Source organism: Stutzerimonas stutzeri, from assembly GCF_024448935.1.
GTDB lineage: Bacteria > Pseudomonadota > Gammaproteobacteria > Pseudomonadales > Pseudomonadaceae > Stutzerimonas > Stutzerimonas stutzeri_AO.
Map to the genome: position 1 here is coordinate 1 of NZ_JAMOIE010000010.1, position 56981 is coordinate 56981.

General features: G+C 60.7%; 51 protein-coding genes, 1 tRNA gene and 2 pseudogenes. 14 read left to right on the top strand and 40 right to left on the bottom strand.

Annotation, left to right across the window (positions count from 1 at the left end; all coding sequences use genetic code 11):
* Positions 1-64: 64 nt before the first annotated feature.
* From NA637_RS25630 to metG, 26 genes and pseudogenes are all read right to left on the bottom strand, one after another.
* Positions 65-1169, bottom strand: a pseudogene (locus tag NA637_RS25630) (integrase core domain-containing protein).
* Positions 1170-1542: 373 nt separating this feature from the next.
* A complete protein-coding gene (locus tag NA637_RS04520; protein WP_256071149.1) occupies positions 1543-2376 on the bottom strand; it encodes an OmpP1/FadL family transporter in 834 nt (277 codons plus the stop codon).
* Positions 2377-2547: 171 nt separating this feature from the next.
* The gene (locus NA637_RS04525; RefSeq protein WP_256071150.1) at positions 2548-6519 is read right to left on the bottom strand and encodes a DUF4347 domain-containing protein; all 3972 of its coding nucleotides are present in this window, start codon (positions 6517-6519) and stop codon (positions 2548-2550) included.
* A gap of 89 nt (positions 6520-6608) precedes the next feature.
* On the bottom strand, positions 6609-7247 hold the full coding sequence (locus NA637_RS04530; protein WP_256071151.1) for a phage tail protein: 639 nt from the start codon (positions 7245-7247) through the stop codon (positions 6609-6611).
* A 43-nt stretch (positions 7248-7290) separates the two neighbouring features.
* Positions 7291-7635, bottom strand: coding sequence for a hypothetical protein (locus NA637_RS04535; RefSeq protein ID WP_256071152.1), 345 nt, complete (start codon positions 7633-7635; stop codon positions 7291-7293).
* Positions 7632-8129 carry a GNAT family N-acetyltransferase gene (locus NA637_RS04540; protein WP_256071153.1) on the bottom strand — a complete coding sequence of 166 codons (498 nt, stop codon included), beginning with the start codon at positions 8127-8129 and terminating at the stop codon, positions 7632-7634. The genes NA637_RS04535 and NA637_RS04540 overlap by 4 nt, the downstream gene beginning before the upstream one ends.
* 118 nt (positions 8130-8247) lie before the next feature.
* The gene (locus tag NA637_RS04545) at positions 8248-10347 is read right to left on the bottom strand and encodes a site-2 protease family protein (protein ID WP_256071154.1); all 2100 of its coding nucleotides are present in this window, start codon (positions 10345-10347) and stop codon (positions 8248-8250) included.
* Positions 10344-11663: an efflux RND transporter periplasmic adaptor subunit gene (locus NA637_RS04550; RefSeq protein WP_256071155.1), complete on the bottom strand. Its 1320-nt coding sequence runs from the start codon at positions 11661-11663 to the stop codon at positions 10344-10346. Before NA637_RS04550 ends, NA637_RS04545 begins: the two co-directional genes overlap by 4 nt.
* Positions 11660-12421, bottom strand: a complete 762-nt coding sequence (locus tag NA637_RS04555; RefSeq protein WP_256071156.1) for an efflux RND transporter periplasmic adaptor subunit — start codon at positions 12419-12421, stop codon at positions 11660-11662. Before NA637_RS04555 ends, NA637_RS04550 begins: the two co-directional genes overlap by 4 nt.
* 357 nt (positions 12422-12778) lie before the next feature.
* Complete coding sequence (locus NA637_RS04560) at positions 12779-13714, bottom strand: SphA family protein (protein WP_256071157.1); 936 nt, start codon at positions 13712-13714, stop codon at positions 12779-12781.
* A gap of 21 nt (positions 13715-13735) precedes the next feature.
* Positions 13736-14017: a hypothetical protein gene (locus tag NA637_RS04565; protein ID WP_256071158.1), complete on the bottom strand. Its 282-nt coding sequence runs from the start codon at positions 14015-14017 to the stop codon at positions 13736-13738.
* A gap of 295 nt (positions 14018-14312) precedes the next feature.
* The gene (locus NA637_RS25635) at positions 14313-14417 is read right to left on the bottom strand and encodes an alcohol dehydrogenase catalytic domain-containing protein (protein ID WP_180983588.1); all 105 of its coding nucleotides are present in this window, start codon (positions 14415-14417) and stop codon (positions 14313-14315) included.
* 113 nt (positions 14418-14530) lie between these two features.
* Positions 14531-15169 carry a 2-hydroxychromene-2-carboxylate isomerase gene (locus NA637_RS04570; protein WP_009399909.1) on the bottom strand — a complete coding sequence of 213 codons (639 nt, stop codon included), beginning with the start codon at positions 15167-15169 and terminating at the stop codon, positions 14531-14533.
* A 258-nt stretch (positions 15170-15427) separates the two neighbouring features.
* Entirely contained in the window at positions 15428-16432 is a 1005-nt protein-coding gene (locus NA637_RS04575; protein ID WP_003292061.1) for a dihydrodipicolinate synthase family protein, read from the bottom strand.
* Between the two features lie 406 nt (positions 16433-16838).
* Positions 16839-17747 carry a 1,2-dihydroxynaphthalene dioxygenase gene (nahC, locus tag NA637_RS04580; protein ID WP_256071159.1) on the bottom strand — a complete coding sequence of 303 codons (909 nt, stop codon included), beginning with the start codon at positions 17745-17747 and terminating at the stop codon, positions 16839-16841.
* 27 nt (positions 17748-17774) lie between these two features.
* A complete protein-coding gene (locus NA637_RS04585) occupies positions 17775-19226 on the bottom strand; it encodes an aldehyde dehydrogenase (protein WP_256071160.1) in 1452 nt (483 codons plus the stop codon).
* A gap of 47 nt (positions 19227-19273) precedes the next feature.
* Positions 19274-20053, bottom strand: coding sequence for a 3-(cis-5,6-dihydroxycyclohexa-1,3-dien-1-yl)propanoate dehydrogenase (gene hcaB, locus NA637_RS04590; protein ID WP_256071161.1), 780 nt, complete (start codon positions 20051-20053; stop codon positions 19274-19276).
* Positions 20054-20122: 69 nt separating this feature from the next.
* A complete protein-coding gene (locus tag NA637_RS04595) occupies positions 20123-20704 on the bottom strand; it encodes an aromatic-ring-hydroxylating dioxygenase subunit beta (protein WP_256071162.1) in 582 nt (193 codons plus the stop codon).
* A 15-nt stretch (positions 20705-20719) separates the two neighbouring features.
* Positions 20720-22069 carry an aromatic ring-hydroxylating oxygenase subunit alpha gene (locus NA637_RS04600; protein WP_256071163.1) on the bottom strand — a complete coding sequence of 450 codons (1350 nt, stop codon included), beginning with the start codon at positions 22067-22069 and terminating at the stop codon, positions 20720-20722.
* A 69-nt stretch (positions 22070-22138) separates the two neighbouring features.
* Positions 22139-22453, bottom strand: a complete 315-nt coding sequence (locus tag NA637_RS04605) for a non-heme iron oxygenase ferredoxin subunit (RefSeq protein WP_336605491.1) — start codon at positions 22451-22453, stop codon at positions 22139-22141.
* Positions 22454-22596: 143 nt separating this feature from the next.
* Positions 22597-23583 (bottom strand): 2Fe-2S iron-sulfur cluster-binding protein, encoded by a 987-nt coding sequence (locus NA637_RS04610; protein ID WP_003292051.1) that lies wholly within the window; start codon positions 23581-23583, stop codon positions 22597-22599.
* Between the two features lie 138 nt (positions 23584-23721).
* Positions 23722-25575, bottom strand: a complete 1854-nt coding sequence (locus NA637_RS04615; protein ID WP_256071165.1) for a tyrosine-type recombinase/integrase — start codon at positions 25573-25575, stop codon at positions 23722-23724.
* Between the two features lie 238 nt (positions 25576-25813).
* Positions 25814-25887 (bottom strand) — tRNA-Gly (locus tag NA637_RS04620).
* Positions 25888-25958: 71 nt separating this feature from the next.
* A complete protein-coding gene (locus tag NA637_RS04625) occupies positions 25959-26651 on the bottom strand; it encodes a pseudouridine synthase (protein ID WP_256071166.1) in 693 nt (230 codons plus the stop codon).
* Positions 26651-27004 carry a cysteine-rich CWC family protein gene (locus NA637_RS25640; protein ID WP_423836698.1) on the bottom strand — a complete coding sequence of 118 codons (354 nt, stop codon included), beginning with the start codon at positions 27002-27004 and terminating at the stop codon, positions 26651-26653. Before NA637_RS25640 ends, NA637_RS04625 begins: the two co-directional genes overlap by 1 nt.
* A 100-nt stretch (positions 27005-27104) precedes the next feature.
* The gene (metG, locus tag NA637_RS04635) at positions 27105-29147 is read right to left on the bottom strand and encodes a methionine--tRNA ligase (RefSeq protein ID WP_256071167.1); all 2043 of its coding nucleotides are present in this window, start codon (positions 29145-29147) and stop codon (positions 27105-27107) included.
* A 258-nt stretch (positions 29148-29405) separates the two neighbouring features.
* Between metG and apbC the strand changes: the two genes are divergently transcribed.
* Entirely contained in the window at positions 29406-30500 is a 1095-nt protein-coding gene (apbC, locus tag NA637_RS04640; RefSeq protein WP_272888911.1) for an iron-sulfur cluster carrier protein ApbC, read from the top strand.
* Positions 30501-30611: 111 nt separating this feature from the next.
* On the opposite strand, the gene NA637_RS04645 is transcribed toward apbC, so the two are convergent.
* A complete protein-coding gene (locus NA637_RS04645; protein WP_003282211.1) occupies positions 30612-30821 on the bottom strand; it encodes a cold-shock protein in 210 nt (69 codons plus the stop codon).
* Positions 30822-31142: 321 nt separating this feature from the next.
* Here NA637_RS04645 and dcd point away from each other — a divergent pair, with 321 nt between their 5' ends.
* A complete protein-coding gene (gene dcd / locus NA637_RS04650; protein ID WP_256071168.1) occupies positions 31143-31709 on the top strand; it encodes a dCTP deaminase in 567 nt (188 codons plus the stop codon).
* Between the two features lie 289 nt (positions 31710-31998).
* Here dcd and NA637_RS04655 read toward each other — a convergent pair whose 3' ends face one another.
* Both NA637_RS04655 and NA637_RS04660 read right to left on the bottom strand, forming a co-directional pair.
* Entirely contained in the window at positions 31999-32577 is a 579-nt protein-coding gene (locus NA637_RS04655; RefSeq protein WP_256071169.1) for a superoxide dismutase, read from the bottom strand.
* A 363-nt stretch (positions 32578-32940) separates the two neighbouring features.
* On the bottom strand, positions 32941-33543 hold the full coding sequence (locus NA637_RS04660) for a LysE/ArgO family amino acid transporter (protein ID WP_256071170.1): 603 nt from the start codon (positions 33541-33543) through the stop codon (positions 32941-32943).
* Positions 33544-33639: 96 nt separating this feature from the next.
* On the opposite strand from NA637_RS04660, the gene NA637_RS04665 reads away from it, so the two are divergent.
* Complete coding sequence (locus tag NA637_RS04665) at positions 33640-34527, top strand: LysR family transcriptional regulator ArgP (protein ID WP_256071171.1); 888 nt, start codon at positions 33640-33642, stop codon at positions 34525-34527.
* Between the two features lie 6 nt (positions 34528-34533).
* Here the strand turns inward: NA637_RS04665 and NA637_RS04670 are convergent, their stop codons facing one another.
* Positions 34534-34806, bottom strand: coding sequence for a hypothetical protein (locus NA637_RS04670; RefSeq protein WP_256071172.1), 273 nt, complete (start codon positions 34804-34806; stop codon positions 34534-34536).
* 385 nt (positions 34807-35191) lie between these two features.
* Between NA637_RS04670 and NA637_RS04675 the strand changes: the two genes are divergently transcribed.
* Positions 35192-36094: an ATPase gene (locus NA637_RS04675; RefSeq protein WP_256071173.1), complete on the top strand. Its 903-nt coding sequence runs from the start codon at positions 35192-35194 to the stop codon at positions 36092-36094.
* 238 nt (positions 36095-36332) lie between these two features.
* Here NA637_RS04675 and pncB read toward each other — a convergent pair whose 3' ends face one another.
* The 4 genes and pseudogenes from pncB to NA637_RS04700 form a co-directional block, all read right to left on the bottom strand.
* Entirely contained in the window at positions 36333-37532 is a 1200-nt protein-coding gene (gene pncB, locus NA637_RS04685; protein ID WP_256071174.1) for a nicotinate phosphoribosyltransferase, read from the bottom strand.
* 28 nt (positions 37533-37560) lie between these two features.
* Entirely contained in the window at positions 37561-37740 is a 180-nt protein-coding gene (locus NA637_RS04690) for a hypothetical protein (protein WP_256071175.1), read from the bottom strand.
* A 188-nt stretch (positions 37741-37928) separates the two neighbouring features.
* Entirely contained in the window at positions 37929-38105 is a 177-nt protein-coding gene (locus tag NA637_RS04695) for a general stress protein (RefSeq protein WP_019342274.1), read from the bottom strand.
* 178 nt (positions 38106-38283) lie between these two features.
* A pseudogene (locus NA637_RS04700) lies at positions 38284-38687 on the bottom strand (FAD-binding oxidoreductase); the annotation flags it as partial.
* A gap of 331 nt (positions 38688-39018) precedes the next feature.
* On the opposite strand from NA637_RS04700, the gene NA637_RS04705 reads away from it, so the two are divergent.
* Complete coding sequence (locus NA637_RS04705) at positions 39019-39243, top strand: DUF2188 domain-containing protein (protein ID WP_256071176.1); 225 nt, start codon at positions 39019-39021, stop codon at positions 39241-39243.
* Positions 39244-39309: 66 nt separating this feature from the next.
* On the opposite strand, the gene NA637_RS04710 is transcribed toward NA637_RS04705, so the two are convergent.
* The 3 genes from NA637_RS04710 to NA637_RS04720 form a co-directional block, all read right to left on the bottom strand.
* Entirely contained in the window at positions 39310-40581 is a 1272-nt protein-coding gene (locus NA637_RS04710; RefSeq protein WP_256071177.1) for a glycerate kinase type-2 family protein, read from the bottom strand.
* 449 nt (positions 40582-41030) lie between these two features.
* Positions 41031-43376: a DUF1989 domain-containing protein gene (locus NA637_RS04715; RefSeq protein WP_256071178.1), complete on the bottom strand. Its 2346-nt coding sequence runs from the start codon at positions 43374-43376 to the stop codon at positions 41031-41033.
* Positions 43377-43508: 132 nt separating this feature from the next.
* Positions 43509-44879, bottom strand: a complete 1371-nt coding sequence (locus NA637_RS04720) for an NAD(P)-binding domain-containing protein (protein WP_256071179.1) — start codon at positions 44877-44879, stop codon at positions 43509-43511.
* Positions 44880-45234: 355 nt separating this feature from the next.
* Here NA637_RS04720 and NA637_RS04725 point away from each other — a divergent pair, with 355 nt between their 5' ends.
* The 9 genes from NA637_RS04725 (at position 45235) to ispD (ending at position 54264) form a co-directional block, all read left to right on the top strand.
* Complete coding sequence (locus tag NA637_RS04725) at positions 45235-46350, top strand: sensor histidine kinase (protein ID WP_256071180.1); 1116 nt, start codon at positions 45235-45237, stop codon at positions 46348-46350.
* A complete protein-coding gene (locus NA637_RS04730; RefSeq protein ID WP_256071181.1) occupies positions 46347-47033 on the top strand; it encodes a response regulator in 687 nt (228 codons plus the stop codon). The genes NA637_RS04725 and NA637_RS04730 overlap by 4 nt, the downstream gene beginning before the upstream one ends.
* Positions 47030-47797: a PAS domain-containing protein gene (locus tag NA637_RS04735; protein ID WP_256071182.1), complete on the top strand. Its 768-nt coding sequence runs from the start codon at positions 47030-47032 to the stop codon at positions 47795-47797. The genes NA637_RS04730 and NA637_RS04735 overlap by 4 nt, the downstream gene beginning before the upstream one ends.
* 54 nt (positions 47798-47851) lie before the next feature.
* Complete coding sequence (gene tilS, locus NA637_RS04740; RefSeq protein WP_256071183.1) at positions 47852-49141, top strand: tRNA lysidine(34) synthetase TilS; 1290 nt, start codon at positions 47852-47854, stop codon at positions 49139-49141.
* 171 nt (positions 49142-49312) lie between these two features.
* Complete coding sequence (locus NA637_RS04745; RefSeq protein ID WP_256071184.1) at positions 49313-50944, top strand: CTP synthase; 1632 nt, start codon at positions 49313-49315, stop codon at positions 50942-50944.
* Positions 50941-51786, top strand: a complete 846-nt coding sequence (gene kdsA / locus NA637_RS04750; RefSeq protein WP_256071185.1) for a 3-deoxy-8-phosphooctulonate synthase — start codon at positions 50941-50943, stop codon at positions 51784-51786. Before NA637_RS04745 ends, kdsA begins: the two co-directional genes overlap by 4 nt.
* A gap of 33 nt (positions 51787-51819) precedes the next feature.
* Positions 51820-53109 (top strand): phosphopyruvate hydratase, encoded by a 1290-nt coding sequence (eno, locus tag NA637_RS04755; protein ID WP_256071186.1) that lies wholly within the window; start codon positions 51820-51822, stop codon positions 53107-53109.
* A gap of 175 nt (positions 53110-53284) precedes the next feature.
* On the top strand, positions 53285-53563 hold the full coding sequence (gene ftsB / locus NA637_RS04760) for a cell division protein FtsB (protein WP_256071217.1): 279 nt from the start codon (positions 53285-53287) through the stop codon (positions 53561-53563).
* Positions 53560-54264: a 2-C-methyl-D-erythritol 4-phosphate cytidylyltransferase gene (gene ispD / locus NA637_RS04765; protein ID WP_256071187.1), complete on the top strand. Its 705-nt coding sequence runs from the start codon at positions 53560-53562 to the stop codon at positions 54262-54264. Before ftsB ends, ispD begins: the two co-directional genes overlap by 4 nt.
* Positions 54265-54334: 70 nt before the next feature.
* Here ispD and NA637_RS04770 read toward each other — a convergent pair whose 3' ends face one another.
* The 3 genes from NA637_RS04770 to NA637_RS04780 form a co-directional block, all read right to left on the bottom strand.
* Positions 54335-55501, bottom strand: a complete 1167-nt coding sequence (locus tag NA637_RS04770; RefSeq protein ID WP_256071188.1) for a hypothetical protein — start codon at positions 55499-55501, stop codon at positions 54335-54337.
* 81 nt (positions 55502-55582) lie between these two features.
* Positions 55583-56029, bottom strand: coding sequence for an HPF/RaiA family ribosome-associated protein (locus NA637_RS25645; protein ID WP_256071189.1), 447 nt, complete (start codon positions 56027-56029; stop codon positions 55583-55585).
* 1 nt (position 56030) lies between these two features.
* Positions 56031-56930 (bottom strand): LysR family transcriptional regulator, encoded by a 900-nt coding sequence (locus NA637_RS04780; RefSeq protein WP_256071190.1) that lies wholly within the window; start codon positions 56928-56930, stop codon positions 56031-56033.
* Positions 56931-56981 lie beyond the last annotated feature (51 nt).

A 56981-nucleotide genomic window follows, 5' to 3' on the forward strand; every position in this document is an offset into this window, starting at 1 on the left:
GTGATCTGTTTCATCGGAAACTCGGGCGGGTGCGACGTCTCCCCGTCTTCAGTAGCAGCTGGCTTTAGAGTCCTGGGTCAATGTAACGGCTTTCGAGGCCAGTTGCTCGGCATAGGCCGATGGGGTTAACCCACCAAGCCCTTTCTTCGGTCTCTCTTCGTTGTATTCCCTCCGCCAGGACTCAATCACTACCTTGGCGTGCGGCAGGCTGGTGAACCAGTGTTCGTTCAGGCATTCATCACGGAAGCGCCCGTTAAACGATTCGATGTAGGCATTCTGATTGGGCTTACCTGGCTCAATCAGGAACAGCTGCACACCTCGCTGATGAGCCCAGGTCAGCATGGCCCTGCCACAGAACTCCTTGCCATTGTCCGTGCGGATGGCTTTGGGCAGTCCGCGTGACATGGCCAGACGATCCAGGATGCGCGTCAACGAAAGCCCGCCAATCGCTCTTTCCGGCACGATGGCTACAGCCTCATGGGTGGCATCATCCACCACGGTCAGGGCCAGGCTGGCGAGGTGGTCAACCACAAGCGGGTGGAGCGCCTGTATGCCGAAGCCCGCTTGCAGGTGAAAAGGCGTAAGCGCAAGAAGATTCCGATTGCAGATCGACAGCCGCTGGGCCGCCCGCGGGCCGCCAACCAGGTCTGGTCGATGGACTTTGTATTTGATCGCACGGCTGAAGGGCGTGTCATCAAGAGCCTGCTTCAAATAGATCATCGCGGCGCCATAGCGGCGATGCCGATGAGCCAGGGCCACAATGCGCTTGCGCAGGCTCTGGTTGCGATCCGGCCTCGGTTGGTAGCGCAGAGCACTGGCGCTCATGCGCATCACCTGAAGCGCTCGGCGCTCACTCAAGCCGCGTGCCGTCATGTGGCGCACCAGCTCTCGACGCGAGGGTGCGCTCACCACTTTTTTCGCAACGCCTCGCGGGTGACTTCAATCTCCAGCATCGACTCGGCGAGCATTTTCTTAAGCCGGGCATTTTCGCTTTCCAGCTCCTTCAGGCGCTTGGCATCCGACACGCTCATCCCGCCAAACTTGCTGCGCCAGAGGTAGTAACTGGCCTCTGAAAAGCCGTGCCGACGACACAGCTCCTTGATCGGCAGCCCAGCCTCGGCTTCGCGTAGAAAGCCAATGATTTGCTCTTCAGTGAAACGCTTCTTCATGTCCAATCTCCTGGTTACTGGGATTGGACTCTAAAGCTGAGCGCTACTCAAATCAGGGGAGACGTCGGAATCGGTGGCCAGATGCTCATGGAATGGGTGGCCGGATGGCCGTGGAATCCGCACCTGTAATGCGGGAAATGGCCGCCGCGAGGTGCTCGCGGCGGCTAAAAATCCAGAAGGAATAGATGATTCGATCGTTTTTTAGACGAATCGCCGCTTTTAAAATTGGCAGGGCTGAAGTCAGCCAGAAATACGTGACTACTTCAGACCATCCTAGTCAACCAGATCGCTATTGCCCCCGAAGATCGAGCCAACAAAGACAGCGGCTAAAATTAATTAGTACGAACTTCAGATGCTCACGATAGCGATTTAATCAGAATGAATAATTATAGGCTAAGACGAAATTATCTTGCGACATGGACGATCTCACGGGCGACGAGGTGTTGTAAGCCGATCGATTGGTCATACTTTGCTCGAAGGCATGCGAATACGCAGCATCGAACCTACCCGATTTTGATACTTGGTAGCTGAATCCCAAGGAAGCGTGTTTCCGCAAAATACCCGGAACTAGCGCCAACAATCCCTCATCATTAAAGGGCTGCGTCGCCTGACGGTAACCTGCTCGCACTGTTAAATTCGGGGTAGCTGCATACGAAGCCCCAATCGCCACTATTGTTTGATCCTTGGCATTTTGAGGAAGTCTTAAGTCGACATCACCAACATCACTAGAAAACCCTACCTTTATATCCTTCCAGGCATCCTTCCAAAAAACGCGAGACACATCAACAGCAACGAGTAATTTGTCCGTAACTTGGTGGCTCAGACCCACGTCAAGTTTGGCAGGGGTATTAAAGTCTAAAACACGAACCTCGCCCTCGATAGGCACATTACCGATGAGGCCATCTACCGCGGTAATAGTCCCCTTCCCTTTCAAATCGTTCATATGGCTTTTGAGCATGTAGGAGATACCCAACTTGGTCGTTGGCGTAATCTTATATAGCAAACCTAACCTACCCGAGTATCCCCAACCATCGACACCACTCGCAAGTTCCTTGTTTTGGCTAACGCTCAAATGCACACCCCGCGGGTCGGGTAAAGTGCCGATCAAGCCCAACAGCGAACCGGACACACGCCCATCACCGGCGAGACTACCCAACTGGTTCGTTCCCAGCAAATAATCGAGATTCAAACCAGATCCATTTTGCATCTAGCGATCCACCGATAACAAGACGATCGTTAATCTTAAAACTCACGGCAAAAGGTATGTCAAGTACAAACAAGCGACTGGCGTTCTCAAGGCCGGTATCAGCATCGGCGGCATAGCCCATTCCGCCAATATCGCCGCGGGACAAAAAACTGTCCTTCCCATACTCGACCCCTATCCCCGCTTGTGCGAATATGCCCGCGCCAAAGGTCCAGTTAGAAACTTTACGGATAAAAGCAAGCTGAGGGGCAACATAGGGGCCTCTATTATTAGAATGCCGACTTGATGACGCTTTCTCGCCTGTACCAAGATTGGTGGCGCTGATATCTGGCTCTTCACACCCTGCCAGCCGGCGGTGCCGGTGGTCTGGTCCCAGCCCTTGAAGGTGATGGTAGCGGTCTCGCTGCGGATACCGTCGGGGACGAAGCGCACCCGGTCGGTGCCGCGCAGCATCAACGCCGCCGAGTTGGACACAATGCCCACGTTGTTCCAGGTGGCACCGCCGTTGACGCTGTACTGCCACGTGCCGTAAGTGGCGGTGGTGCCGGTGACGACGATGCCCGACAGCGCGCCGGTATCCACGTCGCTGATGCCGCCGATCAGGGAACTGACCAGGTCGCCGGCATTGTTGGTCGAGCCGTCGGTAAGCGGTGTCATGACCGGCGCCACCGGGTTCATGACCGGTGCGTCGTTAACCGCACTGACCGCCAGGGTGGCCTGGGCGGTGCCGTTGGAGAACGCGGTGGTGCCACCATTGATCGTGACGTCGGCGGTACTGCGCATGGTGGTGGCGGACGCAGTGCCGCTGGTACGGTCCCAGGCGCGGTAAGTGAAGCTGGCGCTTTCGCTGTTGGCGCCATCCGGGACGTAGCGCACGTAGGTGGTGGAGCTCAGCAGCAAGGCGCCGGAGCCCGACACCGTGCCGAAGTTGGTCCAGTTGGTGTTGTCGGTGGAATACTGCCAGGTGCCACGACCGGTGGTGGCTGTCACGGCGATACCGGACAGGCCGCCCGAGTCCGCATCGGCATAGGTGGCGCCCGCCAGGACGGTGGAGACCAGCACGCCGGGGCTGATGGTGTCTTCGTTGATGGTGGGCACCGCATAGGGGCCGCCGCTGAGGGTCGGCGCATCGTTGACGGCCACCAGGCTCACGACGCTGGCCACGCCGACGGCCACGGCGTTGATGCCACCGTTGGCGGTGCTGCCACTGTCACGCACGCTGTCCAGGGTGACCGTGCGCGCCGCGTCGCTGGGCGCCTGGCTGTCGTTGCGATAACCGATGCCATTGACGACGCCCTGCGCCGCCGCCGAGTTCAGCCCTGCGTGCGTCAGGGTGACCGTGGCGGTACCGGCGGTAACCGTCACTGACACGGACAGACCATTGGTGGTCACCAGGGACGTGCCGGCGGTCAGGCTCACCTCGCTGCCGTCGATAATCAGTTTCTCGGATGAGCCGTTGGCCACGTTGGAAACCCGTACGACCATCTGGGTGACGCTTTGCCCGGCCTCGACCGTGTTGATGCTCGCGCCGCTGAACACGCTCACGGCCGCGCCTTTTTCGGTGAACGTCGGGTTGCTCGGCGTGACGCTGACCACAGGGGCATCGTTGACGGTCGCGACGTTGACCGTGACCGTCGCCGCGGTGCTGGCCGTGCCGGTGTCGTCGGTCAGGGTAACGCGCACAGTGCGGGCGGCACCCGACGGGTCGGTGGTGTTGCTATTGCGATACCCCAGGTTCTGCACCAGCGCGGACACCGCCGTCGGCGTGGCGCTGGCGTTCAGGGAAATGACCAGGGCATTGCCGGCAGTACCACCGACATAGCTGCCGATCAAGACCCCGCTATGGAAGATGGAGTTACCCGTCAGCGTGATCATGCCGGCACCGCTGCCCTGGTCACGAACCATCAGGACATCTTCGGCCGTCGTGCCGCCCGTGGTGATTTCCACGCGCAGGTTGCCGCCGGAGAAGTTGGCCGAGTCGCCATCGGTGACCACGGCATTGCTGCCCTGGTCGAGCAGGGCAATGGTGCTGCCCTCGGTATAGGTGATCGTGTCGCCATTGACGTTGCCGACCACCGGGGCCTGGTTGCTCGCCGTGGTGAAGTTCAGCGTGGTGAGGTCCTGGATGCCCTTGTAGGCCTGGCCATTGGTGTTGGCGAAGGTCTTGCCGTCGATGCGCACCGCGTACTCCACCCCCTGGGCCAGGTCCATCGGCGGGTCGATGGACCAGGTGGTGCCGGAACCGGTGACCGCGCTGCTGCCCACGGCAATGGTCTGTACCACGACATTGTCGCTGGTGCGCACGATGTAGATATTACCGCTGCCCTTGCTCACCGACTGGTCGAAGGTCAACACGATATTGGCCGAGGGCGAAGCGTTCAGGGCGTTGTCGGCGGGGGTGGCGCTGACCAGTTTGGGCAGGCTGCCACCCTGAAAATAGACACTGCTGGCGGTGGTGGAGCTGACGAAGATATCGAGGTCACCGTCACCGTCGAAGTCACCGACGCGGTACTGCTGGTTGGTCATGTCGGCCAGGCTGACGCCGGAAAACGGCGAGTCTGCCTGGGCCAGGTCGGTAAAGCTGCCACCGTCGTTGCGAGCGTAGCGCCATGCCGTGCCATTGCTACCGGTCTGGTAGAGGACATCAGCATCCCCATCGCCATCGAAGTCCCCCACCACCACCCGGTTGACCGTCGTGACGGGCAGGCCCGACACGCCGCCGGCAACCTCGGTGAAGAGGGCATTGTCATTGCGAAAATAGCGGATCTGACCACCGGCAATCATATACAGCAGGTCCGTATCGCCGTCGCCATCGATATCCGCCGCCTTGAAGTTATAGGCGCTGAAATCGGGCAAGGCCAGGCTCCTGAACGGCGACAGCGAATCGGTGCTGAGCATATCGACGAAGCTGCCGTTGCCGTTGTTCAGCATGACCCTCCAGGACGAGCCGGGAACAGAGTCGGTCTGATAGAGAAAATCGATGGAGCCATTGCCGTCGAAGTCGCCGGCAAGGCTCCTCACGCCATTGGTCGGACCGCCACTGAGGGCCTCGGCGGTAAAGCTCGAGCCGTTATTGCGAAACAGGGTCAGCGAAGGCCCGCTGACCGCGGCCACCAGCAGGTCGATATCCCCGTCACCATCGAAGTCGGCGGCATGGTAGTTGACGCCGCCAGTCGCGGCGTCGGGCAGCGTCACGAAGGCGAAGGGCGAAGCGGCCTGACTGACGACGGTGAAGGTGCCGTTGGCATTGCCCAGCGCCAGGTTCCAGGCGGCTGCGACGCCCGCCCCTTGGTACAGAATGTCGGCGCGACCGTCGTTGTTGAAGTCGCCAACTACCGCGCGCATAAGGCTCCCGCTCGCCCCCAGCAGGGGCGCAGTACCGGAAGGCCCGCCGGTGTAGTTCACTGCCATCAGGCTGGTATAGCCGGCCACGCTCAAGGTGCCGGTTTCAATGACGCCGCTGCTGCGTTCCAGGGTCCAGTTGCCACCCAGGGCCGCCGCACCCGTGCCGTCCACCGAGGCGGCCACATCGGCGCCGGTCATTGCGGCTAATTGGTCGATAAAGAGTTGGCCTTTCGCGCCTTCACCGACATTGCAGCCGTAGAGCATCAGGTCGCCATCGGCCTTGAGCGCCGCACCGATGCTTTCGAGGGCTTCGCGGTGTTCGGAAAGGTTACTGCTGGCCAGCCAGACGTTGCCCATCTGCACCGTTCCGTCGGCACCGTGGGACAGCAGGTGGATCGCATCCAGCCCTTCGCGGCCCTTGAGGTAGTCGGCCATCTGCTGCAAGCCGTCCTTGGTGGGGTCGAGGATCACCACCTCGGCGTTGGCGGACAAGCCATCGAGCAATTGCGCGGTGTTGGTGACCTGGCCATCGACAAACACCACTTCATGGCGCTGCGAACCCTGCTGGCCACCCGTATCGGCCGTGGCCCCCTGGCCCTGGGCATTGGCGGTTTCGTTGCTGGAGGTGCTGTCCTTGGCAGCGTCGGCCGTGGTCTGCGCCGCCGCATCCTGGGCGACCACGCCCACGGACGCATCGAACATGATTCGCGGTTCAAGGGCCATCAACAGCGGGGCCTGGCCAGGGTCGGCGGGCTGGGGCTGCTGGGCGAACTTGCGCGCAAAACGTTCGATGAGTTTCATATTGCATCTCCTGGTGTGCCATCGCCTCGCCAATACCGGCGCGGCGGCAAAAAAGTAGCGGTGCCCCTGGGCACCGCCGGTTGTTGCGATCAGTCGCGGGACGGGTAAATACCCAGCAGCGCAATGACGAAAGTCACGGCCTGGTATGGGTTCAACACAGGAAACGGTATGCCCCCGCCGGAGATACCTACCGTACCGGGATTGACGAGACTACCGCTCACGCTCGCGGGGCAAGGCGCCAGATCCACCCGCGCAAGCGGGGCGCCGCTATTGTCCTTGCCGCTGTGATAGGCCATCAGGTTGGTGCCGGTCCCATCATTGACGATCCCCAGGCAACCGCCGGGAATCGGTGTCTCACTGGTGGCCACGGCGTTGACCACCTGGTTGATGCTGGTGCCGGAAAGGGGGGCGACGTTGCCGGAAGGAATCAGTACATGGCTATGGCTGGGCATATTCGTGATCAGTGGGGTAGCGTTCTCCAGCCCTCCCTTTTCACCCAGGGCGTACATCGAGAGGCCTGTACCCTGGCCCCAGCCAACAGGCGTACGTCCCTGGAAGTCCGGCAGGCCCACGGTCGTCCTGCCGTCGCCGCCATAGACAGTGCCCAATATCGCGAACAGCGCCTGGTTCTGACTCAGGGGCAGCGTTTGCCCGTTGCACATCGCGTACCCGCGGGGAGCGTAATTGCTGCCCAGCATCTTGATTTCGCCAATGAATGGATCAGCCATCGAACAGTTCCTTTGTTGAGTTGCGGGGTTTGGTGTTGCGTAATCAAACCGTTGCGCTCTGTGCGATCTCGCGCTTGCGATGAACGACCGCTTCAAGCACATGACGACCGTCGGCCTCGGGCAGCAGAGGCGTCATCAGCAATTGCCAGGGTTGTTCGCGGCCGGGGCCAAACAGGTTGAAAACCGCCTGGGGCAGCGCCACTCCCTGCGGCAACACCAGCAGCAGCGAATAGCCTTCGTAATCCCGGTTCATTGCAATGCCTTCGCGCACGCCCAGCACGTCCACCTTCAACCCCTGGTCGGGCCCGACCTGCAGCACGAAACCTTGCGTACCCGCCTCCTGGATTTCCTTGAGGCTGGGTATCGGGTAAATGATCTCGTCGCTCATGCCACTGTCCTTGATTCGGTCCGCGGGTCGCGGCGCAACCGCTGATACACCCCCGAGTCACCGTTGAGGTAAAAACCCATCCGCGCATAGAGGCGCTGAGCGGGGTTGTAGGGCTCGACGAACAGATCGACACCCAGCCCCTGCTCGTCGACCTTGTGCAGTTGGTCTTCGATCAGCGCGGTGCCGATGCCCCGTCCCTGAAAATCGGGGAGCAACGTGATATCGATGAGGTTGAGCGAAGTCGGGCCCCAGAACAGGTACAGACGACCGATGGCCCGCCCTTCATGCTCGACGATGAAAAACTCACCGTCGGGATAATGGGTCTGGTAGTAGATGTGCTGGGCGTGAAACTGTTGGCTGAGGAAGGTGGCTATCTGCTCGTCGGGCCAGCCGCTATGGGACATTTCCATAGCCCGCGAGCCGGCATAAAGGCGCTCGATAAAGGCCATATCCCCTGGATGCAAGGCACGGAGTTCCACAGCGCACTTCGACATCAAAGCAACTTCCCTGTCTGAATAACTTTACAAGCCAACGGTTTTTGTGACGAACGTCATGCATCGGAGGTATAGCCAATTGACATCAGATTATCCGAACTGTCTGACAATCGCACTACTAAAATCCACTTTCCCTTACAACAAGTGCGGCCATTCGTCGCCAAGTCGATCCCAGCACCGACATGGCCTCTCCGTCCAGCACCACCAGACCTTTCTGCGGGTGCGCCACTTGCTGCGGCGCTGCGGATTCAAGCTCGAAACGCACGCCATATTGAGCCTCCAGCGGCTGCGCCCGCTTCTCCTCGTCACGGCGCACGGCAATCGGCCCGTGATGATCGGACGCCAGCGCTTGCTGATCGATATAAGAGACACCATTGGCATCCACTTCCTCGAGGCTCACCGCCAGGGAGTCACGCAGCACGTCATCCGCCACGAAATGTCCGCGAGCCCCCGGCGCCACCCGCCACAAATCGGCCTCGGCCAGGTAGCCGCGCAAGCGCAGCCCACCCTCGGCCACCTGGGCCAGCGGCAGGTCCACGGCAACCCAGCGGCCCGGCGCAAGGTTCTGCGCCAGGTCGCGCACCACCCCTGCGTGGGGCGCTCGCAGGCTCAGGCGTTCGCGCTGCGCCGCCAGGCCACGGTATTCGGCCACGGCCTCGGCCAGGCGCTGTTCGAGAATGCCGCTGTCGGCCGCCGTGGCACTGCGGCTCGACTGGCGACGCAGCTGCAGTTGCAGTATCTCGATCTCGCGGCGGGTGATGCCCATGCGCGATTCCAGGTCCGGGGACTCCAGCGCCACCAGGACCTGGTTCTCCGTCACTGGCTGACCGTCGCTCACCAGCACCTCGCGAATCCGCGCCGGCGCCGGCGCATGCAGCGCACTGATCCGCGCCGCTTCGAGCATCGCCGGCACTTCCACGCCGCTGCGCCACGGCACCACCAGCACCGCCAGCAGCATCAGCAACCCAACACCGAGCACCAGCACCTTGCGTGGCTGGGCCTTGTCCCGGTGCTCCCACCAGTGCTGCCACTCGCGCCAGATCGGCAGGCCGATAAACCACACCAGCTCGACCATCATCAGGAAGATGCCGAGCACCTTGAAGAACATGTGATACACCGCCAGGGCGATCCCGAGGAACAGCGCCGCGCGCCAGATCCACGAGGCGTAGCCCCAGCACAGCAAACGCTTGCGCAACCCCGGCGACCAGCGCTCGGGCGGCGGCTCACCATAGCCGAACAACCGCTCGCGCAGGTGCCAGCGGCACAGGGCGAAACCACGGCTCTGCAGGTTGTCGACCCCCCACAGGTCGCTAAGCAGGAAGTAGCCGTCGAAGCGCATCAGCGGGTTGACGTTGATCGCCACGGTGGTAATCCACGTGGCGCTGGCCAGCATGAACGCCGCCGTGCGCCCGGCCCCCTCCGGCAGCAACGACCAGGCGAGCAAGGCGATGCACGCCAGCACCAGTTCGGCCAGTACGCCGCCGGCGCCGATCAGCAGCCGCGTGCGCCGGTCCTGCACGCGCCAGGCATCGCTGACATCGGTGTAGAGCATCGGCAGCAGCACCATGAACGCCACGCCCATGCTCGGCACCCGACACCCGGCGCGCTTGGCCATATAGGCGTGGCCGAACTCGTGGCAGAGCTTGGCAAAGCCCAGGGCGATCGCGAAAGCGGCCATGCCCCCCAGGCTGAGCAGGTGCGGAAAGGTCGAAAGAAAGCGTTCCCAGTCCCGCATCACCAAAAAAATACCCAGCAGCAGGACGCTCGGCAGGCCAATGCGCAACAGCTTCGGCCCGTAACGCTCCAGCCACGGCCAGGTGCGATTGAGAAAGGCGTCCGGCCGCCACAGCGGAATCCGAAAAAACAGGTATTTGTGCAAAAGCTGCGTCCACACGCCCTGGCGCTGACTGGCCGCCTTGACCTCGTACCCGGCACGCTGCTCGGCGTCGCTGGCACTGATCAGGTCATGCCCGCGCAGAAAACGCAGCAGCTCTTCAATCGACTGCGGCCCCAGCGGCTCGCCGGGTTCGGCGTTGGCGGCGTTCAGCACGCGCGTCGGATCGCTCAGCGCCCAGTGGCGCAGCAGCCGCATGGCCGGCGCCCCCAGTTTGAAATACTTGCCGCGCAACGGGTCGGCCAGGGTCCATTGCGGCGAACCGTCGAGCCCTGGCGCACCCACCGACAGCTGCAGGTCGGCGCGCAGCGCCGGCAGTGTCACAGGCCCACCGCCTGGCGCAGGGCCGCCAACGGCCGGCGCAGCAGATACAGCGCCAGCGGCGCGCGGTCACCGAAGACCTTGGCCGTTCCGCGCAAACCGATACGCGGCGGGCTGGCATCGAAGATCGCATCGAGTCGATAGGCCAACTGCCCGCTCGAGGTGCTTTGCGCCTGATACGCCGCGCGTTCGAGCGTCGCGCCGTGGCGATTGAGCGGGTCGCTGTCGAGGAACAGCGCCACTTCGGCGCCCTGCTCCAGACCGATGGCATCGGCGACCGGCAGTTCGATACGCAGTTCGGCCTGGGTCGGGTCGGCGATTTCCAGCAGCCGCTCGCCCGTGCGCACCGGTTTGCCGGTCCAGCGCTGGGCGTCGGCGAACACCGCAATACCATCGCGCTCGGCCCGAACTTCGCTGCGCGCCAGCAGTTCTCGGGCGTAGTCACGTTCGGCGCGCTTTTGCGCGACCCGCGCCGCCAGCAGATCGAGCCGGGCACTGGAATCGGCATCGGAAAACGCACGCTGGGTATTGGCCTTGAATTCGGCCTCGGCAACGCCGAGGGTGCGCTCGGCCACATCGGCCTGGGCCTTGAGGCTGGTGGCATCAAAGCGCACCAACACCTGCCCGGCCTGAACCGGTTGGTTGGGCTTGACCAGGAACTCGGCCACCACCCCGTCCAGCGGCGCGGCCACGACCTGGCCGTTGCGCGGGACCACTTCGGCGGGCGCCAGCACCGATTGGCGCACCGGCACCAGCAGCACCAGCAACAAGGCGCCGGCCAGCGCCCAGCGGGTTCGCGCCGGCCAGCGCATACGCCACGGCTTGCCCGGTTGCAGGGCACGCCAGGCGTGGCTGTAGCAATCACCCAGTTGCACCAGCAGGACCTGTTCAGCCTCGCTCCAGGGGTTGTCGCGAGCCAGCCACAGCCCGCCAAATACATCGCCCTCACGGTTTTTGAGCGGCAACCAAAAGGCATGGGGCGCCGACAATGCCTGCCAGTCGTCACGACAGGCCTGGTCCAGGCTCTCGGGCGGGACCACGCCCGGCAACGCGAAGCGATCACCCGCAGCCAGGCGCCCGGCAACCCGTTCGATAAACACCACGAAAGGCGCATTCGGCTCGACCGCGCTGATTCCGGTCAGGGCCCGGACCTTGCCGGTGATCAGCAACGCCGCATGGCGAAAGCCAAACAGCGCCTGGCTGTCGTTGACCATGCTGAAGGACAGCATCTGCACCGAAACGGCCGCCCGAGCCTGACGCTCCAGCTTTAAATAGTGCGCCAGCAGTTGCTCAAGGGCGCCAGGGACGGGGGCGTTCATGGCGCCGACGCAAAGTGCGCGGTGCCGCTCATCCCGGCCAGCAGGCCCGGGGTGTTGGCCGGCACGCTGCCGATCAGCAGCAACGTCTGGCTGCCCTCGTCGATCCGCGCGCCCAGGCGCTTGACCACGGCATTGATCGGCGTGCCGGTTTCATCGGGGACAAAACTGAAGGTCTGCTCGGGCTTGAGCTTGCCCAGCCAGCGCGACGGCACCAGCAAGTGGATTTCCAGGGAGCGGTTGTCGACGATTTCCAGCAGGGGCGAGCCGCTGGCGACGCTTTCGTGCGCCTGGACACGGCGCGACACGACCTGGCCATCGAACGGCGCCTTGACCTGGCAGCGCTGGACCTGGACCTGATAAACCTGGGATTCGGCCTGGGCCTGGGCCTGCCGGGCCTCGGCCAGGGCCACTTCGAAACGGCCGACGGAATTGAGGGCGGCCAGTTGCTGCTTGTTGCGCAACTCCTCGCGGGCCGCACGCACCGCGGCGCCGGATGCATTGGCCTGAGCCTGGTAAGCGCTGCAATCGAAGCGCACCAGCACATCGCCCTTGCTGAACGACTGGCCTTCGGCGTACGGCAGCTCCGTCACCCGGCCCGGCAATTCACTGGCCAGGACCGCCTGGGAACGGGCACGCAGCACCCCGCGGACCTCGCTGGAGGTGGACGTGACGCCATCCAGCAACGGGTCGCTTTCGCTCGCCGCCTGTACCGCGCCGCTGATCAGGGCCAACGCCGCCCACCACACTGCCTGCTTCATTGGCTACATCCCTGTAAGAAGTCGAAATATTAAATCGGAGTCATTCAATCGGAGTATCAGCAGGTTCCCGGCGAACCTGAATCACCGTTGGTCAGCACGGGCAACCCGCCTCGTGCCGCTAAGGGGCCGAGGTCATTCGAAAGGGTGAATTACAACAAAATGCGTCCAACTCAGATGGCGGGATGCTATCAATGTTTTTTCCAGCCCGAAAGTAGCCATTGAGCGGACTGCGGCCCCTCAATACAGGCGAAAACGCGGTAATGGCCACGGACAGGTACTTGTACTGCGCAATAAAAAAAGCCTGCCGAGAAGGCAGGCAAAAACCGCAACGTGCTGTGGAGCGACGCGGGTGCCGGTTTAGAAGTGGTGGACGTAGCGCACTTGCACACGGCTGCCGTCCGGGCGGTTTTCCACGTCCTGTTCGAAGTAGGCGTTCACGAACACATGGTCATTGGGCGAGAAGCTGTACATGCCGCCCGGCCCAATGGCCAAGACTTTCTCACGGCGCCCGGAGACGTCGTGGCCGTCGATCCGGGTGTCGGTGATCTGCTTCAGCCAGTAGCCGTTGACCCCCAGGCGCAGTTGATCCGTCACCGCATATCCGCTGGCAAAGTTGCTGTGCAGCGCCTGCCCGGCCTGAATATCGTCGACACCGCCGAAGGACTGCGCAGGGTCGTTGTTTTTGCCGTTATAGAGGTAGTGGGCACGGAACGAGGCGGTCCACTTGGGGGTGAACCAGTACGTGCCCGCCCAATACGGGTTGAACGACCAGGCGTTGTTGCCGGGGTTGATCGCGTGCTTGTCGTCGTACTCGCCCGTCGGCAGGTTGACCTGCAATTCGATGCGATGAACAAAGCGCGGCCCATCGGGGCCCATGATCGGGTCGAACTGAATAAACGGCCCGATCAGCAGGTCGCCCATGCCGGTCTGGCCCCTGAGCGCCGCGTTGTTCAGCCCGTCGTCGACCTTCATCCGGGTGACCACCGGCAGCAACATGTTCATCCCCAGGCTGGCGTTGCCCAGGCGCAGGTTCGACAGGTAGCTGAGTTGGGTGACCGCGACCTGATAGTCCAGGTCCTGCTTGGGCAAGCCAAGCGCCTTGCCGTCCTTGTCGCGCAATTTATCCGCGCTGTAGTTCTGGAAATATTCCTGCAGATACCAGCCCGGGCCTGCGGGCAGGCCGCCGTCCAGAAAGCTGGTCATCCCCAAGTTGACCACCGGCAGGTCATAGGCATTCGCCCCCTGGGCAATCATCAAACCGGCCCCGCACACGTACATCCACTGCTTTTTCATGCGTGTATCTCCCCGTTATTGTCAGGTGTACGGCAGCACTAGCGAGCCAGCGCCGGATGCGGTGGTAATCAGATCTAGCCCTAGCAGTATTTCACCTGTCGCATCAGACAAGTCCATTGTCGCTGGGTTGACCATCATTGACGCGGGCCCGACATAATGAGCAACAGCCGTACCGCCCATGCTTCTGGAAACCGCGCCAAAGCCCTCCAAAATCACACCATCCGTCGCTACCGCATGGCTTGACGCAATACCCAAGATCGCAGCACTAATTGTTTTATTGAGTAAATTTGTTTTTTTAATCATATGTTCCACCGTTTATTAATTTTGTTTTTGGGATACAACATCACTAAAAGCAAACTGCCCGCAACCTTAGAAAAGCCCACACGAGCCGCGTAATTCTACCAGCACGTTTCAACCAATATGGAGCACCGGCTTGAGCGTGACCCCTTCTTCCGAGTCTTCGGCGGCTCGATTGATTTCCTCAAAAGGATAAAACTTAATTAGCTTGTCAAATAGAAACTTCCCCTGGCGATAAAGTTCTACCAACCTCGGAATAAAAATATCTGAAATCGACTGATCTTCGACGATTCCACGAAGCTTACGATTGAATAGCAGGAACTACACCAGGCCCTTCATGCCCTAAAACCATCGGGAGCGGAACCGGATAATGCTGATCGCGACAAATCAGATCCGTATGACACAACCCGGTCGCAACAAATATAACGAGAACTTGATCTTCTGCAGCTCATTAAGAGCTACATGCCCGAATAAGAATGGGCCGTTTTTTTACGGACTATTGCCGCTTTGATTTCCATCTCATTCTGTTACCGGTTTTACTCCGGTTTCCCCCGCGGCGGCTATTCCAGCACTACAGCCGCACCTCAGTGTGTTCTCGAGCATAAATAGACGGTCGTTGCCCCACCACATTTGATCGCCCAAAAACATCGTTGGTACACCGAATACTTTACGTTCGATGGCGGCCTGGGTATGCTCATCATACGCATTTGTTGCAGCGTCGCTGCTGAGAAACTCCTCGAAAGCAGCGCGATCCCACCCTAGAGTCCCGCACACTAGGGCAAGCAGGCTTTCCGAGTCCAGAGCTATACCTTCCCCCCAAACTGCATTGAATACTGTATTCACGTAAGCAGCAGTCTGCGTTTCGGCACCCGAGTAATAGAGCCCAGCATTCATCCGTTGGCTATTGTAATTGGCAGGAAATAAAAACGGTAATCCGTACAGCTCGGCCCAGCGTTTTAAATCCACCATCAAATAGGCAAGTTTGACTTTCAGATCGCGATTGGAGGGGCCTACGTTTCCGATGGCGATTTTGGCTCGCGCCAAATCAATCGAGTGATAGCGAATGGAAAAGCTATAATCGTGGGCTAGCTTCGACAAGCGATGGTTAGCCAAGTAAGAAAAAGGGCTCAAAAAGTCGAAATAGAAATCAACAATCACAATCAAACACTCCAAAAAACTAAGCCAACCAACAGTGGGTTGCCTCATCAAGGATGGCACCCATCGTCGGCTTGATATGCTGGCTTCATTCGGTATTCCTAAAGCCTGACTTCACACCCGAGTCTGCGAGACTAGCAGTCTTAGCTAAATTTGCCGAACTGGCGACGCCTACTAGTAGCGCAAGAAATATGATTAATCTAATATATTTCAAATCGTTCAGCGTCTTTTCCAGCATTTCGCCAGACCAATCGAGTTGGACTACTTCAATTCCTTGCTGTATTTAGCATGCAGTGCGGCCCAAGCTTTGCCTGACTTAAGGGCGCCAGCAATATAGTCTTCTGGGACGATGTTATAGGGCGGACGGCATGGTCCAGCTGTGAGCCAGCCAGCTGCATCCATGCGTGCTTTTTCAAGTCCGATGTTGTATTTCGAGAACTCCGAAAAGTCGCCACGCGGAAACAATGTCGAATCGGCTGCGCGCATGTCATCGGAGATGGCTTTGGCCTTGATCCAGTCACCGCTGCTCTTGGCCTGATCCACTGCATCACGCAACATGATGGCGGTAGCCGGGCCGCACATGGAGCCGCTTGACCAGAACGCGGTCATGCGCTCAGGATTGATGCGTGCGGCCGCGTAATAGTCATCCTCGTGTGGAAGGAAGCGGATGTTGGGTGCCAATTTCAGGTCCAAGTCAAGCATTCCGATGCCTAGATATTTGGCAGTTACTACCTGCGGAATTTTGGACATTTCTGCCCAGAAGGGGCGAGGGAAGTCGAACTTGAAGGCTTCAGGGTTAGCGTAAATCGCAATGGCAGCCTCCGGTACCGCCTCTGCAACATCACGATAGAACTGGACCGCTGTGGGCAGGTCCATCTTCACCCACATTGGGACACCGAGCATGGTACCGCTGGCGCCCATATCCATAAACTCACGAGTTTGGCGGATGACTTCGCGGGTATTCAAGGCCGTGGTGCCGCAGAAATAAGGCACGCGACCACGAATGGTTTCGACAATCGTCGAAACATAGTCACGTTTTTCCTCCCAGGTCAACGTAGCGCACTCGCCAAAAGTGCCCATACTTAAAATTCCGTTGACACCAGCCGCAATCAGTTCTTCAACTATGCGAGCAGTCTCGTTTAAGTCAACTGTGTTAGTGCTGCGCCAGTTAGAAGCATCCGGAGTAGCCGGCGTTGGCATAATAGCCCAGACACCATGGATATCCTCGGCAGTAAGACGCGCTGGTTTCATAGTTTTATTCGACATGGAGACACTCTTGGTTAGGTAAAAAAGCTGGAACTAGGTTAGTCAGAATCGTTGTCCAATCGCGACCGACTCCAAATTACGGATCTAGAGTTACCGTAGCTGTAGCCTCTTGGAGCCCAATCACCTTTATACGTTCGGTTTAAGGAACAGCTTCCGGATATCAATACTAACGAGCCAGTCGCTCGTTAAGTCAACATGAACTTGCAGTGCTGGACCCCATGCATGATCTGCATCGAACGACTGAGACTAGCATCCTCATTCGCCACGATCCTTGCATAATCTATTACAGCCCCGATGTGAGGGTGAACCGGAGCAAAATCGGGAAAATTAATACTGCAGGAGCATAAGTAATTTTCCCCAACGCATATCTGGAAGAGAGCCTGCGCCTGTAACTTTGGTTGTAGTTTTAACTCAATTTTACATCCATGCCGTAGCCAGTGGTCTCGATACCATGGCCAAAGATGTCTCCAACGTAGTACTCCGCTTCGTCTCTGGCCTTGGCACCTCGCCAGCCGGGCTCAATGAGCCAGCCGGAAGGTGTTGCGCCATAGAACGTCAGCGCCTTGTCGTTAGCATGAATGCCAAGTTGCAAGGCAATGTCAATGTCGTTCTTTACAAACTGTTGATGGGTGTATCCCAGATCCTCTATGTCGGTGTACTCAAGCATCACATGATTGAGCCTCTTTTCAGCGGGCATGGCACCAAACCCAATGGAGTGGTCCCGACCATTGCAATGCATGAACGTTAGTTCGCCAGTCATGCCGTTGGGCAGCGGGATCCGGTATTCGACGTCCCCACGCAAGCCCAGAAGACTATAGAACTTGTGAGCAGCTTCGACATCGGTCTGGCGAACGATGCAATGACCCAGGCCTTGGTCACCAGTCACAAACTTGCCGTGCAGGGGGCGGCCGGGATGGAACGGGTTGTTCATGTCGATCCGGGGGCCCCAGAATATCTCGGTCGGGTTGCCGCCTGGATCTACTGTCTTCATCAGGCCCAACACCATTCGTTCCTGAGCCTCGGCTTTATCGCAGACGCGAACATCGTAACCGGCGTCAATGAGTTTTTGACCGAGAGCCTCGAACTCCGGTTTTCCGGACACACGCCAGCCCAGGTATTCCAGGTCGTCCTGGCCGTTATGATGGACCACGATTCGATGATGCCAGTAATCCATACGTAGATAGAAACGGTCCTTCTCACCTTCATCAAGAACTTGCAGGCCCAGCATATTCGTGGCGAATGATTTCCACGCATCAGGATCCTTGACCGAGATGCCCATGTATCCGAGTTCAATAACTGCAGTTTGCTTACTCATAGTTTGATTCCTTGGAGTTAGTGCTTATTAGAAGGGATACTGCTGCTCGAAAGGCTCGATGGTCAGCCACTTGAGCTCTGTGAACTCATCGATCACAGCACGGCCGTCGAAGCGCCCGTAGCCGCTTTTCTTAGTCCCTCCGTATGGAGCCTGCGCCTCGGTTTGGACAGTCGATCCGTTAATGTGCACTGAACCATATTCGATGGACATGCCCACGCGCAAAGCACGGTTGATGTCGCGGCCAAATACGCCCGACGACAGGCCATAGGCGCTGTCGTTGGCAATGCGAATGGCCTCTGCTTCGCCGTTGCAACGGATCACCACAGTGATGGGACCGAAGGTCTCCTCATCGTAGATCCGCATGTTGGATTTGACGTGATCCAGGATCGTGGCCGGCATGACCGCACCTTGGGCCATGCCGCCGCAGGCAACTGTGGCTCCTTTGTCGATCGCGTCCTTGAACAAACCATTGATCCGCTCGCCTGAATTTGGCGAGACCATTGGGCCGATGATGCAGTCGCCAGTTACGCATGGGTCGCCCGCGCTCAAACGCTTGGCCTTTTCGGCAAACTTGGCGACAAATTCGTCGGCGATCTTCTCATCAACCACCAAGCGCTCAGTGGACATGCAGATCTGACCTTGGAACAGGAAGCTACCGAACACCGCTGCCTTGACAGCTGCGTCGATGTCCGCGTCATCCAGAACAATAAGTGGGGACTTGCCACCGAGCTCCAGCAGGCAGCGCTTGAGGTGTTGCGCGGCCTTCTGCGCGATAATACTGCCCACGCGGGTGGAGCCCGTGAAGTTGATGCGTCGGATCTCCTTGGCTGAGATCAGTGCGTCGGCGATCTCGGGCGAACGGTCAGGCGAAGAGTTGAGATAGTTGAGCACGCCAGCAGGCAGCCCGGCTTCCTGCACGCACTGGGTGATCAGGGCATGCGTCGCGGGACTAAACTCAGAACCTTTGAATACCACCGCGTTGCCGCAGACCAGCGGATAAGCGATGGCTCGTGCCGCCAGCACTGCGGTGCCGTTCCACGGCACGATGCTCAGGATCGGACCGACCGGCTGACGTAGCGTCATTGAGAGCGTGTCAGACTTGTCTGTCGGAATAGTTTCCCCCTGAATTTGTGTAGCCAGCGATGCCGCTTCACGGAACACATTGGCTGACATCTGGACATTGATGCCGGCCCAAAGAGCGGAGGCTCCCACCTCCTTGGCCATCACTTCGATAAACTCGGGTGTTTTACTTTCCATAACCTCAGCGACCCTCAGCAGAAGGCGGCGACGCTCCGAAGGTCCAACAGTCTTCCAGGTCTGGAAAGCCTCTTGGGCAGCTTGCGCGGCCTTTAACGCATCCATCACCGTGGAGTTTGCACACTCCGTCATCACCTCACCACTGACGGGGTGCTTTCGCTCGAAGGTCTGTTGGTCACTGGAATTGACCCAGACATTGTTGATAAACAATTTTGTATTCATGCGGTTTTACCAGAAATTTAGTTATTATTTCAAGATAGGCGACAAACCTACTTGCGACCGAGCGCCTGCCCTCCATCTATATTAATGACAGTCCCGGTAATGAATTTCCCTTGATCTCGCGACGCCAACAACAAATAGGGTGCCACTACGTCTTCGGCCTTGGCTGCAAATCCAAGAGGCGTTAGACCCTTGATCATGTCCTCGATACCGGGCATTTTTTCCATGTGAGTTTTGTCGAAGCCGGCGCTTGCGGGACCGCTCAGAGACGTCAAAGTGCCGCCCGGTGCTACGGCGTTGACGCGAATGTGGGGAGCCAATTCGTAAGCCAAAGCTTTCATCATGCCCAGGACCGCATGCTTGCTGGCGATGTAGCAAGAACCACCACTACCGACCGCATGGGACGACACTGAAGCGGTCATCACCACTGATCCGCTAGTCTTTTTCAGTTCCTGCAGGGCGGCCCTGATACCGCTGAAATAGCTCTTGACATTGATGTTGAATATCTCATCAAAACTGCTCGATATTTTCTCCCAAGGCTCTTCGATGCCAAGCATGTAATCCCAAATACCGGCATTTGCAATGAAACAATCGAGATGGCCGAATCTATCGGTTGTTTGCTTTATCAGCTTCTCATTTGTTGCGTGGTCCCGGACATCGCCCACGACGATCTCGAGTGCGTCCTTGAACTCATTGCAAAGGCTCGCCTTTTGCTCCTCGTTTTGTACGAGAGCGGATACGCAATAACCGGCGGACTTAAAGGATCGAACCAGTGCGAGACCAATTCCTGAGCCAGCACCGGTTATCGAAACGACTTGTTGATTGCTCATACACACAAATTTCCTTTTGAACAATGGGACAGCTTGTAGCAGTCACCATTTGTAAAGGCGATTATTGGGTCACATAAAGATCATCACATTGTGCGTCTGGAATGTGCGCTCTGGATAATCAATCAATCGTTGGACCAACTTACGCGCTCCATCTTCGCCGCGCTTCCATTTATCCTCCCGAGTGGCATAGAAGACATCGACTTGATTGCCGCGTCGTGCTCGGTGAACAATTAGGTTGGAGCGAATGTGAAGCAAATCTTCATTTTCGTCCATTGCAGCCTGGATATTTGTGATGAAACGAGTAAAGCGCACCTTTGGACTATTGCCCCAGTTTTGCGGATCCAGTTGATGCGCTACGCGAACTTCCAGTTGTTCATAATTATCGTTGAAAATGTTCATGGTTTCATTGAGCTGGTAACGGCGCTCGGAAGCTGAGCGCAGTTCGCGTGAGATAATCTGATATTTCACCTCTGAGTCCACGCAGTGCTCTAACCAGGCGCGGTAAGCCTGAATGTCTAAAAGATGCGCTTCCCGGGTTAGCAACGTGGTAGCTTCTTGTTGCAAAGCCTCGTCGCCGGAATTTAAGAAACGAAGAAACTCTTCGGCATCGTGGGCGGAGACAAGCTTGTCTTCTTGAATATTAATCATCATGGTCCCTCTCGTCTGTTAGCGATCAGTAGTCTTTGTCAGTTCGGTATGCCAATTTTTAGAGGCATCCTCGAATTCAGCCCAGCTAGAGCTGCTGATGTGCGCGCCGTAAGCCCGATAGAAGCCACGATAACTGGTCTCGCCAATCGCCGATTTGCCGACGACGCCAGGATAAACCTCGTCGCCGTATACGTCCCCGCCGAAACCCAGGTTGGAAATCAGATCGCCATCCCTGGACTGATATTTCTTGGCGTTTTGCGATGCCGTTTCCATATTGTCATTGTCATCGCTTTCCCAGTAGCCAGCAGGCCCAAACGTTCTCAGAACCGAGTCGACGAAGCGGCGCTTTAGATCCTCGGGCAGGTCTTTTTCGACCATGGCGTAGCTCCATACCTCAGTGGTATTTGCATCGATCGGGTGCCATACCTTGAAGACACCCGAGCAGGTCAGAAAACTGTTGTTCGGGAAAACGGTGCAGTTGAGGTGGCTGCGATAGATTCGTGCGCGAACCTCGCCAATTTCTTTGTTCAGCCGTTCCTGCTTAGCACCGCCGAAGGCCATCAATTCCGGAACCAGGTCTGTGCTGTGCACGCCTGAATATGCGTCCCACAACACACCCATGCCGCTGCCGTATTTGGAGGTCATTTGCAGACCTGCACCTTCTGGGGGAAGAGCTGCGTTGCCAGCTAACGACGAGAAGACCGACTGCCCTGTGCGAAGCGAAGACGCATGCGTCCAACCCACGTGGTATGCATCCCCCGCAAAGTTTTCCGCGGGCGCTTTCCAGTTAGCCTTGATTATGACCTTGCCTGGAGGACCGATCAGTTCTAACCCACCGGAATGCTTATGCATGGGCTCCAGGTACCAGCCAGCGTCCCCCAAATAGTCTATGAGAGAAGGGGCTTCCTCATCGAAGCAACCATAGATGAAGCCATGGAAGCTCTCCACACGAGCGACTTCTTTCAACCCCATACATTTCTTGTCGAGCGCCTCGCCATACAGCTCTTTTTCGAATGGAACGCTCTGCAGTTCACCGTTGAAGCCGTAGCCCCAGCCGTGATAGCTGCAAACGAAACCTTTAGCATTACCTGCTTCTGCGGGTACCAGCGTCTTGCCGCGGTGACGGCAAACGTTCAGAAAAGCACGAATCGAACCGTCGTTCTGCCTGGAGACGATAACCTCATCAACCCCCATTTTTGCCGTAACATAGTCGCCAGGGGATGGAATTAGGCTGTCATGAGTCAGGAAAAGCCAGTTCCGAGCAAAAATGGTTTCCAGTTCGCGCTGGAAAAGTTCTTCGTCGCCATGAATCAGGTGTTTTTGGGTCAGCCCAGATTCAGTCACCAAGGTTTTATTTCTGTAATTCATATTTTCACCTAAAAAAATCGAATGGGGGGGATTACGCTCTAGGGTCGGGGGTGCCTCCTATTAAAATTCTCAGCTCAAATCAATCATCACACTCTGGCCCTCAATCTTCACTCGGTATGTTTTGATGTTCTGTGTCACAGGGGCGCACAAGGCCCTGCCTGTGCAAACATCAAATCGACCTTGATGCAAAGGACATTCAATTTCTCTGCCTTCTAGAAAACCATCGCTCAAACGGGCGGCACCATGTGTGCACAGGTTGTCGGTAGCGTAGATTTCGCCTTCCACTTCATACAGCGCTAGTTCCTTGCCTTCGACTGTCACGCCGAGGACGTCACCTTCAGGGATTTCATAAAGAGCGACTGCGTCAATCCATTTTTCTGTCATAAAGCTATCTTCAAATGGGGTGATGATGGAGTTAGAGATCATTCAGCTGTCCCAAATATTCTGACGCGGCTGTTGTTAGTGATGCTCATTTAAGTGTCTTCCTGATGAATTCTCGATGTACAGAGGTGCAGGGTCGGGGCAATTCAGACCCCGCTGGGATAGAAGGCATCGGCATAAATATGTTCGGGCGATATTCCAAGAACTTTGGCGACGGTGCATAGAGCGTCAACCATCGCTGGTGCGCCGCACAGGTAGGCTCTCCACCCAGCCAGCGAGGGAATGTCTTTTTCAATCAAATCGGTAATTAGGCCGGCCCGCTGGCCCTCATTAATCGGGCCCGTCGCGATCACTGTATGGACAGTCAGTTGAGGGTGGATAGCCGCGAGTTGGTTCAATCGGTCTGCGTCGTAAAGGTCTTGCTGACTGCGCACCCCGAAATAAAGGTGGATGGGGTTCGTCATTCCCGACTTCAGCGCGCCGCGAACAATCGACAGCACCGGTGCGAGTCCGGTCCCGCCGCCCACACACAGCATCGGCCCGGTGTGAGCCTGACGCAGATAGGCCGTACCAAGAGGCCCGCTCAACTTAATGCTTGTACCTTCGCGGACGTGCTCGAAAATATACTCCGTGACACGCCCGCCCGGCACTTTGCGGATATGGAACTCCATTTCTTGGTCATCTGGCAGACCAGCCATTGAATATGGACGCACATGTTCGGGACTGAACTGTAGCATCGCGTACTGTCCGGGTGAGAACTCGAAGGGCTTGGCGAGGCGAATGCGGATGCGGCGAATATCGTGAGTGGGCGACTCGACGGCGACAACCATGCCTTTGATGATTCGCGCCGGGTGAGTGACTATGTCGTCTGAGTCTATGATCTCAATTGCGCAATTGCTGGTGAGCACTGACTGACAGGCGAGTACATAATGCTCTTCGATGCGATTTGAGTCACCGCTTTTCGCCGCCGAACTAATGACGCTGCCATCTATAACTCGGCAGCGGCAAGTACCGCATCGTCCAGACATACAGCTGTAGGAAATACCCACACGGTGCTCACGGAGCACTTCCAAAAGGTTGGCACCGGAATCAAATGGCAAGCGGCGATTGTTCGGTAGTACGAGAAGTTCCATAGATCTAGCTTCTTTATTTATATGTTTTATGGTTCCATGATCATTGACTGTATTCTAATAGTCAATAAACCATAAATGAATATTAGTATCACCAATATGAATAATGTCCAGGCCATCCCTTACCGGCCCGTTGTTTGACTACACGACCCCGACCCGCAGCGGGGTCCATTCGCTTTCCTTCACCGCTGTGCTCACGGCCATGACGAGCTTGTCGAAATTGCTGGCAGTCACGCCCTCCAGTGCCGAGCGCCCCCGCAGCATCGAGCGCGGCTGCAGCAGTGCATGGTAGATCTGCCAAGGGTCCGCACCCCTGGTCAGCTTCAGGACAGACTGGATCAGCTCGTGCTTGAGCGGGTCGAGGTGCCAGTCCGGCACGCGCTGGCCGCGGTTGCCCACGTTCAACGCCAGCAAGTTGCCCGCCTGGATCTCGTAGCTGATCCACCTGCGAGATTTGCCCGCCATCTTGGCAAACGCAGCGACGGGAAGGTTGTGCGGCGCTTCGAAGACATCGAACAAATCCATTCTCTCGCGCTGAATGTCCGAAGGCACCAGCGGCGCGGCCGATCGCTGGGGCGGCACTGCCGGCAGCCGATGTGCGGCGGCAGAAACCAACGGCATGGCGTCACCCGGCTTCGTCACGAGCAGGCTTGGCGAAGCGGCAACCGGCGTAGAGGGCGCGCTTGCGGTTTGCTCACTCGGGAATGCGGGCACACCTTCCAGATGCACGGTGAGCGGCATGCTGGCCGCCTCGACCTGGTTCTGCTCGAAGAGGTCGAGGCGATCGGCCCAGTCCTGCATCATGCGTCGACGCTGCTCCACGTACTCGGCATGGTTGTAGGTGGCGCTGACCTTGTTGGGATCGACATGCGAAAGCTGTGCATCCACCCAGACTTTCGGGTAGCCGATCTCGTTGAGCGCAGTGGACATCGTGCCACGGATACCGTGTCCGGTCAGGCGTTCCTGATAGCCCATGCGTTTGAGCGCACCATTGAGCGTGTTCTCGCTGATGCGCTTCTTCAGGTCGCTGTCGTGCCGGAACAGGTAGCGCTGGGCCGGCTTGAACTCATCGAGCAGGTGCCCGACGATCTCCATGGCCTGAATCGACAGCGGCACGATGTAGGGCGGGATGTCCTTCGGCTGCTGCCGCTTCTTGCGCATATCCACCTGGAGTTGCTTCACGACGTCGGGCGGGATGATCCACAGCCCTCGGTCCAGATCGAATTGATCCGGCATCGCCTGCCGCAGCTCGCCGGTTCGCACGCCGGTCAGCAGCAATAGCCGCAGCCCGAGCTGGGTCTGCCGCCTGCCGCGATAGCTGCGCAGCCGCTGCAACAGCCTTGGCAGCTCGGCCATGCGCAGGAACGGGTTGTGGTTGACGGGTGGCAGCGGCAGCGCCACCACATCGAGATCGGAGGCGGGGTTCTGTTCCAGGCCCGGCACGATCACCAGCGCGTAGCGGAACAGTTGGTTGAACCACGTCCTGACTTTCTCGGCGACGGAGAGCGCCCTGCGCTTCTCGATCCTGGCGATCACCTCCAGGAGGTCGGGCCGCTTGATCTCATAGATCGACTGCTTGCCCAAGGTCGGCAGCACATCCTTGTCGAAGATGCGCGGAAGGATCGAGAGGGTCGTCTGCCGGCCTTCCTTGAGGCTGAGCCCGCGATGCTTGAGCCACTTGCGATACACCGCCTCGAAGGTGTTTTCGTCGGCGAGCCGGACAGCGGTGCGCTTCTGCTTGCGGTGAACGCGAGGATTGGTGCCTTTGGCCAGCAGGGCGCGCGCTTCGTCGCGCAGGCTGCGGGCCTCGCGAAGCGTCACCTCCGGGTAGGTGCCGAGCGACATCCGCTTCTGCTTGCCCGCCCAGTAGTAGCGGAAGTGCCAAGTCCTGCCCCCTGCAGCCGTGACGGCCAGGGAGAGGCCATCCAAGTCAGGGAGGGTGTATGCCTTGCCAGTTGCCTTGGCCTGTCGAACGGCCAGGTCTGAGAGTGCCATGCTCTTGCTCCTGAACATGAGTCAGGAACCAGATGCTGGTCACGTCGACCTCGCCCCTCCATCAACAATCCGGAATCAGCCGCGCCCGCAAAAATGGACTTGTTTGTGGACTTAAAAGTCCCGGCTGTAGGCGGATCGCAGTGGACCACAGCAGAACGTCAAAGAGAGAAAAAGTCTTTGTGTGGCAACGACTTGCAGACTCTCTTGGACTTCTGCGGAAGTCCGCAGAATGATGCAGTGGAGCGGGCGAAGGGAATCGAACCCTCGTCATGAGCTTGGGAAGCTCAGGTAATGCCATTATACGACGCCCGCATAGGCAGCCTTTGTACCAGAAGGGCGGGGCGAGGAGAAGCGGGTGCGGCATTTGGGTCGATGAATGTTGTTCAGACTTGCGCAATTTCTCCGGGCGTCAGGCTGCGGTATTGGCCGGGGGCAAGCGTGGAGTCGAGCAGCAGTGGGCCTATGCGTTCGCGGTGCAGCGCGGTGACCTTGTTGTTGAAGTGGCCGAACATGCGTTTCACCTGATGGTAGCGGCCTTCATGCAGGGTCAGGCGGGCCTGCTGTGGGCCGAGTAGTTCGAGTTCGGCGGGCAGGGTGGTGAGGTTCTCGAAGCGAAAGTAGAGGCCTTGAGCGAAGCGGTCGACGCAGATAGGGTCGATGGGGGCTTCGGTTTCCACAAGATAGGTTTTGCCCAGCAGGCTTTCCGGTTGGGTGAGGCGGCGGGACCAGAGGCCGTCGTTGGTGATGATCATCAGCCCGGTGGTGTTGAAGTCCAACCGCCCGGCGATATGTAGATTGTCCTTGTCCGGTTCGTTCAGCAGGTCCAGCACGGTGGGGTGTTGCGGGTCGGCGGTGGCGCTGACGCAACCAGCCCGTTTGTTGAGCATATAGAAGCGTGCGGGCTTGCCTGCCTGCAGTACCTCGCCATCCAGCTCGATACGGTCGAAGACACGAACGTCATGGGTGCCGTCGCAGACCGTGTTCCCGTTCACCGCAGCACGGCCCGAGGCCAGCAGCAGGCGCGCTTGGCGATGGCTGCAGTGGGGCAGATTGGCGAGGAAACGGTCGAGGCGCATCAGGGTTTTGCAGGCAACTCGCCGCAGGCGCAGCGCGGGCAGATGCAGGCTTTGTTCAGCGTGTCGTCCGGGATCTGATCGCGGGCTTCGGGCGCTATCTCAATGCTGAAGCACCAGCAGGGCCGTGTCGCAGTGGCTGGGTTGGACAGGCCACAACTGTTGGGCTCGCCACAGACCGGGCAGCGACTAGCAGACCGTTGAAACGCTACCTGCGTTGGCAATAGGTGGTTAAAAACAGCCTCAATATGCTGACTTTGAACGCCTAAACTTGGCTCCTTCGGCTGTTTTTGCCTCGTCTTGCCTGTATCGCTTACGTTTTTCAGCGGCCTGCTGGGATCGGGTGTATCGGTCATAATCGCCTCCGGGAAGTGGCAGCGCTTGATACGGTGGGGCGGTTAGTTGGCGCCGAAATAGGCGCCCGGCATTGCGCCGGGCGCCTGTGCTATGGCGTCGTTACTTGACGCGCTGACCGGGTTTGGCGCCACTGTCCGGGCTGAGCAGGTAGATCTCTTCGCCGCCTGGGCCGGCGGCCAGCACCATGCCTTCGGAGATGCCGAACTTCATCTTGCGCGGGGCGAGGTTGGCGACGTACAGGGTCAGGCGGCCTTCCAGTTTGCTTGGGTCCGGGTAGGCGCTCTTGATGCCGGAGAACACGTTGCGCTTGGCGTCGCCGATGTCGAGGGTCAGGCGCAGCAGCTTGTCGGCGCCTTCCACGAACTCGCACTTCTCGATCAGTGCGATGCGCAGATCCACGGCGGCAAAGGCGTCGAAGGCGATCTCGGCGGCGATAGGCTCTTTGGTCAGCTCGCCATTGCCGCTCGGCTGGGCGGCGGTTTCGGTGGAGGCGAGGTCTTCCTTGGATGATTCGATCATGGCTTCGATTTTGGCAGGCTCGATACGGGTCAATAGCGGGGTGAAAGTGTTCAGCTGATGGTTGGTCAGCAACGTTTGCAGGTCAGTCCAGCCTAGTGGCTCGACGTTCAGGAAGCGCTCGGCATCGGCGGCCAGGTTCGGCAGCACCGGCTTGAGGAAGATCACCAGTTGGCGGAACAGGTTGATGCCGGTGGCGCAGATCGCCTGCACTTCATCCTGCATGCCTTCCTGCTTGTTCAGTGCCCAGGGTGCCTTGTCGGCGATCCAGGCGTTGGCGCGGTCGGCCAGGGCCATGATCTCGCGCATGGCGCGGGCGAAATCGCGGTTCTCGTAAGCGTCGGCAACGGAGGGTGCGGCCGTCTGGAAGGCGTCGGTCAGTTCCGCTGCGGCGTTGCGGTCGACCATCAGGCCGCCGTTGCCCTTGTGGATGAACCCGGCGCAACGGCTGGCGATGTTGACCACCTTGCCGACCAGGTCGGAATTGACCTTCTGCACGAAGTCCTCGAGGTTCAGATCGAGGTCGTCGACGCCACGGCCCAGCTTGGACGCATAGTAGTAGCGCAGGTATTCCGGGTTCAGGTGATCGAGATAGGTGCGCGCCTTGATAAAGGTGCCGCGCGACTTGGACATCTTCTGTCCATTCACCGTCAGGTAGCCGTGCACGTTGACGGCGGTGGGCTTGCGGAAACCGGCACCTTCGAGCATGGCCGGCCAGAACAGCGTGTGGAAGTTGATGATGTCCTTGCCGATGAAGTGGTACAGCTCGGCGGTGGAATCCTTGCTCCAGAATGTATCGAAGCTGAGTTCCGGGCGGCGCTTGCACAGATTCTCGAAGCTGGCCATGTAGCCGATCGGAGCATCCAGCCAGACGTAGAAGTATTTGCCGGGCTCATCTGGAATCTCGAAGCCGAAGTAAGGCGCGTCGCGAGAGATGTCCCACTCCTGCAGCCCGCCGTCGAGCCACTCGGCGATCTTGTTGGCGACCGATTCCTGCAGCGCGCCGCCGCGGGTCCATTGCTTGAGCATGGCCTCGAAGTCCGGCAGCTTGAAGAAGAAGTGCTTGGAGTCCTTGAGCACTGGCGTGGCGCCGGAGATCGCCGAACGCGGGTCTTTCAGCTCGGTGGGCTCGTAGGTCGCGCCGCACTTTTCGCAGTTGTCGCCGTACTGGTCTTCGGCACCGCACTTCGGGCAGGTGCCCTTGATGAAGCGGTCGGCGAGGAACATGCCTTTCTCGGGATCGAAATACTGGGTCACCGAGCGCGTGGCGATGTGGCCGGCGTCGCGCAGACGGGTGTAGATCATCTCCGAAAACTCGCGGTTCTCTTCCGAATGGGTCGAGTGGAAGTTGTCGAAATTGACCAGGAAGTCGGCGAAGTCGGCGCTGTGTTCGGCCTGCACGTCGGCGATCAGTTGCTCGGGCGTGATGCCTTCCTTTTCGGCGCGCAGCATGATGGCCGAGCCATGGGCGTCATCGGCGCAAACATAGATGCACTGGTTGCCGCGCAGCTTCTGAAAGCGCACCCACATGTCCGTCTGGATGTACTCGAGCATATGGCCAAGGTGAATCGAACCGTTGGCGTAGGGCAGGGCACTGGTAACGAGGATCTGACGGGCTTCGGACATGGGGAAATCTGCAGTCGGGGTTGCGAAGTGAGTCGGTCACTATAAGGGAAGCAGCCTCAAGCTTGAAGCTGAAAGCTCGAAGCCGAAATCAAATGGGCTCCTGCAGCTTCAAGCTTCAAGCCTTAAGCTTCAAGAAAAAGCGAAAAGCGAGGTTTTGCGCTGTCTGAGCTTGCAGCTTGCAGCTTGCAGCTTGCAGCTTGCAGCTTGCCTCTGCTGTTACCATCCCCTATGTTCCACTCGGTTTTTCTGGGAGAAATCATGACCGTCACACGCGAAGCTGTGGAAGCCGTACTGCGTCAGTACACCGACCCTAACCTGAACCAGGACCCGGTCACTGCCGGTTGCGTGCGCTCCATCGAGATTCAGGGCGACCGCGTCAGCGTGCAGATTGAGCTGGGCTACGCCGCCGGACTGTTTCGCAGCGGCTGGGCACAGATGTTGGCCATGGCCATCGAGCAGTTGGAAGGCGTCACTCGGGCGGACGTGCAGGTCGACTGCGTGATCCGCTCGCACAAGGCGCAGGACCAGCTCGAGTCGATGGCCAATGTGAAGAACATCATCGCCGTCGCCTCCGGCAAGGGCGGCGTGGGCAAATCCACCACGGCCGCCAATCTGGCACTGGCGCTGGCCCGCGAAGGCGCGCGGGTTGGCGTATTGGATGCGGATATCTATGGCCCGAGCCAGGGCATCATGTTCGGCATTCCCGAAGGCACCCGCCCGGAAATCCGTGACAACAAAGCCTTTATCCCGCTGGAAGCCCACGGCGTACAGATCATGTCGATGGCTTTCCTGGCCGACGACAAGACGCCGATGGTCTGGCGTGGCCCGATGGTCTCCGGCGCGCTGCTGCAACTGATCACGCAGACGGCCTGGAATGATCTGGACTATCTTGTCGTGGACATGCCGCCGGGCACCGGTGACATCCAGCTGACCCTGGCGCAAAAGGTGCCTGTGGTTGGGGCGGTCATCGTGACCACGCCTCAGGATCTGGCGCTGCTGGATGCCAAGAAAGGCGTGGAGATGTTCCGCAAGGTGAACATTCCGGTGCTGGGCGTAGTGGAAAACATGGCCATTCACATCTGCTCGAACTGCGGTCATGCCGAGCATCTGTTCGGCGAAGGCGGTGGCGAGAAGCTGGCGGCGCAGTACAACGTCGAGCTGCTGGCCTCGTTACCGCTGTCGATGGCAATTCGCAGCCAGGCCGACGCCGGCAAGCCGACCACCATCGCCGACCCTGAAAGCCAGATCGCGATGATCTATCAGCAAATGGCGCGCAGTGTGGGAGCACGGATTTCACTGAGTGGGCAGATCATCGCGCAGTCGATGCCGAACATCGTTGTAACCGACGACTAATTTCAAAGCAGGGTGGCGCTTCGCGCTGCCCGTGGCTGAACGGTCGCCAGTAAATCGCAGGTATAAAAAAGCCCCGCCGAAGCGGGGCTTTTTCAGCAAAGAAGCTTCAGGTTAGATAACCTGAACTTCCTCAGCTTGCATGCCCTTCTGGCCGCGAGTAGCGACGAAGGAAACTTGCTGGCCTTCTTTCAGGCTCTTGAAACCGTCGCCCTGGATGGCGCGGAAGTGTACGAAAAGGTCGTCACCGGATTGCGGAGTGATGAAGCCGAAGCCTTTCTCATCGTTGAACCACTTAACGGTACCGGTTTGGCGATTGGACATTTGTAATGTCTCCTTGAACAAGGTGTAGAGATGATTTGAACGGGCAAATACCCCGAACGGTGACTGTGTGCAAGGAGTTAGGAGTCGTAGCAATGATCGGATCGAAATCTAAACATGTAGCGATTCACGGTGACACATGCAGCAGCAGCCAATGAAAGATACTCCATTTCTGTCGCAATGCGAGCATTATTTTCAGTTTCCGGCCGAAGCGTCAGAGCTGCGACGCATGGACCCGGTTCGTGGGCTTTGAACCGGCTCCCTGGGGTCGGTAAGATGCACGCCCTTATATGAATGCCCACCAGCCCAGTCAGGACGCCCGCCATGAGCATCAAATCGGATAAATGGATTCGTCGGATGGCCCGGGAGCACGGCATGATCGAGCCCTATGTCGAACGCCAGATGCGCGGCGAGGGCAGTGAGCGCTTGATCTCTTACGGCGTGTCGAGCTATGGCTACGACGTGCGCTGCGCCGATGAATTCAAGATCTTCACCAACATCAATTCGGCAATCGTCGATCCGAAGAACTTCGACGAGAAGAGCTTCGTCGACATCAAGAGCGACGTCTGCATCATCCCGCCCAATTCTTTCGCCCTGGCGCGCACGGTCGAGTACTTTCGCATTCCGCGCAATGTGCTGACCATCTGCTTGGGCAAGAGCACCTATGCGCGCTGCGGCATCATCGTCAACGTGACGCCGCTGGAGCCAGAGTGGGAAGGGCACGTGACCCTGGAGTTTTCCAACACCACTACCTTGCCAGCGAAGATTTATGCCAACGAGGGCGTGGCGCAGATGCTGTTCCTGGAGTCGGATGAAGAGTGCGAGACCTCTTACCGTGATCGCGGCGGTAAGTATCAGGGTCAGCGTGGCGTGACCTTGCCGAAGGCCTGATTTCGGTCAGCGAGTTGGCTGCCAACTCAAGTGGGTAGCGGCAACCGGCGCTCGCGTGTCTCATGCCTTAACTGTCCAGGTGCCGTGGCGCGTCTATTCTTTTGGCTGAACCGTATTCTCGGGCGCGTCTCCGAGGTGAGTTGCGGCCCGTCGGCACACGGGCCTCTTGTCGAGGCTGTCACTGTTCCGCTGCTTCTTTTTCGTTTGAATAAAAAATGCCCGCACAAATGCGGGCATTTTGGGGTGTCTGGATGATGAGGCGACCGGGGCCCCATCAAGCAGACGGGACTCAGGCGAAGTTCTTCGCGACGAAGTCCCAGTTGACGATGTTCCAGAACGCTTCGACGAACTTCGGACGCGCGTTGCGGTAATCGATGTAGTAAGCATGTTCCCAGACGTCGCAGGTCAGCAGCGGCTTGTCGCCAGCGGTCATCGGGTTGCCGGCGCCGATGGTGCTCGCCAGGCCGAGGCTGCCGTCGGACTTCTTCACCAGCCAGGCCCAGCCGGAGCCGAAGGTGCCGATGGCGGTCTTGGTGAACTCTTCCTTGAACTTGTCGAAGGATCCGAACGCGGCGTTGATGGCATCAGCCAGGGCGCCGGTCGGCTGGCCGCCAGCGTTCGGCGCCATGCAGTTCCAGAAGAAGGTGTGGTTCCAGACCTGAGCGGCATTGTTGAAGATGCCACCGGACGAGGTCTTGATGATGGTTTCCAGATCCTTGCCCTCGAACTCGGTGCCCGGGATCAGGTTGTTCAGGTTGGTCACGTAGGCCTGGTGATGCTTGCCGTGGTGATATTCGAAGGTCTCGGCGGAAATGTGCGGCTCGAGGGCGTTCTTTTCAAACGGAAGCGGCGGCAATTCGAAAGCCATGGTGTATCTCCTGCTCAGGTGTCGAGAATAGATGCGGCTCGGAAGGAGGCAGTCTGCGCTGGTGACCAGTGCCTCGCGGAACGGAGAAACTATTGCACTGCTGTTCGTCCGTTTACGCCTGTCTTTCCATTCGCTCGCTACATGCGTGCGCATTCTTCGGCCGATCACGGCGGCCGCAATGGCGGGCTGAAGCGTTCCACTCCTCCATGTCCGCGGGCCAAGGATTATAGCACCCAGCCTGTGGCAAAACCACGCATCAACTGTGTGGAGAAGCCGTAACCAGAGCCTCTTAATCGAGATCTGGCGAAAGGTGCGAGGATGCCGAGGCCCTCTGCGTGGACCTCCGATTGCCGGGGGCGTTCCTTAGGCGAGGACAACAAGCTGCGCGGCTACCGTGAACATCATGGTCGCGACACCCAGGTCAATCAGTCGCCAGGTCAGCGGTCGTGCTAGCCACGGCGCAAGCCAGGCTCCGCCCAGGGCAAGAATCAGGAACCATAGCGTCGACGCGCTTGCGGCGCCTAGCGTGTAGGCCCCTGGCGCGGGTTGCTGCGCCCCGAGTGAGCCAATCAGTAGTACCGTGTCGAGATAGACGTGCGGGTTCAGCAAGGTGACGGCCAGCGCGGCGAGCAATACGCTCCGCAGCGAGCGCGGACCGCGTTGGGCGTCTTCCAGGAGGGCTTGCGGGCGCGCTGCGCGGCGCAACGCGATGACCCCATAGAACAGCAAGAACAGTACGCCACCCCATCGGGTGATCTTCAGCAGCAGCGGGTTTTCCGCCAGCACGGCGGCGAGGCCAAAGACGCCGACACTGACCAGCAGAATATCGCAGAGAATGCAGAGTGCAGCTACAGGCAGATGGTGCTCGCGACGCAAGCTCTGCGCCAGAACGAACGCATTCTGCGCGCCGATAGCAATGATCAGGCCGGCGGTGACCAATAGTCCGTTGATATAGCTCTGCCACATGCTGCGCTGCCTGTCTTTGTCGAGAGGTGCTCGCAGTGTCAGGGCTGTTGCTTTATAAGCAAAACAAAATTCTGTAATGCCCCATAAGGAGATCGAATGTTCGATTACAAGTTGCTGGTCGCTTTGGCGGCGGTGGTTGAGCAAGCCGGCTTCGATCGCGCTGCGCAGTCATTGGGGCTGTCGCAATCGGCCGTGTCGCAGCGCATCAAGTTGCTCGAGGCGCGGTTGGGGCAGCCGGTATTGTTGCGCGCCTCGCCACCGCAGCCCACCGAGGTTGGCCGGCGTTTGCTCAACCACGTGCAACAGGTGCGCCTGCTTGAGCGGGATCTTCAAGGGCAAGTGCCGGAACTGGACGAGCGTCGGCTACCGGAGCGGCTGCGTATTGCGCTGAACTCCGACAGCCTGGCTACCTGGTGGCCAGGTGCGATTGCGCCGTTCTGCACGCGACATGGCGTGGTGCTCGATCATGTGCTGGAGGATCAGGATGTTGGGCTCAAGCGGATGCGCGCCGGGGAGGTGGCGGCGTGCGTGTGCGCCGTCGAACGGCCCTTGGCCGGTGCGCGAAGCGAATTTCTCGGCGCCATGCGCTACCGCGCGCTTGCCAGTCCCGCCTATGTCGCCCGCCACCTTAAGCCCGGCGCGCCAGCCGAGGCTTTGCTGAAGGCGCCGGCGATCGTCTTCGGTCCTGACGACCGGCTGCAGCATCGCTATCTCGCTGCGTTGGGCCTGAAGGGGGCTTTCAGTCATCACCTGTGCCCCTCGTCAGAAGGGTTTGTTCGCCTGCTGCAGAGCGATCTGGGTTGGGGGTTGGTGCCTGAACTGCAGGTAGGCGCGGAGCTGGCCAGCGGAGCGCTGGTGGATGTGTATCCCGGCGATCCGATCGATGTGCCGTTGTACTGGCATCATTGGCGCAACGGCGGTGAGCTGCTCGCCGAGCTTACGCGGCAGCTGTCGCGCTCGGTCAGGCAGTGGTTGATCTATTGAGCCGGTTCAGTTCAGGACTCGCTGGCCGCGGTAGATGCGCACCGAGGGCCCGCTGCGGCTCGCTGTCGGTGATGGGGTGAGGTCGGGAGCTGGCATGTCGCTGTACGTGGCCAGCTGTTTGCCCAGGTCCCGTGTCATCTCGTCGCCAGAACGGAGGCAGGCGGTCAGCATGGCCTGGATCGCGTCCGGTTGGCTAAGGCGGATATCCAGCTGTTGCTCATCGCGCAGCCGGCGGCGTAACTGCTGCATGCAATCCAGTACGGCCTTGTTGAACTCCATATTGATACATCCTCCAATCTAGCAGCGACCGCTCGACGTTCTTGGCCCGACATCCGTGTCGGAAAGCGCTATCCGCTGGCATCAAAGCCAAAGCAACAGGCGTACCAGTTCCTGTTCGGGCTGACTTCTTTCGATGTGCAATGCTGGATGAAGCCCACCGCGGCTGACCTTGCCGCTTGAATGCAGTTTTTTCCAACATGACGCAGTGGAGAGCTGGTCGCTTGCCCGCTACGTCGGTTTGCACGGTCTTGATACATCGCGGTGCGGGGCGCCTGTTCCGGGTGCAGTTTATGGTGCAGTTTATGGGTGGTGTTCGCGCTGAAGGGCCTCTGCTGAGTCGTTATACTGCGCGCTGTCTTTCGCTTCGCGCCATTAAAGGTATCCCATGCGCAACGATGCTCACGACGAGCTGGACAACATACCCAGCCTGACCGCAGGCCGCGATCGGGATCCGTATCCTGCGCCTGAGCTCGAGCCGATCGGCCAGGCTGCGCACAGCGCCCCTGATGCTGTGCGCCCGCGCCAGAAGCGCCGTACCGTCAGCACCGCGCCGTTGTGGTTCCTGGTCCTGGTGTTGTTCGGCGTGCTGATTGCATTGGGTTGGTGGGGCATGCAACAGGTATCGAGGCTCGAAGCTCAGTTGGTTGCTACACAGGAAAGCTTTGCGCGCATCAGTGAAGATGCGAGCGGTCGGCTGCAGGATATTTCCGGCAAGATCGTGGCGACGGAGTCCAGCGTCACCACCGAAGGCGAGGCGCTGAAACTGCGTATCAAGCAGCTGGAAAAGCAGGCATTGGACCTGGCCGAACAACAGCGCGCCATCACCACCCAGCAGCAGAGCCTGACCGGTAGACAGAGCAATCAGGACAAGCGCCTGGAGCAGCAGGGCAGCCAGATCGAGCGAATCGCCACTGACGTACGTGGCCATCAGTCCGCTACGGCCGCGCTCGCCGAAACTGTGAAAAAGGTCGCCGGTGAACAGGCGGCGCTGGCGTCATCGATGGCGGGGCTAAAGGGCACGGTGGACGAGCTGGGCAAGATGTCTGCCCGAATTGACGGACTGAGCAAGGACATCGCAGCGTTGAAACAGCGGGGCGACGCCAGTCAGGCGATCGGTCGCCTGGAGCAGGATGTACTTATCTTGCGCAGCGAAGTGGATAACCGACCTGCGGCTACGCCAGGCGTAGTGACGTCCGAGTTCGATGCATTCCGGGCCCAGATGACCCGTAGCATCAACACGCTGCAGGGACAGATCGCCAACTTGCAGCAGCAGCTTGACCAGCGCTAGGTGGCCGTTTAAGAAAAAAGCCGCTGCGTATATGCGCGCGTCCTGACGGCAGCCCCGTCACTGCCAGTATTGGCTTGGCTTGGCTGGGCGTTGCGTTGACTTCGCCGAAAGCGCGGAAGAATTGCTCGACCTGGCAGACAAGCGGATGTACCTGGCTAAAACGTCCGGGCGCAACCGCCTATGTTTCGAAACGCCTGGCGAGCCATCCGAAGAGCCTCTATCAGCCGCTTGAGCGGGGTCAGGGATTCAGCCCAAACACATGTTTGAGATAGCTGAGGAAGGCTTCGTCCCGGCACATGGTCTTGCCCGGTGAATCGGAGATCTTGGCGACGGGTTGACCGTTGCAGCTGGTCATCTTGATCACCATGTTGGTCGGTTCGACCCCCGGTATGTCACAGGTCAGCTGAGTGCCGATGCCATAACTGGTGTTACTGCGCCCGACCAGGGCGCGATAGATATTTAGCGCCTTGGGGAAATCCAGCCCGTCGGAAAACACCAATTGCCGCGTCATCGGATCGATGCCCAGCCGTCGGTAGTGGGCGATGGCTTTTTCCGCCCATTCGACCGGATCGCCCGAGTCATGGCGCAGACCGTCGAACAGCTTCGCCAGATACAGATCGAAGTCCGCCGTGAAGGCGTCCATGGTGATGCAGTCGGTGATGGCGACGCCCAGCGCACCGCGGTATTCACGCGCCCAGCAGTCCAATGCCGCGCTCTGGCTATCGATCAGTCGGGGGCCGAGTTGCTGGTGGGCCATGATCCACTCATGCGCCATGGTGCCCATGGGTTTGAGATTCAGTGTGCGCGCCAGATGCACGTTGCTGGTGCCGACGAAGTGACCGGGAAACGCCTCGCTCAGCCGTTTGACCACCGCAGCCTGGACGCCGGACGAGAAGCGCCGGCGCGTGCCGAAGTCGGCCAGTTTGAAACCGGCCAGTTCCGCGGGCGTGGCTTCGTCGCGCAGCCACTGCAGCTTCTCTTGCAGACGGTCGGTGGCCTGCTCCAGCGTCACCTGCGGATAGCGGGCACGGTTGCGCACCTCGCTGATGATGGCCAGCAGCGGCACCTCGAAAAGGATCACATGCAGCCAGGGGCCGCGCAGGTAGACCACCAGCTCGCCGTCTTCAAGCTCCACACGCACGTAGCGGGGATCAAAGCGGAACAGCCCGAGGAAGCGGATGAAATCCGGCTGCATATAGGGAATACGTTCAAGGAACGCCAGTTCTTGCGGTTCGAATCGCAGCTCCGCCAATGCTTCCAGCTGTTCCCGGATCGCGCCCAGATAAGGTGTCAGGTCTTCTTCGGAGCGACTGCGAAAAGCCCACTCCACTTCGGCGTTTGGGTAGTGGTGCAGCACCGCCTGCATCATGGTCAGCTTGTAATAGTCGGTGTCCAGCAGGCTCTGGATGATTCGTTCGGAGAAGGCGCTGCCACGCATGGGCTGTTTCCTGGTTGCGGAGGCGGGATCAGGCTCCGCCGATGCCTTCGATCACCTTACCGGTGCCGCCGCAATTTTTACATTCTCCTGCATCGGTACGGCCGCTGCCGTTGCATGCCGGGCAGATATTTTCACCGGTGCCCGGCGTTCCTGGCGCCGCTTCATCGCCCGGGTTGGTTGATGAGGTGCCCTGATTCGAAGTGTTCATATCGCTCGTTCCTCGGTTGGCGGTTTTTATTGGTTGAAGCTGAAAAAATTCAAGCAAATCGCTAGCTTTGGGTGTCGGTTTATTGTCGTGAGAAAAAACCAGTTCAACTTCGGGTGATTGCGCATACAAAAGCAGTGGGCAACAAAAAAGGGCAAAGGTTTAACCTTTGCCCTCTGCTGCCTATAGCATCAGCTGTTGCTGTTGCGACCACCGCCGTGGCTATTCTGTCCGCCTTTGCGGCCGGCTTCTGAGGCCTTTTCACGATCATTGGCGAAGTTGCCACCGCTGTTATGGCCGCCCTTCTTGCCTGCTTCAGACGCCTTTTCGCGGTCATTTGCAAAGTTGCCAGGATTTTTGTTTGCCATGTCTTACTCTCCTCAATGGACAAGTCCTCTGCGGGGCTGAACAACTTCATCAGCCCTAGGATTTCAGAGCGGAGGAGCGGGCCAGTAGTTTCCGTTTTTAACGAGCCGCGGACGAGTGGTTGTCCCATAATGGTCATGGCTAAGTGCAACGAAGCGGTAAACGGCGATGACAGGGCGATGACAGTACTACCAGCGGCCTGTCACCGGGTTGCAAGGTGAAGTCTCCAGCTGGCGCGAACAGCTCCAGCGTCGCGCCAGGCTGCATCCGGTGAGTGCGGTGGAAGCCACCTCCGCCGGGTTCGCGTTTGACGTTGATCCGGTAGTCACGGCCGTTGCTCGCGCCGATAGCGAGTAGTTGCGGCGGATCTCCTGCCCATCGATTAGCAGACGCAGGCCGCTGTATTGCCCTGGCTTGTGCTCAACCACCGGACCGCCGTCTTCCGGCTCCAGATAGAACGAGGTGATTTCGCTGCTCTCGGTTACCTTGCGTGCGACCCGGAAGCGCCGCGCTCCGCGCCAGCCACCAGGTGCCTCGGCTGTCGCGCTATAGAGCGCCTGTTCAGTCCCGATGAGAATATCGGACTTTCCAGCAACGGGACGGTGGCGGTGATTAGGGCGCGGTGCTCGGCGCAAGGCATGGAAGGCTCCAGTCATCGATAAGGCTGTCTCTCACAACGCGGCGTGGTGACCACGCAACCGGGACAGGTGTGCATGCTGTTTCAATAATCGTTCCAGGCTGAAATTGACCGGAATCAAGGACCATAGAGCAGTGATGGTTGTTTTAACCCCGGTTATCCGGGTTCATTGAACCCTGTTGGGTTGCTTGAACCCAGTATTCGGGTGCCGACCGATCGAACGGTCAGTAACCGCAGCGTTCTATAACTTCGACTATCGATGAATGACGGAGGGCAACATGGAGAACTACCACATCACGCACGATGACGATCGCTGGGTATTGCGTGAGGAAGGCGACCAGCGCGCGCTGCTCGAAGCGGCGACCAAGGAAGACATCATCAACGAGACCCGCGACTACATGAAGTTGCGCACCGCCTCGGTAAAGATCCACACCCTCGACGGCAAAATCGAAGAGGAACGGACCTACCCGCGGGACCAGGACCCTCGGGCTACCAAGGGTTAAGGCTCGGCTCGGCTGCGACTCGCCTCGGCGCTGATGCTGGCTCGCCGACAGATGAGCGCCGCGCCCCTAAGCGGACGGCGGCAGAATCAGGATGGCGCGGAAATCGTTGACGTTGGTGCGCGTCGGGCCGGTGACAATCAGGCTGCCCAGCGCGGCGAAGTAGCCGTAGCCATCGTTGTTGGCCAGCGAGTCGGCGGCGCGCAGGCCCTGCGCTTCGGCGCGGGCGAAGCTGTCCGGGGTCATCAGCGCGCCGGCGTTGTCTTCCGAGCCGTCGATGCCGTCGGTGTCGCCCGCCAGCGCATAGATGTTCGGCAGGCCATGCAGGCTTTCGGTGAGGGCGAGCAGGAATTCGGCGTTGCGCCCGCCACGGCCGTTGCCGCGCACGGTCACCGTGGTTTCGCCACCGGACAGGATCACGCAGGGCGCGGCGATCGGCTGGCGGTGCAGCACCACCTGGCGGGCGATGCCGGCGTGCACCTTGGCCACCTCGCGTGCTTCACCTTCCAGATCACCGAGGATCAGCGGGGTGATGCCGGCGGCACGGGCTACCTCGGCTGCCGCATCGAGCGACTGCTGCGGCGTGGCGATCAGCCGGAAGTGGCTGCGCGAGAGCATCGGATCGCCCGGCTTCAGCGTTTCCGAGCGTGGGTCTTCGAGCCAGGCACGGACGTTGGCCGGCATCTCGATGTGATAGCGCTCGAGGATCGCCAGCGCCTCGGCCGATGTGGTCGGATCGGCGACGGTGGGACCGGAGGCGATCACCGTCGCTTCGTCACCCGGTACATCTGAAATCGCATAGGTGTAGACGCTGGCCGGCCAGCAGGCCTTGGCCAGGCGCCCGCCCTTGATCGCCGAAAGGTGCTTGCGCACGCAGTTCATCTCGCCGATGTGCGCGCCGGAGCGCAGCAAGGCCTTGTTGATCGCCTGCTTGTCGGCCAGCGAGATGCCTTCGGCCGGCAGGGCCAGCAGCGAGGAGCCGCCGCCGGACAGCAGAAAGATCACCCGGTCGCTCTCCTCGAGGGTGCTGACCAGCTCCAGCACACGGCGGGCGACGCGCTCGCCGGCATCGTCCGGCACCGGGTGTGCGGCCTCCACCACCTCGATGCGGCGGCAGTCGGCGTGGTGTTCGTAGCGGGTCACCACCAGCCCGGACAGCTCACCTTCCCAGACCTGCTCGATGGCTTCGGCCATGGCCGCGGCCGCCTTGCCGGCGCCAATGACGATGGCCCGGCCGCTGCGGTCTTCGGGCAGATGGTCGGCGAGCACATGGCGCGGGTGGGCGGCCTCGATGGCGCTGTCGAACAGCTGGCGCAGCAGGGCTTGGGGATCGATGGGCATCTCTGGCTCCTTGGGTCTTTTGCAGAGGCCGATTGCAGACCTTGGGGCTCGGCAATGCAAGCGCTAACGGGCCGTTGAAAAACTACCCGGGTTGCCATCGCTGCGTTAAAAACAGGCTCAAAAATGCTCGTTTTACAGTTCGTAAACTCCGCTTTTCGCCTGTTTTTGCCCTGCGCTGGCTGCCTCGCCGACGTTTTTTCAACGGCCGGCCAAGGGTTGAAATCGACCCGCCCGGCCGTCGGGGCCGTGACCCCTTGTGCCGGGCGAATCGAAAAGGTGCTCGCAGGGCGGATACAGCGGGTTGATAGCCGCGCCGGGAACGTTCAGGCCATCCGTCCAAGTGCAGCGGGTCCGTCGAGGTTGAGCACAGCGCGATGTTGGGCTTCGGTGCGACGCACCTCAACCCAACCGTGTCTTGCCGCTTGCCGCTTGCCGCTTGTCGCTTGCCGCTACGCCCTGACCCGGCTTTTGTCCGGATCGTAGGCGACGGTGCCGCTGATTACGCTGGCGCCGATGCGTTTCTGCTGGCCGTCGAGCTTGCCGATCTCCAGGCACGTGCCCGGTTCGCAATAACTGACGTCCAGCCGGCACAGCGCGATGTTCTTGCCCAATACCGGCGAGCGGGTGGCGCTGGTGATCACCCCGACCTGGGCGCGGCCGGTGTGCACGCAGTCGCCATGGGCCGCCGGTTCGTTGCCGTCCAGTTCCAGGCCGACCAGGCGCTGCAGCGGATGTTCCTTGCGCCGCAGCAGGGCCTCGCGGCCGATGAAGTCGTCCTGCTTGCTTTTCAGCGGTACGCAGAAGCCGATGCCGGCCTCGAACGGATCGGTCTGGTCGCTGAACTCGTAGCCGGCGAAGATCAGCCCGGCCTCGATGCGCAGCATGTCCAGCGCATGCAGGCCCAGCGGCACCAGGCCGAGCGGTTCGCCCAGTTGCCAGAGGCGCCGCCAGACGTTCATCGCATCGCTCGGGTGACACCAGATCTCGTAGCCCAGTTCGCCGGTGTAGCCGGTGCGCGAGACCATCAGCGGACAGCCGTTATAGTCGTCCAGGCGGCCGACCAGGAAGCGGAACCAGCCCAGCTCGCCGAGCGGCGGCTGGGTGCCGGGCGTCCAGATCATCTGTGCCAGCAGTTCGCGGCTGCGCGGGCCCTGCACGGCGACATTGTGGATCTGCTCGGAGGCCGACTTGACCCACACCTTCATGCCCAGCTTCTCGGCCTGTTCGCGCAGCCAGACGCCGGCGTAGTCCTCGCCGCAGATCCAGCGGAAGGTATCCGGCCCCAGGCGCAGCAGCGTGCCGTCGTCGAGCATGCCGCCGTGCTCGTAGCACATCGCGCTGTAGACCACCTGGCCGACCGCCAGCTTGCGCACGTCGCGGGTCAGGCAGTAGTTGAGCAGCGCCTCGGCGTCGGGGCCGATGACCTCGAACTTGCGCAGGGCGGAGAGGTCCATCACCGCCACCCGTTCGCGGCAGCCGTGGTATTCCTCGATGGCGCCGTAGCCGTCGAAGTGGGTGGGCGTCCACCAGCCGCGGTAGTCGACGAAGTGGCGGGTAAGGGCGGATGTGCCGGGGTGGAAGCCGCTTTCGCGGGTCAGCACCGGGTCGGCGTCGGGCGTCTTGCGGGTGGCCATGGCGATACTGAAGCGCTCCTTTTCGGAATACACGCGGATGTGGATGTCGGTGGGCTGCCAGCCGTTGGCCGGGTCGATGTCGTCCGGGCAGGAACTGCTGGCGCAGACCAGGTCGGTCATGGCGCGCAGCAGCACGTAGTCGCCGGGGCGCGACCAGGGTTCGTCGAGGGTCAGTTGCTGGTGTGCGTCGATGCCGGTGTTGAAGAAGAAGTTGATCGCCGGCCAGCCGGGACGACTGCGCACGCCGTACGGGTGCAGCGCGCGGCTGATGTTGTCGCTGCAGTTGGCGTGGCCGAAGTAGCCCTGGGCCTCGTAGTAGCGCGCGGTACAGGCCAGGGCGAAGGTGTCGTGGCGGCCGACGGTGTCGCGCACGACTTCCAGCATCGGCTGCATGTCGCGGTCGAAGAACCTGCTGAACAGGCCGGGGCCGGGGTAGGCGTTGCCGTTCAGGGTGCGGGTGACGGTGGGGTCGAGATCGATCTCGCGGCCGGCGTCCAGGCCGCGGCGGTCGAAGGCGACGAAGTCCGAGCATTGCCGGCCGGCGACGTCGAGCACCTGGATGTACTGCCCGGCGGCGACCTCGTAGTCGCGCGCCGTGCCGGGGTGGATGGTGAATTCGTCGACCAGCTCGCCGAGCGGTTCCGGCAGGGGTGGGCTGAACAGGCGGCGCGGATTGGCGCGCTGGATCGACAGGCGCAGCTCGCTGGCGCGCAACTGGCTGTCCACCGGCACCGGGCCGCCGGGTGCAGTGACGATCACCAGCAGCGCGGCGCTGGCGCTGAAGGCGCGGCTGAAGCCGGCTGGCGAGCCGGGCTGCCAGAGGCGTGCGGCCGGGGGCAGGTGGCGGCAGTCGATCCGGCGTTTGCTCAGGGCACTGGCAACGTGCCGCGACTCATGGCTGCCATCGTGCAGCAGGCGGCCGATGAAGTCGGCACCGGGGCTGGCCGACAGGCCGAGCGCGGCGAGCGCCTCGCGGCCCGTCTCATCGAAGGCCAGCAGTTCGGCGAGTTGGTCGCCTTCGAGGTCGGTCACCTCGATGCGGTCGCCGGGTTCCAGGGCGATCACCGTCAGGCCGCCAGGGGCGACGCGATGTCGCTCCCGGCCAGGTGCGCGGGCGAACAGCGCCGGCTCGTGCGGCCGGCTGATCACGGGTTGCTGCATGGATGGCTCCGCAAGGCTGGGGAAGGCGGGGCGTACGGGGCGCCCCGGTTTCTTGGTAGGAGCCAGCTTGCTGGCGATCCCCGGGACGTTGCCGAGCGATCGCCGGCAAGCCGGCTCCTTGGGTTCGAGGCCTCAGCCCACCGCCTTGATGCCGGGCATCGGGCTCTCGGCCAAATAGGCCTCGAGCGAGTCGTCCAGCGCCTCCAGCCAGGGGGTGTGGTGCGGCGTGGCCAGGGTGCCGGTCATCAGCGAGCGGTGGCACTTGTTACGGTAGCCCATGATGTCCTCGTACTTGTCGTGCTTCCAGTCGAGGAAGGTCTGGTTCACCGCGGCGATGTCGAAGCTCGGGTAGTCGGTGGCCTCGATCAGCTGGTGGATGTACTCGCCCTGGAACTCGAACATCTGCTGGGCGGTTTCCAGGGTTTCCTCCTCCTGCCGCCAGGCCAGATCCTCGGCGCGCATATGGCCGCGGTCGGGCAGGGCGATACGCCCGAGGATCACGTCGCGGGCATACCAGGCCTGGGCGTCGAACATGTTGAAGCTGTACCACTGGTCCTGCATGCCGAGGTAGATCAGTTTCGGGTTGTCTTCCCAGAACACGCCCTTGTAGAGGTTCAGCGGCCACAGGCGGTTATCGGTCTTGAGTCGCAGCTCTTCGGCGAGGAACGGAAAGTGGTGCCGGTAGCCGGTGCACAGGACGATGGCGTCGATGTGCTTGTTGCTGCCGTCGGCGAAGAACGCGCTGCTGCCTTTCACATGGCTGAGCAGCGGCTTCTCCTCCCAGTTCTCCGGCCACTGGTAGCCCATCGGCGCGCTGCGGTAGCAACTGGTGATCGACCGCGCACCGTACTTGTAGCATTGCGAGCCGATGTCCTCGGCCGAATAGCTGCTGCCCACCACCAGCACGTCCTTGCCCTTGAATTCCAGTGCGTCGCGAAAATCGTGGGCGTGCAGCACGCGTCCGGCGAAGCTCTCGAAGCCTTCGAAGTAGGGCACGTTCGGCGTGGAGAAATGGCCGCTGGCGACCACCACGTAGTCGAAGCGCTCGGTGCGGGTCAGGTCCTGGTCGTAGCTGTGCACGGTGACCTCGAACTGGCCGCTGGCCTCGTCGAAGACGACGCCGCGCACGGCGGTGTTGAACTGGATGTACTGGCGCACGCCGGCCTTCTCGACGCGGCCCTTGATATAGTCCCAGAGCACCTCGCGCGGCGGGTAGGAGCCCAGCGGCCGACCGAAGTGTTCGTCGAAGGTGTAGTCGGCGAACTCCAGGCATTCCTTCGGGCCGTTGGACCAGAGGTAGCGGTACATGCTGCCGTGCACCGGTTCGCCGTGCTCGTCCAGGCCGGTGCGCCAAGTATAGTTCCACATGCCGCCCCAGTCGCTCTGCTTCTCGTAGCAGACCAGTTCGGGAAGCTCCGCGCCGTTGGCCGCGGCGGACTGGAAGGCGCGCAGTTGGGCCAGCCCGCAGGGGCCGGCGCCGATGATGGCGATGCGTTGGGTCATGTCGTTCTCCTGAAGTGTCGGCTGGACATCCGCCGGAAATGCCGTGGTGCAGCGAAGGTAATTCAGCCCGACCCGCCTGCCACTCTCCTCCTGTGCATATCCTCTTTGGGGTATCTCACCTTGCGCAGGGCCTCGGAGCGGCACCGCAAGAAAGCGGCAAAGGCCCGTGCGGCCTCGTTCTGGTGCGTTTGTCGCGCGGCGGCGACCACGATGACGATATTTCTCGTTGAGAAAAATAAATTCCTGATGGTGTTTCCCGGCTTCCTGGCGCTTCCCTCGTGCGGGGCATGAAACTTGCTCCGCTGCGCATGACCCCGAGCCGCAACCGAGAGAGCCGATGCCGCCGCAGACAACCATGCGCAACGCCCTGGTGAACTGGCCATGGTCCTGGCTGCGTGACCGTGATGCCGCATCCGGTGAACGGCTGCTGCGCGAGCTGCCCTTGCGGCTGCTGCGCCAACCGGGCAGCGTCGAGCCGCTGCTGAAGCTGCTGGCAGCCCTGCAGCGCGAGCTGTGCGCACAACATGCGTCGTTGCTGTTGCCGGGCGAAGGCGCAGCAGGCTGGCGGCAACTGGGGGCGGCGTCGGGTTGCAACGACCAGAACGGCTGTCCATGGCGGGCCGAACCGTCGCGGCTGCCCCCGGGCGGCGGGCTGATGAACTGCGCGCGTTGCCTGCGTAGCGGGCGCCAGCGTCTGATCTGCGGCATCAGCGCCGACGCCGGCGAGTCCGGCGCGCTGCTGGTGGATTTCCCACGTCCGCCGCGCCAGGCCCAGCGTGACCGCGTGCGCGAGGTCGGGCTGCTGCTCGGCGACACCCTGCAGACGCTGGCCGGCGAACGCCGCCGGCAGCGGCGCGAACTGGCCGCCGAACGGGCCATGCTCGCGCGAGAGCTGCACGATACGGTGGCGCAGCAGCTCAGCTACCTGCAGATTCGCGCCAGCCGTATCCAGGCGCTGCTCGTCACGTCGGAGCAGCCGTCTGCGGCGCAGCCGATGCTCGCCGAACTGCGCGGCACGTTGCAGTTGCTGCACCGCCAGGTGCGCGAGCTGATCGCCTCGGCACGCCTGACCATGGACGGCCGCACGCTGAACGAGGCCGTGCAGGCCTCGGTGGACGAGTTCGCCCGCTGCAGCGGTTGCGTCTTCGAACTGGACAACCGCATCCACGCCGGCCTGATCACGCCGGAGGCGGAGTTGCAGGTGCTGCAGATCATCCGTGAGGCGCTGGCCAACGTGGTGCGCCATTCCCATGCCCGCCGCGTGCAGGTGAGCCTGCTGGCGCGGTCGGGCGGCGGCGTCGAGGTGCGGGTGGAGGACGACGGCATCGGCCTGCCGGACGAGCTGCCGGAAAGTGGCCACTTCGGCCTGCACATCATGCGCGAGCGGGCCGCCGGCATCGACGCGCGGCTGGAGTTCGGCAAGGGCGAGCCGCGCGGCACCTGCGTGCGGCTGCTATGGAGAGGCGCATGAGCGAGCCGCTGACGCTGATCCTCATCGACGATCATTCGCTGCTGCGCTGCGGGCTGGCCGAACTGCTCGGCGCGGTGGCGGATTTCCAGGTGCTGGGCATGGCGGCGTCCGGTCCGGAAGGTATCGAGCTGGCGCAGCGGCTGGCGCCGGCGATGATCCTGCTCGATCTGCACATGCCAGGCATGAGCGGCCTGGAAACCCTCGCCGCCCTCAAGCGGATGCAGCCGGACAGCCAGGTCGTCGTCCTCACCGCATCGGACTCCCAGGACGACCTGCTGGCCGCGCTGCGTGGCGGGGCCGATGGCTACGTGCTCAAGGACACCGAGCCGGAGCAACTGGTCGCCTACCTGCAGGGCTGCACCCGCGGGCGGGTCACGCTGGAGCCGGGGCTCATGCGGCTGCTGGCCGAAGAGCAGCGCGTGACACCGCCGGGCCCCGACAGGGCCGCAGCGCAGGATCTGACCGAGCGCGAATGCCAGACCCTGGCGCTGATCGCCGAAGGCCTGAGCAACAAGCTGATCGCCCGTGAGCTGGGCATCAGCGACGGCACGGTGAAGATCCACGTGCGCCATCTGCTGACCAAGCTCAACCTGCATTCGCGGCTGGAACTGGCGGCCTGGGCCCATCGTGGCGGTTTCCTCGGCCAGCAGGCGGCGCGTTCGCCGAACCGGGAGCGTCCATGATTTCTCCATCGGCGGCGTACGGGGTGTTCGACTGGTTGCGCCAGGCGTTGCGCACCGAGTCCGGTGATTTCGATCAATTGCCGCTGGCGTTGGCGCGGCTGGACGGCGACGGCTGCATTCGCCAGCTCAACAGCGGCTGGCGGGAACTGACCGGCCACCGGGCCCGCCCCTGCCTGGGGCGGCCGTTGGCCAGCTTCCTCCATCCCGCAGACGTGCAGGCCTGGGCCCAGGCGCTGGGACAGCTGCGCCCGGCGCAGACGGAGGTGCTGCTGTTGCGCTATCTCACCTGCAGCGGCGAGCGTCGCTGGGTCGAGGCACGCCTGCGGCGCCGAATCGGCGGCTTCGTCGTCAGCCTGGGCGACATCACCGGGCAGATGCAGCGGCGCCAGTCCCTGCAGGCCAGCCACCGCAGCCTGAGCAACCTGCTCGACGGGCTGCCGATGATGGTCTATCGCTGTCGCAACAACCGCCACTGGAGCATGGAATACGTCAGTGCCGGCTGCCTGGAACTGACCGGCTACCGGCCCGAGCAGTTGCTGGACAGCCATAGCCTGACCTTCAGCGACCTGATCCACCCGGCCGACCGCGAGCATGTCTGGGCCGAAGTCCAGGCCGGCCTGAACGAACAGCGGACGTTCGTCTTCGACTACCGGCTGCTGTGCGCCGACGGGCGGGAGAAACGGGTGCGGGAACACGGCAACGGCATCTACGCGGCCAATGGCGAAGTGCTGGGGCTCGAGGGCGTGGTGCTGGCCTCTGCGTAGCCGTCCGTTTCTGGCTTATGCTTGGGCACCAAAGTCCCTATCGAATCCATCCGCATGTCTCTCGAATCCCGTCTGCTTCGCGCACTCGCTCCCTGGCTGGCGTCGCCCAAATGGTGGGTGGCCTTTTCCGGCGGCCTGGATTCGAGCGTGCTGCTGCATGCGCTGGCGCGGTTGGGCGAACGCCACGCGCTGCCGCCGATCGTCGCGATCCACGTGCACCACGGCCTGCAGGCCGTCGCCGACGACTGGCCGGCGCACTGCCGGGCCGTCTGCGAGCGGCTGGAGGTTCCGCTGCAGGTGGTGCGGGTCCAGGTCGCGGCGGGTGCCAGCCTGGAACGGGCCGCACGCGAGGCGCGTTATGCCGCGTTCGCCGACCAGTTGGGCGAGGGCGAGCTGCTGCTGACCGGCCAGCACCGCGACGACCAGGCCGAGACCCTGCTGTTCCGCCTGCTGCGCGGCGCCGGCGTGCGCGGGCTGGCAGCGATGCCGGCCGAACGGGTATTGGCGCCGGGCCGGTTGCTGCGCCCGTTGCTCGACGTTGCGCGGGCCGAGCTGGAGGCCTATGCGCGCAGCCATGGGCTCGACTGGATCGAGGACCCGAGCAACCGGAGCCTCGATCATTCGCGCAACTACATGCGTCAGCGGGTCATGCCGGTCCTGCGGCAGCGCTGGCCACAGGCGGCTGCGAGCATGGCCCGCACGGCCGCGCGGATGGCCGAGGCGCAGGTGTTGCTGGATGAGCTGGCGGTGCAGGATCTGGGCGCGGCGCAAGGCGCCAGCCGCTTCGACTGGTTGCCGCTGCCCAGTCTCGCCCTGCCGCCACTGCGTGCACTGACCCCGGTGCGTCAACGCAACGCGCTGCGTCACTGGCTGGCTGGCCTGACGCTGGCGCCGGATGAAGATCACTGGGCAGGCTGGGTTTCGCTGCGAGACGCGAGGCCGGATGCCGCTCCTCGATGGCGTCTGGCGGGTGGCGAAATACAGCGTGGGGCGGGGCGGATCTGGTGGTTGCCCGAGTGCTGGCTGGAGCGGCCTGTCGGTCCGATCGATTGGCCGGCCCCCGCTGTCAGCCTGATGCTGCCCGGCAACGGCAGGCTTCGATTGGAGGGTGCATTGCCTGCGGGCAGGCTTGAGGTCGGGTATCGGCGGGGCGGGGAAGCGCTTCAACTGCCCGGACGCGGTCGCCGCGATCTCAAGCGTTTGCTGAACGAGGCTGGCGTGCCGGGCTTTGCACGCGCTCGCCTGCCGTTGCTGTTCTGCGACGGAGAGCTCATCGCGGTGGCCAATCTGCCGCAACTGAGTGCGGGACGCTATGCCCTCTACTGGTGCATGGCGGACTTCTAAGGAGTTTGAGCTGATAGGGCCTTTCCAGTAGACTACGCTCCCGTCCCAACACAGCTTCTGCGGCTTTCTTCGAAAGCCGTGGCAGTTCCGCTATTGCCGCCTTTGGCGCAATGGCGCCTTCGCTTTTCCCCGGCGGCGCTGACCGCTTAACGCAGACTTCTAGGGTTTTTCATGACGCGCTACATCTTCGTCACGGGTGGTGTTGTTTCTTCATTGGGGAAAGGCATCGCCTCGGCTTCATTGGCGGCCATCCTGGAGGCGCGGGGCCTGAAGGTCACGATGCTCAAGCTGGACCCTTACATCAACGTCGATCCGGGCACCATGAGCCCGTTCCAGCACGGTGAGGTGTTCGTCACCCATGACGGCGCCGAGACCGACCTCGACCTGGGTCACTACGAGCGGTTCATCCGCACCACGATGACCAAAAGCAACAACTTCACCACCGGCCGCGTCTACGAAGACGTACTGCGCCGCGAACGCCGTGGCGATTACCTGGGCGCGACCATTCAGGTCATTCCGCACATCACTGACGAGATCAAGCGGCGCATCATCAAGGGCGCCGGCGATGCCGATGTCGCGCTGGTAGAGGTTGGCGGCACCGTCGGTGACATCGAGTCGCAACCCTTCCTTGAAGCGATCCGCCAGTTACGCGTCGAAGTCGGCGCCAAGCGCGCCATGCTGATGCACCTGACGCTGGTGCCCTATATCGCCACCGCCGGGGAAACCAAGACCAAGCCGACCCAGCACTCGGTCAAGGAACTGCGTTCCATCGGCCTGCAACCGGATGTGCTGGTTTGCCGTTCCGACCATCCGATCGACATCTCTTCGCGGCGCAAGATTGCACTGTTTACCAACGTCGAAGAGCGTGCGGTGATCAGCCTGGAAGACGTCGACACTATTTACAAGATCCCGGGCGTACTCCATGCCCAGGGCCTGGACGACTTCGTGGTCGAACGTTTTGGCCTGGAGTGTGGCGGTGCCGACCTCTCCGAGTGGGATCGCGTGGTGGATGCCAAGCTGAACCCCGAGAAGGAAGTCACCATCGCCATGGTCGGCAAGTACATGGAACTTCTGGATGCCTACAAATCTCTGATCGAGGCAATGAGCCACGCTGGCATCCAGAGTCGTACCAAAGTGAACCTTCGCTACATTGATTCCGAAGACATCGAGAACCAGGGCACCAGCTTGCTGGAAGGCATGGATGCGATTCTGGTTCCGGGTGGTTTCGGTCTGCGTGGCGTGGAAGGCAAGATTGCCACGGTCAAATATGCCCGCGAGAACAAGATTCCCTACCTGGGCATCTGCCTCGGCATGCAGGTCGCAGTGATCGAGTTCGCCCGTGATGTGCTGGGCTGGACCGACGCCAATTCCACCGAGTTCGACAAGGACAGCACCCATCCGGTCGTTGGCCTGATCACCGAATGGGAAGACGCCACTGGCGCTGTAGAAACCCGCAGCGACGCGTCGGATCTGGGCGGCACCATGCGTTTGGGTGCGCAGGAATGCGGCCTTGAGGCGGGTTCCAATGTGTTCGCCTGCTACGGCAAGGAGCGCATCATCGAGCGCCATCGCCATCGTTATGAAGTGAACAACAACCTTTTGCCGCAGTTGCAGGCGGCCGGCTTGAAGATCACCGGTCGATCCGGTGACGGTGCGCTGGTCGAAGTGGTCGAGGCGCCGGATCATCCCTGGTTCGTGGCCTGCCAGTTCCACCCTGAATTCACCTCCACGCCTCGCGACGGGCATCCGCTGTTCAGCGGCTTCGTCAAAGCGGCGCTGGACTACAAGGCGGGCAAGGCATGAGCCAGAAGACCATTCGCGTCGGCAGTATCGAGATCGCCAACGACAAGCCGTTCGTGCTGTTCGGCGGGATGAACGTACTGGAGTCCCGGGATCTCGCACTGCAGATCTGCGAAACCTATGTGAAGGTCACCGAGAAGCTCGGTATTCCCTATATCTTCAAGGCCAGTTTCGACAAGGCTAATCGCTCTTCGATCAATTCCTTCCGCGGCCCCGGCCTGGAAGAGGGGATGCGGATCTTTGAAGACGTGAAGAAGACCTTCGGCGTGCCGGTGATCACCGACGTACACGAGCCGCACCAGGCGCAGCCGGTGGCTGACGTGTGCGATATCATTCAGCTGCCTGCCTTCCTGTCGCGCCAGACCGATCTGGTGGTTGCGATGGCCAGGACCGGTGCGGTGATCAATATCAAGAAGGCGCAGTTCCTCGCGCCGCAGGAAATGAAACACATCCTCACCAAGTGTGAAGAAGCCGGTAATGATCAACTGATTCTCTGCGAACGCGGCTCCTCATTTGGCTACAACAACCTGGTCGTCGACATGCTCGGCTTCGACATCATGAAGCGGATGCAATATCCGGTGATCTTCGATGTCACACATGCGCTGCAGATGCCGGGTGGTCGCGCCGACTCGGCTGGTGGTCGTCGTGCCCAGGTCACGGATCTTGCCAAGGCCGGCCTCAGCCAGGGCCTGGCCGGGTTGTTCCTTGAAGCCCACCCGGATCCGGACAACGCCAAGTGCGACGGGCCCTGTGCGCTGCGTCTGGACAAGCTCGAACCCTTCCTCACCCAGCTCAAGCAGCTGGATGATCTGATCAAGAATTTTGCGCCAATCGAAACTGCTTGAAGCCTTGAAGCTATCTACGGAGTGTTAATAAAAATGGCAAAGATCGTCGACATCAAAGGGCGTGAGGTTCTCGACTCCCGTGGCAATCCCACTGTTGAAGCGGACGTTATCCTGGATAACGGCATTACCGGCAGCGCCTGTGTGCCGTCCGGTGCTTCCACTGGGTCCCGCGAGGCGCTGGAGCTGCGTGATGGCGACAAGAGCCGTTACATGGGCAAGGGTGTGCTGAAGGCTGTCAGCAACATCAATGGCCCGATCCGGGATTTGCTGCTGGGCAAGGATCCGCTGGATCAAAAGGCGCTGGACCGCGCCATGATCGAACTGGACGGTACTGAAAACAAGGCCTCCCTTGGTGCTAACGCCATTCTTGCCGTGTCGTTGGCTGCTGCCAAGGCCGCTGCTCAGGATCAGGACCTGCCGTTGTACGCGCACATTGCCAACCTTAACGGCACGCCTGGCCAGTATTCCATGCCGGTGCCGATGATGAACATCATCAACGGCGGCGAGCACGCCGACAACAATGTCGATATCCAGGAATTCATGGTGCAGCCGGTCGGGGCCAAGACGTTCGCGGATGCCCTGCGCATGGGTGCCGAAATTTTCCATCACCTCAAAGCCGTGCTGAAGGCTCGTGGTCTGAGCACTTCTGTCGGTGATGAAGGTGGTTTCGCACCGAACCTGGCATCCAACGAAGATGCGCTGGTCGCTATCGCCGAGGCAGTGGCTTATGCCGGCTACACACTGGGTGACGACGTGACCCTGGCGCTCGATTGCGCCTCCAGCGAATTCTTCGCCAATGGCAAGTACGATCTGGCCGGTGAAGGCAAGGTCTTCGACGCCGCTGGCTTTGCCGACTACTTGGCTGGCCTGGCCGAGCGCTACCCGATCATCTCCATCGAAGACGGTATGGACGAGTCCGACTGGGCTGGCTGGAAGGTGCTGACTGACAAGATCGGCGACAAGGTCCAGTTGGTTGGCGACGATCTGTTCGTGACCAACACCAAGATCCTCAAGGAAGGCATCGAGAAGGGCGTCGGTAACTCGATCCTGATCAAGTTCAACCAGATCGGCTCGCTGAGCGAAACCCTGGAAGCCATTCAGATGGCCAAGGCCGCCGGTTACACGGCGGTGATCTCGCACCGCTCCGGCGAAACCGAAGACAGCACCATCGCCGATCTCGCAGTGGGAACGGCTGCCGGTCAGATCAAGACAGGTTCGCTGTGCCGCTCGGACCGTGTCTCCAAGTACAATCAACTGCTTCGTATCGAAGAGCAGCTCGGCGGAAAAGCAGCTTACAAGGGCCGTGCCGAGTTCCGCGGCTAAACCCAAGCATGCTAGAAAGGGGCGGCGTCAGTCGCCCTTTTTTGTGGAAAACGGTCAGCGCTGTTAAGGTCGCCGCACGGCGATGCGCTAGCCAGCAAAGGGAAGCCGGACTATGTTGCTGACCGCCGCTTATACAACGTCACTGGAAACCAATCGAATTCGATCCATGCCTTCCATGCGCAGTCCCTACTGGTTGTTTGTTGTCCTGATTTTGCTGCTGGGTGGCTTGCAGTATCGCCTGTGGGTGGGTGAGGGCAGCCTCGCCCAGGTGAGCGGATTGAACAAGCAGATCGCCGGGCAGCAGGGCGAGAACCAGCGATTGCTTGAGCGAAACCGGATTCTCGAAGCCGAGGTCAGGGAGCTCAAGCAGGGCATGGAAACAGTAGAAGAGCGTGCGCGGCATGAGTTGGGCATGGTCAAAGAGGGCGAGACTCTCTTTCAGCTCACCGAATGAGTGCAAACAACCTCCCGTCTTACTGGGTCGTGATCCCGGCTGCCGGCATTGGCAGTCGTATGCGAGCCGACCGGCCCAAGCAATATCTGCAGTTGGCAGGAAGGACCATCCTCGAGCACACCCTGGATTGCTTTCTAGGCCATCCCCAGCTCAAGGGACTGGTTGTGTGCGTAGCGAGCGATGATGCCTATTGGCCCGATCTCGCTTGCTCGACAGATCCGCGTGTTCAGCGTGCCGATGGCGGCAGTGAGCGAGCCGACTCGGTTCTGGGCGGGCTGCGAGAGCTGAGCCGGCTCGGCGCCTCAGACGGCGACTGGGTGCTGGTGCACGACGCCGCCAGGCCCAACCTGGCAGGCACGGATCTGAATCATTTATTGGAGACGCTCGCGGACGATCCTGTCGGTGGGCTGCTCGCTGTTCCGGCTTGCGATACGCTCAAGCGTGCTGATGCGGATGGGCGCGTTCAGGAGACGGTGGATCGTAGCGTCATCTGGCAAGCGTTCACGCCACAGATGTTCCGGCTTGGATCGCTGCGTGAGGCGTTGGCGGATGCACTTGGCAGTGGGGTTGCCGTAACCGACGAAGCGTCCGCGCTTGAATGGGCGGGGCACCACCCGCGTCTGGTCGAAGGGCGTGCCGACAATCTCAAGATCACCCGGCCCGAGGATCTTCAGTGGTTGGAACAGCGCTGGAAATCTTGAGCCCAGCGCCGTTCAGGGCGCTATGCAGAGCGCCGACTGATCCCGCATAGCGAAGGCGAAGCCGTTGCGATCAATAGCGGTAGATCGCAGCAGCACCGCTTTCGGTCGGCATGCGTTCGGTAGGAACCGAGATTACCTCGCCGCCTTGTTCCAACGTCCATATGGTCAATTCATCCAGCAGATCAGGCGTCATGGCTGAGTCATCTTCCACCGCGACTGCCCTGCCTTGCTGCTTGTCGACTACCCCGGGAATTCGACGCTCCGCCTCGACCAGCAGGGTCGCCACACGGCCTTCGAGTGTGGCCTGGCCGATCTGCTCAAGCTGATCGGTAGCCAGCCCCTGACCGTGCGACACGCCGTATTGGTTGATGAAGCCTTCCAGACGCTTGATGTAGCGCGGCTGCATGACCATCCAGCTCTTCTGGCGGAGTTCGTCATGGCTCAGTAACGAGGCATCGTTCTCGATGCCTTCCGGCAGCAGAAATTCGTTGTGGCTGAGTTTGCGGAAGTGGAACTGGTGCTCGGGAAGTGCTGCGAGGATCAGCGGCAGTCGCGACTTGCGGCTGTGATGCTCGAGAATCGCGCGATCCACTTCACGGAAGAAGCGCTCCCGGTCTCGATCGATTTCGTCCTGGCGCCCGGCGCCTCCGCTCTCCACCTGCATCGGATCACCACGCTCGCTGGCGCGACTGTAGCCTTGCGGGAAGCCCGTCTGACCTTTCTCGGTCAACTCGCGGCCCAGCGCTTCTTCAACGGTTTTCGGAACGCTTTCACCCAAGCGGACTTCGTCAACGCCGTCGCGGTTGCCTTCGAACAGACGAACCGAGTCCAGCGTGATCGCCAATATCTGATAGCGGTCGACCGACTGCGCGATACGCAGCAGCGGCTTGAGGTGCATACGGTCATTTGCGACGGCGAGCTCTGGAACGCTGCGCTGCAGGCGGAATACCTCGAAGTAGTCCGCGGCAGCAAAGACAGCAAGCCCATCGCGGTTGGAATTCCAGAAATCGGGATCGTCGATCAGATCGTGGAAGGGCTTCAGCAGCGCTTTGGCCTGATCGCCACGGCCTTGTTGCTTGAGCGAGTCTTCAAGCCCACGGACAAGGTGCTTGAAGCGAATCGGGTCTTGCTGACGCTCGGGGAAACTGCGGTGGGTGGGCTGATAAAGCGAAAGGCAAGGCGCTTCGCGTTTTGCCAGCAACTGGGACATGGTTTCGCGATCGAGCACTCTGTTCATGTACGGCCTCACTCGTGGTCAGATGGTTCGGTTCCTCATTGTCTCGCTCGGCCCGCTTCAGCGGGTCGCATCAGGCGGCATTCAGTGGTGGTTGAGTTTCTTGTCTAGCGCATGGGCAAGGGCATGGCTGAGCTTTTCGGCGCAGCCGTCAATGGCAAGATTCAGCGAGTCCGCTTTGTGGCTGGTCGAAATGGGCTCGTGTCCCTTGACCCGCGCTTCCATCTGGCAGCGCTTATCCTGCGGGCCGCTTTTGCCGCTGTTTTCGTCGTTGAGATGAACTTCGACTCGGGTCAGCTGATCGTCGAAGCGCTCCAGTTCGCTCTCGACCGTCGCTTTTGCATGCTCCTCAAGGCTGCCGGTCACGTCGACGCTATGATTGCTGTTCACCAGAATCTGCATATGTCCTCCTGATTGATTGGCCGGCACGCTCAAGCAGAGGGCCGGAGGCACCGGCTTCAGAATTTCGACGTGGTGGGTTAAGTCGGGTTCCGCCTCGAGTCGGCAGTCGGACGCGCGGCGCAGTCGCAACTCAATCGCGTTCGTTCCGATATTCGGGGCGAGTTGCGAGGCCGTCCTTCAATGCTTGAATCAGCAGGCGGACCTTCGGTAGCGGATAACGCCGTTGCGGATAGACGGCCCACACCGCCGTGTTCGGTGGCTGGTGCGTTTCCAGCAGGGACACCAGCTCACCGCGGCGTAGTGGCTCCTGGACGTAATAGTCCGGTAGCTGGCAAAGACCGAAGCCCCGAAGCGCAGCATCCAGTACCGCCTGACCGCTGTTGCAGCGCCAGTTGCCCGAGGGCTTGAACGGCTGCTCACGACCGTCGCCCTGCAGCATCCAGGTATCGCCGGTGCCAACCAGGCAATTGTGTCGCGATAGCTCGGAAAGGGTATGCGGGCGGCCGTAGCGCTCGAGATAGCTTGGCGCCGCGCACAGATACATGGCGCGTGGGGCCAGGCGTGTGGCGACCAGCCGCGATTCGCTCAGCCGGCCCAGCCGTACGGCCAGATCGTAGCCTTCCTGCACCAGATCGAGGGTACGGTTGGACAGTTCGATGTCGACCCTCAGCTGCGGATGCTGCGCCATGAATTCGTTCACCAGCGGCACGATGAAGCGTTCACCGTACGCGACTGCTGCTGTCATGCGCAGCAGACCAGTGGGCGCCGCATGCAGGTCGCTGATTGCGTGAAAGGCGTCGTCACGCTCCTCGATCAGGCGCTGGCAGCGCGCAAGAAAGGTATGCCCGGCTTCGGTCAGGGAAACCCGGCGGGTGGTGCGATAAAGCAGCCGTGCCTGAAGGCGTTCCTCGAGGCGTGCCACTTGGCGGCTGACGTGAGACGACGACACGCGCAGTTGCCCTGCGGCCTGCATGAAGCTTCCGCACTCAGCGACGGCGACGAATTCGTCCAATCCTTCCCATCGATTCATAGGCGCTCCTTTCGCGAGTCGCCCAAAGGGGCGCACCTCGATTATCCCTGG

Bases quoted from the DNA above. Each gene is read 5' to 3' on its own strand.
- NA637_RS04520 (WP_256071149.1), bottom strand. From the start codon at position 2,376: ATGCAAAATGGATCTGGTTTGAATCTCGATTATTTGCTGGGAACGAAC.
- NA637_RS04525 (WP_256071150.1), bottom strand. From the start codon at position 6,519: ATGAAACTCATCGAACGTTTTGCGCGCAAGTTCGCCCAGCAGCCCCAG.
- NA637_RS04530 (WP_256071151.1), bottom strand. From the start codon at position 7,247: ATGGCTGATCCATTCATTGGCGAAATCAAGATGCTGGGCAGCAATTAC.
- NA637_RS04535 (WP_256071152.1), bottom strand. From the start codon at position 7,635: ATGAGCGACGAGATCATTTACCCGATACCCAGCCTCAAGGAAATCCAG.
- NA637_RS04540 (WP_256071153.1), bottom strand. From the start codon at position 8,129: ATGTCGAAGTGCGCTGTGGAACTCCGTGCCTTGCATCCAGGGGATATG.
- NA637_RS04550 (WP_256071155.1), bottom strand. From the start codon at position 11,663: ATGAACGCCCCCGTCCCTGGCGCCCTTGAGCAACTGCTGGCGCACTAT.
- NA637_RS04555 (WP_256071156.1), bottom strand. From the start codon at position 12,421: ATGAAGCAGGCAGTGTGGTGGGCGGCGTTGGCCCTGATCAGCGGCGCG.
- NA637_RS04560 (WP_256071157.1), bottom strand. From the start codon at position 13,714: ATGAAAAAGCAGTGGATGTACGTGTGCGGGGCCGGTTTGATGATTGCC.
- NA637_RS04565 (WP_256071158.1), bottom strand. From the start codon at position 14,017: ATGATTAAAAAAACAAATTTACTCAATAAAACAATTAGTGCTGCGATC.
- NA637_RS04575 (WP_003292061.1), bottom strand. From the start codon at position 16,432: ATGTCGAATAAAACTATGAAACCAGCGCGTCTTACTGCCGAGGATATC.
- nahC (WP_256071159.1), bottom strand. From the start codon at position 17,747: ATGAGTAAGCAAACTGCAGTTATTGAACTCGGATACATGGGCATCTCG.
- NA637_RS04585 (WP_256071160.1), bottom strand. From the start codon at position 19,226: ATGAATACAAAATTGTTTATCAACAATGTCTGGGTCAATTCCAGTGAC.
- hcaB (WP_256071161.1), bottom strand. From the start codon at position 20,053: ATGAGCAATCAACAAGTCGTTTCGATAACCGGTGCTGGCTCAGGAATT.
- NA637_RS04595 (WP_256071162.1), bottom strand. From the start codon at position 20,704: ATGATGATTAATATTCAAGAAGACAAGCTTGTCTCCGCCCACGATGCC.
- NA637_RS04600 (WP_256071163.1), bottom strand. From the start codon at position 22,069: ATGAATTACAGAAATAAAACCTTGGTGACTGAATCTGGGCTGACCCAA.
- NA637_RS04605 (WP_336605491.1), bottom strand. From the start codon at position 22,453: ATGACAGAAAAATGGATTGACGCAGTCGCTCTTTATGAAATCCCTGAA.
- NA637_RS04610 (WP_003292051.1), bottom strand. From the start codon at position 23,583: ATGGAACTTCTCGTACTACCGAACAATCGCCGCTTGCCATTTGATTCC.
- NA637_RS04615 (WP_256071165.1), bottom strand. From the start codon at position 25,575: ATGGCACTCTCAGACCTGGCCGTTCGACAGGCCAAGGCAACTGGCAAG.
- NA637_RS04625 (WP_256071166.1), bottom strand. From the start codon at position 26,651: ATGCGCCTCGACCGTTTCCTCGCCAATCTGCCCCACTGCAGCCATCGC.
- NA637_RS25640 (WP_423836698.1), bottom strand. From the start codon at position 27,004: ATGACCGATACACCCGATCCCAGCAGGCCGCTGAAAAACGTAAGCGAT.
- metG (WP_256071167.1), bottom strand. From the start codon at position 29,147: ATGTCCGAAGCCCGTCAGATCCTCGTTACCAGTGCCCTGCCCTACGCC.
- apbC (WP_272888911.1), top strand. From the start codon at position 29,406: ATGACCGTCACACGCGAAGCTGTGGAAGCCGTACTGCGTCAGTACACC.
- NA637_RS04645 (WP_003282211.1), bottom strand. From the start codon at position 30,821: ATGTCCAATCGCCAAACCGGTACCGTTAAGTGGTTCAACGATGAGAAA.
- dcd (WP_256071168.1), top strand. From the start codon at position 31,143: ATGAGCATCAAATCGGATAAATGGATTCGTCGGATGGCCCGGGAGCAC.
- NA637_RS04655 (WP_256071169.1), bottom strand. From the start codon at position 32,577: ATGGCTTTCGAATTGCCGCCGCTTCCGTTTGAAAAGAACGCCCTCGAG.
- NA637_RS04660 (WP_256071170.1), bottom strand. From the start codon at position 33,543: ATGTGGCAGAGCTATATCAACGGACTATTGGTCACCGCCGGCCTGATC.
- NA637_RS04665 (WP_256071171.1), top strand. From the start codon at position 33,640: ATGTTCGATTACAAGTTGCTGGTCGCTTTGGCGGCGGTGGTTGAGCAA.
- NA637_RS04670 (WP_256071172.1), bottom strand. From the start codon at position 34,806: ATGGAGTTCAACAAGGCCGTACTGGATTGCATGCAGCAGTTACGCCGC.
- NA637_RS04675 (WP_256071173.1), top strand. From the start codon at position 35,192: ATGCGCAACGATGCTCACGACGAGCTGGACAACATACCCAGCCTGACC.
- pncB (WP_256071174.1), bottom strand. From the start codon at position 37,532: ATGCGTGGCAGCGCCTTCTCCGAACGAATCATCCAGAGCCTGCTGGAC.
- NA637_RS04690 (WP_256071175.1), bottom strand. From the start codon at position 37,740: ATGAACACTTCGAATCAGGGCACCTCATCAACCAACCCGGGCGATGAA.
- NA637_RS04695 (WP_019342274.1), bottom strand. From the start codon at position 38,105: ATGGCAAACAAAAATCCTGGCAACTTTGCAAATGACCGCGAAAAGGCG.
- NA637_RS04705 (WP_256071176.1), top strand. From the start codon at position 39,019: ATGGAGAACTACCACATCACGCACGATGACGATCGCTGGGTATTGCGT.
- NA637_RS04710 (WP_256071177.1), bottom strand. From the start codon at position 40,581: ATGCCCATCGATCCCCAAGCCCTGCTGCGCCAGCTGTTCGACAGCGCC.
- NA637_RS04715 (WP_256071178.1), bottom strand. From the start codon at position 43,376: ATGCAGCAACCCGTGATCAGCCGGCCGCACGAGCCGGCGCTGTTCGCC.
- NA637_RS04720 (WP_256071179.1), bottom strand. From the start codon at position 44,879: ATGACCCAACGCATCGCCATCATCGGCGCCGGCCCCTGCGGGCTGGCC.
- NA637_RS04725 (WP_256071180.1), top strand. From the start codon at position 45,235: ATGCGCAACGCCCTGGTGAACTGGCCATGGTCCTGGCTGCGTGACCGT.
- NA637_RS04730 (WP_256071181.1), top strand. From the start codon at position 46,347: ATGAGCGAGCCGCTGACGCTGATCCTCATCGACGATCATTCGCTGCTG.
- NA637_RS04735 (WP_256071182.1), top strand. From the start codon at position 47,030: ATGATTTCTCCATCGGCGGCGTACGGGGTGTTCGACTGGTTGCGCCAG.
- tilS (WP_256071183.1), top strand. From the start codon at position 47,852: ATGTCTCTCGAATCCCGTCTGCTTCGCGCACTCGCTCCCTGGCTGGCG.
- NA637_RS04745 (WP_256071184.1), top strand. From the start codon at position 49,313: ATGACGCGCTACATCTTCGTCACGGGTGGTGTTGTTTCTTCATTGGGG.
- kdsA (WP_256071185.1), top strand. From the start codon at position 50,941: ATGAGCCAGAAGACCATTCGCGTCGGCAGTATCGAGATCGCCAACGAC.
- eno (WP_256071186.1), top strand. From the start codon at position 51,820: ATGGCAAAGATCGTCGACATCAAAGGGCGTGAGGTTCTCGACTCCCGT.
- ftsB (WP_256071217.1), top strand. From the start codon at position 53,285: ATGCGCAGTCCCTACTGGTTGTTTGTTGTCCTGATTTTGCTGCTGGGT.
- ispD (WP_256071187.1), top strand. From the start codon at position 53,560: ATGAGTGCAAACAACCTCCCGTCTTACTGGGTCGTGATCCCGGCTGCC.
- NA637_RS04770 (WP_256071188.1), bottom strand. From the start codon at position 55,501: ATGAACAGAGTGCTCGATCGCGAAACCATGTCCCAGTTGCTGGCAAAA.
- NA637_RS04780 (WP_256071190.1), bottom strand. From the start codon at position 56,930: ATGAATCGATGGGAAGGATTGGACGAATTCGTCGCCGTCGCTGAGTGC.